Source organism: Acidiphilium cryptum JF-5 (genome assembly GCF_000016725.1).
Lineage (GTDB): Bacteria > Pseudomonadota > Alphaproteobacteria > Acetobacterales > Acetobacteraceae > Acidiphilium > Acidiphilium multivorum.
The window spans coordinates 3317785-3374252 of sequence record NC_009484.1 but is presented as its reverse complement, the minus strand read 5'-3'; the positions used below and the strand labels follow the sequence as shown (position 1 = coordinate 3374252).

The 56468-nt window shown below is 65.9% G+C and carries 58 protein-coding genes (2 of these 58 only partly in view); 27 read left to right on the top strand and 31 right to left on the bottom strand.

Translation table 11 applies throughout. The features are described from left to right. The 3 genes from fdxA to ACRY_RS17945 all read right to left on the bottom strand — a co-directional run. Positions 1-317, bottom strand: partial view of a ferredoxin FdxA gene (gene fdxA / locus ACRY_RS17955; RefSeq protein WP_007421477.1) — the 5' portion only. The gene continues 16 nt to the left of window position 1, outside the view; 317 of the gene's 333 nt are visible here — the first part of the coding sequence; it begins with the start codon at positions 315-317; its stop codon lies beyond the left edge, outside the window. 77 nt (positions 318-394) lie between these two features. Next, positions 395-691 carry an RNA-binding S4 domain-containing protein gene (locus ACRY_RS17950; protein WP_012040533.1) on the bottom strand — a complete coding sequence of 99 codons (297 nt, stop codon included), beginning with the start codon at positions 689-691 and terminating at the stop codon, positions 395-397. Continuing rightward, entirely contained in the window at positions 678-3191 is a 2514-nt protein-coding gene (locus ACRY_RS17945; protein ID WP_012040532.1) for a helicase-related protein, read from the bottom strand. Before ACRY_RS17945 ends, ACRY_RS17950 begins: the two co-directional genes overlap by 14 nt. 137 nt (positions 3192-3328) lie before the next feature. Between ACRY_RS17945 and htpG the strand changes: the two genes are divergently transcribed. Next, the gene (htpG, locus tag ACRY_RS17940) at positions 3329-5149 is read left to right on the top strand and encodes a molecular chaperone HtpG (RefSeq protein WP_012040531.1); all 1821 of its coding nucleotides are present in this window, start codon (positions 3329-3331) and stop codon (positions 5147-5149) included. Positions 5150-5195: 46 nt separating this feature from the next. Here the strand turns inward: htpG and ACRY_RS17935 are convergent, their stop codons facing one another. After that, positions 5196-6248 (bottom strand): dipeptidase, encoded by a 1053-nt coding sequence (locus ACRY_RS17935; protein ID WP_012040530.1) that lies wholly within the window; start codon positions 6246-6248, stop codon positions 5196-5198. A gap of 48 nt (positions 6249-6296) precedes the next feature. Beyond that, the gene (locus ACRY_RS17930; protein WP_231295312.1) at positions 6297-6809 is read right to left on the bottom strand and encodes a zinc-ribbon domain-containing protein; all 513 of its coding nucleotides are present in this window, start codon (positions 6807-6809) and stop codon (positions 6297-6299) included. An 85-nt stretch (positions 6810-6894) separates the two neighbouring features. Here ACRY_RS17930 and ftsE point away from each other — a divergent pair, with 85 nt between their 5' ends. From ftsE to ACRY_RS17900, 6 genes are all read left to right on the top strand, one after another. Continuing rightward, positions 6895-7566 carry a cell division ATP-binding protein FtsE gene (gene ftsE, locus ACRY_RS17925; RefSeq protein WP_007422379.1) on the top strand — a complete coding sequence of 224 codons (672 nt, stop codon included), beginning with the start codon at positions 6895-6897 and terminating at the stop codon, positions 7564-7566. 12 nt (positions 7567-7578) lie between these two features. Then, positions 7579-8505 carry a cell division protein FtsX gene (locus ACRY_RS17920; RefSeq protein WP_012040528.1) on the top strand — a complete coding sequence of 309 codons (927 nt, stop codon included), beginning with the start codon at positions 7579-7581 and terminating at the stop codon, positions 8503-8505. Beyond that, positions 8502-9158, top strand: coding sequence for a YdcF family protein (locus tag ACRY_RS17915; protein WP_007422377.1), 657 nt, complete (start codon positions 8502-8504; stop codon positions 9156-9158). Before ACRY_RS17920 ends, ACRY_RS17915 begins: the two co-directional genes overlap by 4 nt. Beyond that, a complete protein-coding gene (locus ACRY_RS17910) occupies positions 9158-9856 on the top strand; it encodes a lysophospholipid acyltransferase family protein (RefSeq protein ID WP_012040527.1) in 699 nt (232 codons plus the stop codon). The genes ACRY_RS17915 and ACRY_RS17910 overlap by 1 nt, the downstream gene beginning before the upstream one ends. A 249-nt stretch (positions 9857-10105) precedes the next feature. Continuing rightward, entirely contained in the window at positions 10106-10699 is a 594-nt protein-coding gene (locus ACRY_RS17905; RefSeq protein ID WP_007422375.1) for a DedA family protein, read from the top strand. After that, entirely contained in the window at positions 10696-11805 is a 1110-nt protein-coding gene (locus ACRY_RS17900) for a hypothetical protein (RefSeq protein WP_012040526.1), read from the top strand. Before ACRY_RS17905 ends, ACRY_RS17900 begins: the two co-directional genes overlap by 4 nt. A 13-nt stretch (positions 11806-11818) precedes the next feature. Here ACRY_RS17900 and ACRY_RS17895 read toward each other — a convergent pair whose 3' ends face one another. The 5 genes from ACRY_RS17895 to ACRY_RS17875 are packed head-to-tail and all read right to left on the bottom strand — an operon-like array spanning position 11819 to position 17606. Further along, entirely contained in the window at positions 11819-13357 is a 1539-nt protein-coding gene (locus ACRY_RS17895; protein ID WP_007422373.1) for a class I SAM-dependent methyltransferase, read from the bottom strand. After that, positions 13354-14415: a type VI secretion system baseplate subunit TssG gene (gene tssG, locus ACRY_RS17890; protein WP_007422372.1), complete on the bottom strand. Its 1062-nt coding sequence runs from the start codon at positions 14413-14415 to the stop codon at positions 13354-13356. Before tssG ends, ACRY_RS17895 begins: the two co-directional genes overlap by 4 nt. Before the next feature lie 44 nt (positions 14416-14459). Beyond that, positions 14460-16277 (bottom strand): type VI secretion system baseplate subunit TssF, encoded by a 1818-nt coding sequence (gene tssF, locus ACRY_RS17885; protein ID WP_007422371.1) that lies wholly within the window; start codon positions 16275-16277, stop codon positions 14460-14462. Beyond that, complete coding sequence (gene tssE, locus ACRY_RS17880; protein ID WP_007422370.1) at positions 16270-16791, bottom strand: type VI secretion system baseplate subunit TssE; 522 nt, start codon at positions 16789-16791, stop codon at positions 16270-16272. Before tssE ends, tssF begins: the two co-directional genes overlap by 8 nt. After that, positions 16791-17606, bottom strand: a complete 816-nt coding sequence (locus ACRY_RS17875) for a type VI secretion system accessory protein TagJ (protein ID WP_012040524.1) — start codon at positions 17604-17606, stop codon at positions 16791-16793. The genes tssE and ACRY_RS17875 overlap by 1 nt, the downstream gene beginning before the upstream one ends. Positions 17607-17861: 255 nt before the next feature. Here ACRY_RS17875 and tssB point away from each other — a divergent pair, with 255 nt between their 5' ends. Genes tssB through tssC (ACRY_RS17860) form a run of 3 tightly spaced genes read left to right on the top strand, consistent with a single transcriptional unit; the run spans position 17862 to position 21451 of the window. After that, the gene (gene tssB / locus ACRY_RS17870) at positions 17862-18440 is read left to right on the top strand and encodes a type VI secretion system contractile sheath small subunit (protein WP_419465249.1); all 579 of its coding nucleotides are present in this window, start codon (positions 17862-17864) and stop codon (positions 18438-18440) included. A gap of 3 nt (positions 18441-18443) precedes the next feature. Continuing rightward, positions 18444-19937 (top strand): type VI secretion system contractile sheath large subunit, encoded by a 1494-nt coding sequence (gene tssC, locus ACRY_RS17865; protein ID WP_007422367.1) that lies wholly within the window; start codon positions 18444-18446, stop codon positions 19935-19937. Positions 19938-19957: 20 nt separating this feature from the next. Next, entirely contained in the window at positions 19958-21451 is a 1494-nt protein-coding gene (gene tssC / locus ACRY_RS17860; protein WP_012040522.1) for a type VI secretion system contractile sheath large subunit, read from the top strand. 21 nt (positions 21452-21472) lie between these two features. Here the strand turns inward: tssC (ACRY_RS17860) and tssA are convergent, their stop codons facing one another. Next, positions 21473-22591 carry a type VI secretion system protein TssA gene (gene tssA, locus ACRY_RS17855; RefSeq protein WP_012040521.1) on the bottom strand — a complete coding sequence of 373 codons (1119 nt, stop codon included), beginning with the start codon at positions 22589-22591 and terminating at the stop codon, positions 21473-21475. A gap of 153 nt (positions 22592-22744) precedes the next feature. Between tssA and tssH the strand changes: the two genes are divergently transcribed. The 3 genes from tssH (at position 22745) to ACRY_RS17840 (ending at position 27647) form a co-directional block, all read left to right on the top strand. Next, complete coding sequence (tssH, locus tag ACRY_RS17850; RefSeq protein ID WP_012040520.1) at positions 22745-25393, top strand: type VI secretion system ATPase TssH; 2649 nt, start codon at positions 22745-22747, stop codon at positions 25391-25393. A 29-nt stretch (positions 25394-25422) separates the two neighbouring features. Further along, complete coding sequence (locus tag ACRY_RS17845; RefSeq protein WP_012040519.1) at positions 25423-25908, top strand: Hcp family type VI secretion system effector; 486 nt, start codon at positions 25423-25425, stop codon at positions 25906-25908. Positions 25909-26705: 797 nt separating this feature from the next. Then, a complete protein-coding gene (locus tag ACRY_RS17840) occupies positions 26706-27647 on the top strand; it encodes a LysR family transcriptional regulator (RefSeq protein WP_007422516.1) in 942 nt (313 codons plus the stop codon). A 38-nt stretch (positions 27648-27685) separates the two neighbouring features. Here the strand turns inward: ACRY_RS17840 and ACRY_RS17835 are convergent, their stop codons facing one another. Next, a complete protein-coding gene (locus ACRY_RS17835; RefSeq protein ID WP_231295311.1) occupies positions 27686-27979 on the bottom strand; it encodes a hypothetical protein in 294 nt (97 codons plus the stop codon). Between the two features lie 60 nt (positions 27980-28039). After that, positions 28040-28627, bottom strand: a complete 588-nt coding sequence (locus ACRY_RS17830) for a regulatory protein RecX (RefSeq protein ID WP_012040517.1) — start codon at positions 28625-28627, stop codon at positions 28040-28042. Between the two features lie 96 nt (positions 28628-28723). Between ACRY_RS17830 and ACRY_RS17825 the strand changes: the two genes are divergently transcribed. Beyond that, entirely contained in the window at positions 28724-29707 is a 984-nt protein-coding gene (locus tag ACRY_RS17825) for a malate dehydrogenase (RefSeq protein WP_007422513.1), read from the top strand. Positions 29708-29743: 36 nt separating this feature from the next. Then, a complete protein-coding gene (locus tag ACRY_RS17820; RefSeq protein ID WP_231295310.1) occupies positions 29744-30256 on the top strand; it encodes a GrpB family protein in 513 nt (170 codons plus the stop codon). Positions 30257-30764: 508 nt separating this feature from the next. Here ACRY_RS17820 and ACRY_RS17815 read toward each other — a convergent pair. From ACRY_RS17815 to ACRY_RS17805, 3 genes are read right to left on the bottom strand one after another with little or no spacing between them, the layout of a single operon-like run. Then, positions 30765-31526: an NAD kinase gene (locus ACRY_RS17815; RefSeq protein WP_007422511.1), complete on the bottom strand. Its 762-nt coding sequence runs from the start codon at positions 31524-31526 to the stop codon at positions 30765-30767. Beyond that, positions 31523-32377, bottom strand: a complete 855-nt coding sequence (locus ACRY_RS17810) for a carbon-nitrogen hydrolase family protein (RefSeq protein ID WP_012040515.1) — start codon at positions 32375-32377, stop codon at positions 31523-31525. The genes ACRY_RS17815 and ACRY_RS17810 overlap by 4 nt, the downstream gene beginning before the upstream one ends. A 37-nt stretch (positions 32378-32414) precedes the next feature. Beyond that, positions 32415-33590 (bottom strand): aminotransferase, encoded by a 1176-nt coding sequence (locus tag ACRY_RS17805; protein ID WP_007422509.1) that lies wholly within the window; start codon positions 33588-33590, stop codon positions 32415-32417. A gap of 281 nt (positions 33591-33871) precedes the next feature. Between ACRY_RS17805 and ACRY_RS17800 the strand changes: the two genes are divergently transcribed. From ACRY_RS17800 to ACRY_RS20460, 8 genes are all read left to right on the top strand, one after another. Further along, a complete protein-coding gene (locus tag ACRY_RS17800) occupies positions 33872-34210 on the top strand; it encodes a P-II family nitrogen regulator (protein ID WP_012040513.1) in 339 nt (112 codons plus the stop codon). Positions 34211-34292: 82 nt separating this feature from the next. Then, a complete protein-coding gene (glnA, locus tag ACRY_RS17795; protein WP_007422507.1) occupies positions 34293-35726 on the top strand; it encodes a type I glutamate--ammonia ligase in 1434 nt (477 codons plus the stop codon). Between the two features lie 159 nt (positions 35727-35885). After that, positions 35886-36818 carry an adenylate/guanylate cyclase domain-containing protein gene (locus ACRY_RS17790; RefSeq protein ID WP_012040512.1) on the top strand — a complete coding sequence of 311 codons (933 nt, stop codon included), beginning with the start codon at positions 35886-35888 and terminating at the stop codon, positions 36816-36818. Positions 36819-36852: 34 nt separating this feature from the next. After that, complete coding sequence (locus tag ACRY_RS17785) at positions 36853-38031, top strand: acetate/propionate family kinase (protein ID WP_012040511.1); 1179 nt, start codon at positions 36853-36855, stop codon at positions 38029-38031. Between the two features lie 149 nt (positions 38032-38180). Continuing rightward, positions 38181-40157 (top strand): phospholipase C, encoded by a 1977-nt coding sequence (locus tag ACRY_RS17780; RefSeq protein WP_012040510.1) that lies wholly within the window; start codon positions 38181-38183, stop codon positions 40155-40157. A 145-nt stretch (positions 40158-40302) separates the two neighbouring features. Continuing rightward, positions 40303-40692: a DUF302 domain-containing protein gene (locus tag ACRY_RS17775; RefSeq protein ID WP_012040509.1), complete on the top strand. Its 390-nt coding sequence runs from the start codon at positions 40303-40305 to the stop codon at positions 40690-40692. Positions 40693-40746: 54 nt separating this feature from the next. Then, positions 40747-41118, top strand: coding sequence for a TSUP family transporter (locus tag ACRY_RS17770; RefSeq protein WP_012040508.1), 372 nt, complete (start codon positions 40747-40749; stop codon positions 41116-41118). After that, complete coding sequence (locus ACRY_RS20460) at positions 41109-41231, top strand: hypothetical protein (protein WP_256363787.1); 123 nt, start codon at positions 41109-41111, stop codon at positions 41229-41231. Before ACRY_RS17770 ends, ACRY_RS20460 begins: the two co-directional genes overlap by 10 nt. Before the next feature lie 28 nt (positions 41232-41259). On the opposite strand, the gene ACRY_RS17765 is transcribed toward ACRY_RS20460, so the two are convergent. The 11 genes from ACRY_RS17765 to soxC form a co-directional block, all read right to left on the bottom strand. After that, on the bottom strand, positions 41260-42759 hold the full coding sequence (locus ACRY_RS17765) for a tetratricopeptide repeat protein (RefSeq protein WP_012040507.1): 1500 nt from the start codon (positions 42757-42759) through the stop codon (positions 41260-41262). A gap of 51 nt (positions 42760-42810) precedes the next feature. After that, a complete protein-coding gene (locus ACRY_RS17760) occupies positions 42811-43596 on the bottom strand; it encodes a sulfite exporter TauE/SafE family protein (protein ID WP_012040506.1) in 786 nt (261 codons plus the stop codon). Positions 43597-43695: 99 nt separating this feature from the next. After that, complete coding sequence (locus tag ACRY_RS17755) at positions 43696-44133, bottom strand: hypothetical protein (protein ID WP_007422499.1); 438 nt, start codon at positions 44131-44133, stop codon at positions 43696-43698. Beyond that, positions 44130-45866: a thiosulfohydrolase SoxB gene (soxB, locus tag ACRY_RS17750; RefSeq protein WP_012040505.1), complete on the bottom strand. Its 1737-nt coding sequence runs from the start codon at positions 45864-45866 to the stop codon at positions 44130-44132. Before soxB ends, ACRY_RS17755 begins: the two co-directional genes overlap by 4 nt. 24 nt (positions 45867-45890) lie before the next feature. Further along, positions 45891-46193, bottom strand: a complete 303-nt coding sequence (locus tag ACRY_RS17745; protein WP_012040504.1) for a hypothetical protein — start codon at positions 46191-46193, stop codon at positions 45891-45893. After that, complete coding sequence (soxA, locus tag ACRY_RS17740; protein WP_043509384.1) at positions 46190-47023, bottom strand: sulfur oxidation c-type cytochrome SoxA; 834 nt, start codon at positions 47021-47023, stop codon at positions 46190-46192. Before soxA ends, ACRY_RS17745 begins: the two co-directional genes overlap by 4 nt. 60 nt (positions 47024-47083) lie before the next feature. Next, a complete protein-coding gene (soxZ, locus tag ACRY_RS17735; RefSeq protein WP_035185371.1) occupies positions 47084-47395 on the bottom strand; it encodes a thiosulfate oxidation carrier complex protein SoxZ in 312 nt (103 codons plus the stop codon). An 11-nt stretch (positions 47396-47406) separates the two neighbouring features. After that, positions 47407-47898: a thiosulfate oxidation carrier protein SoxY gene (gene soxY, locus ACRY_RS17730; protein ID WP_231295309.1), complete on the bottom strand. Its 492-nt coding sequence runs from the start codon at positions 47896-47898 to the stop codon at positions 47407-47409. A 50-nt stretch (positions 47899-47948) separates the two neighbouring features. Then, positions 47949-48293, bottom strand: coding sequence for a sulfur oxidation c-type cytochrome SoxX (soxX, locus tag ACRY_RS17725; protein WP_007422494.1), 345 nt, complete (start codon positions 48291-48293; stop codon positions 47949-47951). A gap of 10 nt (positions 48294-48303) precedes the next feature. Continuing rightward, entirely contained in the window at positions 48304-49083 is a 780-nt protein-coding gene (locus ACRY_RS17720; RefSeq protein WP_012040501.1) for a c-type cytochrome, read from the bottom strand. Further along, the gene (gene soxC, locus ACRY_RS17715) at positions 49067-50311 is read right to left on the bottom strand and encodes a sulfite dehydrogenase (protein ID WP_007422492.1); all 1245 of its coding nucleotides are present in this window, start codon (positions 50309-50311) and stop codon (positions 49067-49069) included. The genes ACRY_RS17720 and soxC overlap by 17 nt, the downstream gene beginning before the upstream one ends. 115 nt (positions 50312-50426) lie before the next feature. Here soxC and ACRY_RS17710 point away from each other — a divergent pair, with 115 nt between their 5' ends. Both ACRY_RS17710 and ACRY_RS17705 read left to right on the top strand, forming a co-directional pair. Continuing rightward, on the top strand, positions 50427-51020 hold the full coding sequence (locus ACRY_RS17710) for a methyltransferase family protein (RefSeq protein WP_007422490.1): 594 nt from the start codon (positions 50427-50429) through the stop codon (positions 51018-51020). A 59-nt stretch (positions 51021-51079) separates the two neighbouring features. Then, on the top strand, positions 51080-51859 hold the full coding sequence (locus ACRY_RS17705) for a class II aldolase/adducin family protein (RefSeq protein WP_012040500.1): 780 nt from the start codon (positions 51080-51082) through the stop codon (positions 51857-51859). Here ACRY_RS17705 and ACRY_RS17700 read toward each other — a convergent pair. Continuing rightward, the gene (locus ACRY_RS17700; protein ID WP_231295308.1) at positions 51847-52341 is read right to left on the bottom strand and encodes a TetR-like C-terminal domain-containing protein; all 495 of its coding nucleotides are present in this window, start codon (positions 52339-52341) and stop codon (positions 51847-51849) included. The two genes, ACRY_RS17705 and ACRY_RS17700, sit on opposite strands and share 13 nt — an antisense overlap. 272 nt (positions 52342-52613) lie before the next feature. On the opposite strand from ACRY_RS17700, the gene ACRY_RS19275 reads away from it, so the two are divergent. Together ACRY_RS19275 and ACRY_RS17695 are read left to right on the top strand one after the other, a co-directional pair. Next, positions 52614-53138 (top strand): hypothetical protein, encoded by a 525-nt coding sequence (locus ACRY_RS19275; protein ID WP_013641168.1) that lies wholly within the window; start codon positions 52614-52616, stop codon positions 53136-53138. A gap of 700 nt (positions 53139-53838) precedes the next feature. Further along, a complete protein-coding gene (locus tag ACRY_RS17695; RefSeq protein ID WP_012040498.1) occupies positions 53839-54324 on the top strand; it encodes a DUF4188 domain-containing protein in 486 nt (161 codons plus the stop codon). Here the strand turns inward: ACRY_RS17695 and ACRY_RS17690 are convergent. From ACRY_RS17690 to ACRY_RS17680, 3 genes are all read right to left on the bottom strand, one after another. Beyond that, positions 54299-54508, bottom strand: coding sequence for a hypothetical protein (locus ACRY_RS17690; RefSeq protein ID WP_012040497.1), 210 nt, complete (start codon positions 54506-54508; stop codon positions 54299-54301). The genes ACRY_RS17695 and ACRY_RS17690 overlap by 26 nt on opposite strands. A 59-nt stretch (positions 54509-54567) precedes the next feature. After that, positions 54568-55914 carry a purine-cytosine permease family protein gene (locus tag ACRY_RS17685; protein ID WP_007422486.1) on the bottom strand — a complete coding sequence of 449 codons (1347 nt, stop codon included), beginning with the start codon at positions 55912-55914 and terminating at the stop codon, positions 54568-54570. A 122-nt stretch (positions 55915-56036) separates the two neighbouring features. Then, a protein-coding gene (locus ACRY_RS17680) for an A24 family peptidase (RefSeq protein ID WP_012040496.1) crosses the window boundary here: on the bottom strand, positions 56037-56468 show its 3' portion. It continues 72 nt past the right edge of the window; 432 of the gene's 504 nt are visible here — the last part of the coding sequence; the start codon falls outside the window, past its right edge; the stop codon is at positions 56037-56039.

Sequence of the window (56468 nt, the reverse complement as noted above, 5' to 3'; positions counted from 1 at the left end):
TCAGGCGAGAACAGTTCGGCCTTGCCGTCGCGATCCTTCCACTCATCGGCATCCGCCGGCGGCGTGCCCTTGCGGGTCATGTTCGGCCAGAGGGTGGCAAATTCGCGGTTCTTCTCGATCCAGGCGGATGCCTTGCCGTCCGAATCCGGCACGATCGCCTCGGCCGGGCATTCCGGTTCGCACACGCCGCAGTCGATGCATTCGTCCGGATGGATCACCAGCATGTTCTCGCCTGCGTAGAAGCAGTCGACCGGACAGACCTCGACGCAGTCCATGTACTTGCACTTGATGCAGTTTTCGGTGACCACATAGGTCATCGGGCACTCCTGAGCATGGGATGGATCGACCGGCGATATGCCCCCAACGGCCGGCCAGCGCAAGGCGCCAACCCGCATCAGTCCTCTGCAACAACCTCGTAGAGCCGGCGCGCCTCGGCGGCCGGGCCGCGCCGCGCGCCGAGCGCGACCACGCGCACGACCTGAACGCCCTGCGGCAGGGCGAGGGTCAGCACATCACCGGGGCGCAGCCGCGCGTGTGGCTTTTCGGTGATCTGGCGGTTGATCCGCACCCCGCCGGCCGCGACCAGTCGCGCCGCAACGCCGCGGGTTTTGACGAAGCGCGCATGGAACAGGAACTTGTCAAGCCGCTGCCAGGCGGCATCCTCGCCGCCCGAAGGCTCAGGAGGCGGCACGCCGCAGCGCGGCCAGCGCCGCGAACGGATGATCGGGATTGGGCGGCGGGGCCGGGCGTGCGGTCTTGCGCGGTGGCGGCGCCGGCCCGCGCCTCGGGCGCCGCAGTTCGACCATCGGCGGGCGCGGCGGGCCGAACATGCCCGGCTCCATCGCCTCGCCGGGAATGAGCCGCAGGCCGAGGCCGCGCAGCACCGCCGGCAGATCCTCGTGGCCCACGCCCAGCCGCGGGGCAAGCATCTGCGGCGCCGGCGCCGGCCGGCGGCGCGCCGCATGGCGCAGTTCGCCGGCCAGCCGCTCGGCGATATCGAGCCGGATCGCCCGCGGACCGGCCGCTACCCAGCCGAGATAGGCCGCGAGCCCCGCCGGCCAGTCCGGCGCCGGAAGCGAGACAAGACCCGGCGCCGGCAGGTCCGGCAGCGTCCGGCGGTGCCAGGCGGACCACAGCATGGCACGCAGCGCCGCCGCCCGCGGCTTCAGCAGTGCCGGCATGTAGAGCGCGAAGGCGCCATCCCGCACGCCGATCCGGCGCAGCTTCGCCCGCAGCTCGCCCTCGGCCCCGCCCGGCACCAGCACGCCGGCCTGCTCGGTCAGCCGGTGCAGCACGCCGCGCAGCGCCGGGTCCGCCTCGGCGGCCTTCGCCGCGACGAAGAGTGGCGCCAGCCCCTCGGCGATCACGCCATCGACGAAGCGGGCCAGCCGCGCGCGCACGGCCTCGCGCTGCGATCCGTCGAGAAACTCGCTGTCAATCACCTCGACCGCCGGCGCCAGCAGCGTGGCACCGCGCCGCAGCCGGGCGACGGGCGTTCCCTGCCAGGCGATCACGCCCGCCGGCCCCAGCGCGAAATCGCCATCCGCCGCCGCCTCCAGCCGGGCGACGCGGCGCGGCATCTCGCCGGCCAGGGCGCGCCGCGCCGCCCGCAGCACGATCCGCTTGTCTGCCCCGCCCACCGAGGCGTCCGGCTCGAAGCGGAATCCGTCGATCCGCCCGACCGGATGCCCCTCGACCACCACATCGCCCGCCCGCGTCACGGCGGAAAGCAGCTCGGCGGTCTCGGCCTGTTCCAGCCGCCGGGTCAGCCGCGCCGCCCGGCGATCGACGAAGCGGGCCATCAGCTTCTCGTGGAGCGCGTCCGAGAGCAGGTCCTCCGCCTCGCGCGCGCGGCCCTGCCAGTGCGCGGCATCGCGCACCCAGTCGGCGCGGGCGGCGATATAGGCCCAGATCCGCACCTCGGTCAGCCGCTGCATCAGCGTATCGATATCGCCGTCGGTACGGCCGAGCCCGCCGATCTGCCCAGCCACCCAGTCCTGCGGCAACCCGCCATCGCGCAGCAGATGGGTGAAGACCCGCGCGCAGAGCCGCGTGTGATGGTCGGTGGCGAGCTTGCGGAAATCCGGAATCTGGCACGCCTCCCAGAGCAGCCGCACGGCCCGGCGGCCACGCGCGGCCTCGCGGATCGCCGGGTCATGCGCCAGCGCCGACAGCACCAGAACGTCGGACGCATCGTTGCCGCGCACGAGCCCGGCGCGGTCGGGCGGCGCGAGCAGGCTGGCCAGCAGCGCGTCGGGCGAGGCGAAATCCAGCGCCGCGTTTCGCCAGGCGAGCTGTTCCAGCGGCTCGAAGGCATGCGCCTCGACGGCGCCGACCAGTTCCTCGGTTAGTGGCGGGCAGGTGCCGGTGGTGCCGAACGTGCCATCGCGCATTCCCCGCCCGGCGCGGCCGGCGATCTGCGCCACCTCGCTCGCGGTGAGCAGGCGCGGGCGGTGTCCGTCGAATTTCGACAGCCCGGCAAAGGCGACATGGTCGACATCCATGTTCAACCCCATGCCGATCGCATCGGTCGCGACGAGGAAATCGACTTCCTTTTCCTGATACAGCGCCACCTGCGCGTTGCGCGTGCGCGGCGAGAGCCGCCCCATGACCACCGCGCAGCCGCCGCGCCGGGTGCGCACCGCCTCGGCGATCGCGTAGACCTCGGCGGCCGAGAAGGCGACGATGGCCGAGCGCGGCGGCAGGCGGGAAAGCTTGGCGGGCCCCGCATGCGACAGCTGCGACAGCCGCGGCCGCGTCTCGATCTCGGCCTCGGGCACGAGGCGGCGGAGCAGCCGGCGGATCGTCTCGGCGCCGAGGAACATGGTCTCCACCATGCCGCGCGCGTGCAGCAGCCGGTCGGTGAAGACGTGGCCGCGATCCGGATCGGCGCAAAGCTGGATTTCGTCCACCGCGACGAATTCCACCTTCCGGTCCAGCGGCATGGCCTCGACGGTGCAGCTGAACCAGCGCGCCTCGGCCGGCACGATCTTTTCCTCGCCGGTGATCAGCGCGACATGCCGCGCGCCCTTCGCGGCCACCATCCGGTCGTAATTCTCGCGCGCGAGCAAACGGAGCGGAAAGCCGATGATGCCGGAGGAATGGGCCAGCAGCCGTTCGATGGCGAGATGGGTCTTGCCCGTGTTGGTCGGGCCAAGCACCGCCTTCACACGCGGGGCGAATCCGGACATGCCGCAAGTGTGGCGCTTCCGCCGCCAAATGCAAGGCGCGCCGCCGCGCCAGGTGATTGCAGAAGTGACGCACCTCCCCTATCTCGCACGGCGCAATCCGACCTTCCCGCAAGGGATTTTGCCGAGAGGAACTTCAGATGAACACCGCAACCGCGACCGACCGTCCGTTCGACGCCGAAGTGGGCCGCCTGCTCGATCTGGTGGTTCATTCGCTCTACTCCGAACGCGAGATCTTTCTCCGCGAACTCGTCGCCAACGCCGCCGACGCGACCGACCGGCGCCGCTTCCTCGCCCTGTCGGACGAGAGCCTGGCACTGCCCGAGGGCGCTGCCATCCGCATCAGCATCGACAAGCCGGCGCGAACGATCACCATTGCCGATGACGGCATCGGCATGACGGCGGAAGACCTGGCGAGCCATCTCGGCACCATCGCCCGCTCCGGCACCAGGGCCTTCACCGCGTCCCTCGCCGAGGCCAAGCCCGAGGACCGGCCGAACCTGATCGGCCAGTTCGGCGTCGGCTTCTATTCCGCCTTCATGGTGGCCGACCGCGTCGAGGTGACCTCCCGCCGCGCCGGCACCGATGCCGCGCACAAATGGTCCTCCGAGGGCACCGGCGGCTACCGCATCGAGGCCGCCACCCGCGAGACCCCGGGCACCGACATCGTGCTCCACGTCAAGTCCGATGCCGACGAATTCCTCGAACCCGTCCGCCTCGAGACGATCCTGCGCAAATGGGCCGACCATATCTCCGTCCCGGTCGAGATCGAGCGCGACGGCAAGTTCCAGAAGGCGAACGAGGGCACCGCGCTCTGGCGCCGGCGCAAGGCCGACATCGCCGAGAAGGACTACACCGATTTCTACCGCCATCTCGGCCACATGTTCGACGAGCCCTGGGCGACGATCCACTGGAGTGCCGAGGGCACGGTCGAATTCTCCGCCCTGCTCTTCATCCCCGGCCGCTCGCCCTTCCCGGTGACCGAGGACGACCGCGAATCCCATGTCCGCCTGCACGTGAAGCGGATGTTCATCACCGACGACGCGAAGCTCCTGCCCACCTGGCTGCGCTTCGTCGAGGGCGTGGTCGACACTGAGGATCTGCCGCTCAACGTCTCGCGCGAGATGCTGCAATCCACCCCGGTCCTCGCCCGCATCCGCAAGGCACTGGTCAACCGTGTGCTGGGCGAGCTCAAGACCCGTGCGAAGGAGGCCGAGACCTATCGCGGCTTCATCGAGCAGCATGGCCCGATGCTGAAGGAAGGCATCTATGACGACGCCGACCACCGGAACGAAATCGCCGCCCTCGCCCGCTTCCGCAGCACCCATGGCGAGGAGCTGACCTCGCTCGACGACTATGTCACGCGGATGCAGGAGGGGCAGAAGGACATCTACTACATCACCGGCGAGGATCCCGCGCGCCTCGCCGCCTCGCCGCAGATCGAGGGCTTGCGGGCGAAGGGCTACGAGGTGCTGCTGCTCTCCGACCAGATCGATTTCTTCTGGCCCGAACGGCTCGGCACCTACGAGGGGCACAAGCTCGTCCATGTCGGCCAGGCACGCGACATGTTCGACGTCGCGGAGACGCCGGAACCGCTGAAGGCGCTGATCGACGCGCTGAAATCCGCCCTCGGCGAGCAGGTCGGCGAGGTGCGCGCCTCGACCCGCCTGACCGACAGTCCGGCAGCCCTCGCCGCCGGCGAGGCGCAGCCCGACCTCGCCCTGCAACGCCTGCTGCGCCGCGCCGGCCGTCCGAGCTTCGCGCCGCCGCCGGCCCTCGAACTCAACCCCGCGCACCGGCTGATCGAGGGACTCGTCTCCCGCGCCGCCGCAGGCGAGGCGATGGACGACTGGGCCGCCCTGCTGCTCGACCTCGCCCGCATCCAGGATGGCGAATCCCCGGTCGATCCGGCCCGTTTCGCCCGCCTGGTGGCGGACAGGATGGCCGGCAACCCCGCCTGAGGCTCAGTCAGCGGCGCCGACCGGCCCACCCAGTCGGCGCCGCGCCCTACCGAGCCGCCGCCGGGGCGGCCCCGGCGACCGATACGGGTCCGGCCGCGCCCTGCTGCCGCACCTGCTCCGCCTGGCGCAACAGGCGGAGAAAATTGCCGCCCCAGATCTTCTCCAGCGCCGCGCGGTCGTAGCCGCGCCGCACCAGCTCCGCGGTCAGCGCCGGGGTTTCCGCCGCGTTCATGTAGCCGGCGACGCCGCCGCCGCCATCGAAATCGGTGCCGATGCCGACATGCTCGACCCCGATCCGGCGGACCACGTAATCGACATGGTCGGCGATCGCCTCCACCCCGATCTCCGGGGGTTTCGCGCCACGCTTGAGAAACGCCGACACCATGGTGATCTGGATCAGCCCGCCGGTCGCGGCCAGCATGTCGAGCTGCTCGTCGTCGAGATTGCGCGGGTGGTCGCAGAGCGCCCGCGCGCAGGAATGAGTGGCGATCACCGGCGTGCGCGAGAGCCGCGCCGCCTGCATCATTGTCGATTTCGCGGCATGGCTGACATCGACGAGAATGCCGAGCTCGTTCATCCGCGCCACCGCCGCCCGCCCAAGCTCGGAAAGCCCGCCATGCAGCACCGCCGCATCGCCGAATTCGGCGCGCGGGATCGCGGCATCGGCGAGGTCGTTGTGGCCGTTATGGGTCATCGTCATGTAGCGCACGCCGCGCGCGGCAAAGTCATCGAGGGTTGCGAGATCGCCGCCCAGCGCCGCTCCGTTCTCCACCACCGGCACCACGGCGAAACAGTCGTCGCGATGCGCCGCCGCAATCGCATCGGCAGTGGTGGCGAGCACGGCGCCGGGTGCGTTGCCCATCGCGGCGATCGCATCGAGCATCGCCAGCGCCCGCCCCTTCGCCGCGCCATGGCCGGCGGCATCGCGCCGCCCCTGCGGCACATAGGCGGCGAAGCACACCGCCCCGACCCCGCCGCGCCGCACCTTCGGCAGATCGACGCAGCGTGGCCCGTCGCTCAGGAAATCCGGCCCCTCCGGCCAGGGAATGTCGACATGGGTATCGATGACGAGAAGATCGGCGAGGTCCTGATGTGTCATGCCCCAACCTCGCCGCACCCGGCGCGCGCGGTCAAGTCCCGGCGCCGCTCAGCCGAGGCCGAACAGCCCGTAGAGCCGCAGGCTGGGCGGCCAGGCGCGGCCGATCGGGCCATGCAGCGCGAACAGCAGGAGAATGAGCACCGCCAGCACTCCGGCCGAAACCATCCACTGCACCCGCAGCGACGGCCAGGGCACAGCCGGCGCCCGGGCCGCAGAGACCAGCGCCGAATCGGGGACCGCGAGCAGGGCCGGCGCGGACATCGCCCGCGACGCCTCCGTTTCGCCTCCCTCCGGTTCGCCTCCTTCAGGGTCGGACGCCTCCGGTCCGGGCGTCGCTTCGGCCGTGGGGCCGACAGCGTCACCCACCGGCGCCGCGTCCGCCTCCGTCGCATCAGGGGCGGCGGGCGCGCCGGCCTCGTCAACCGCCGCTTCCGGCGACAGGTCCCAGACATGCCCGCACGTCGCGCACCGCACGGCGGCGGGTAGCCGCGCCGCCATCTCGGCCGGCAGCTCGTAGACAGCCTCGCATTTCGGACAGGCGGCGCGCATGACGATTTTCATGGCAGTTTCGCTCCGGCCGCGCAACCGTCCGGGCGATCGTTGCGCGCCGGTTGATCGCGGCCCGGAGGCGGGGCATTGAAGGACCATGATCCGCTTCACCCATGTCGGGCTGCGCTATGGCAAGTCGGCGGGCACCGCGTCCGTCGCGCTCGAGAACATCGATTTCGAGATCCCGGAAGGCGGGTTCCGCTGGCTCACCGGCCCGTCGGGCGCCGGTAAGACCAGCCTTCTCAAGCTGACCTATCTGGCCCTGCACCCGAGCGAGGGGCGGATCGACCTGTTCGGCACCCCCACCGCCCGGCTCGACCGGCGGGGCACCGCGCTGCTGCGCCGGCGGATCGGCGTAGTGTATCAGGATTTCCGCCTGCTCCAGCACCTCACCGCGTTCGACAACGTGGCACTGCCGCTGCGCCTCGCCCGGCGCAAGGAGGCGCAGGTCCGCGCCGATGTTACCGAACTGCTCCGCTGGGTCGGCCTGTCCGGCCGGCTCGATCACCGGCCGGACGAGATGTCCGGCGGCGAACAGCAGCGGGTCGCGATCGCCCGCGCGGTGATCGCCAAGCCCTCCCTGCTCGTTGCCGACGAACCCACCGGCAATCTCGACGACGACCAGGCCGAGCGGCTGATGCATCTCATCCGCTCGCTGAACCGGCTCGGCACCACGGTGATCGTCGCCACCCACAATCTCGGCCTGGTCGCCCGCCACCCGGCGCCGATGATCGAGCTGCAGGACGGAAGAATGACATGGCACGGCTAGGCACACCCCGGCATGGCTAGGCGGCGCCATGCCTCGCGCGCCGACAGGATCGGCCTGCGCGCCGCGATGGCGGACCGGCTGCTGCCCTTCGTGGTGGCGGCCATGTCCTTCCTCGCGGCGCTGGCGCTGGCCGGCAGCATCGCCGCCGGCACGCTGGCCACGCGCTGGCTCAGCGGCGCGCAGGGACTGATGACCATCGAGGTTTCCAACCCATCGGCGCCGGCCGCAGCCGCAGGCGCTTCACGCGTGGATGCCGTGCTCCAGATGGTCAGGGCCATGCCGGGCCTCGCCGATGCACGCCGGCTGTCAGACACGGAATTGGCGGGCCTGCTGAAGCCATGGCTTGGGGCGGCCGCCGACGACGGCAGCCTGCCCATCGCGCTGCCAGCGATAATCGTGGTGCATGCCACAACCGGCGCTGCCGACCCCGCATCAATCGCGACGGTGCTGGACCGAGCCGCACCTGGCACTTTGGTCGATTCCGGATCGCGCTGGGCCGATCGTCTTGCGGAACTCACGGCCAGCATCCGCGCCTCCGCCGCGGCGATCCTCGTGATCGTGGCGCTGGTCGCCGCCTCGGTTGTCGCCGTCGCGGTGCGTGCCGGCCTTGCCCAGCGGCGCGAGGCCATCGAGATCATCCACGGCCTCGGAGCGCTCGATTCCGACATCGCCAACCAGTTCGCCGGCCGTGCCATGCGCCTCGCAGCGGTGGGCGGGCTGATCGGCGGACTTGCCGCGCCGCCTGTGCTGGCCTGGCTTGGCCATCTCGCCGCGGGTCTGATCATTGCGGCGCCGCCTTCGGCCGGTGGGTCCGGCGGGCTGGCGGGGCTGCCGCCGCTGCTGGTCGCAACGCCGGTGATCTTCACACTTGCCGCCGCGCTGATCGGCTGGATCGCCGCGCAAGTGACCGTACGCGGCTGGCTCAGGCGGCTGACATGAATGCTTCGGACGACATGGGCCTTGGCCGCCGCCGCCGCCCTACCCGCCGGCGCCTCGGGCTCTGGCGGTGGCCGTTGCGTGCCGTGCTCGCGCTGGTCGTCCTCTGGCTGGTCGGTTTCGCCTGGTTCCTCGGCGATATTGCCGAGGAACGCCCGATCAACCCCATGCCACATGCGGGGGGAATCGTCGTGCTTACCGGCGGGGCGGATCGGGTAAAGGCTGGCCTGGAATTGCTGATGGCAGGCGCCGCGCCGCGGCTGCTGATCTCGGGCGCCGGCAACGGGACCTATCTCGGCGATTTCACGGCTCGCGACGGAATCGACGCGAATGCCAAGGCCACCGATATCACCGTTGGCCACGCCGCCGCCACCACGCGGGGCAATGCGCGGGAAACCGCCGCCTGGGCCAGCCGGCACCATATCGGCTCTCTCGTCGTGGTGACCGCGGACTACCACATGCCCCGCGCGCTGCTCGAACTGCACCGCGCCTTGCCAGGTGTGACACTGATCCCCGAGCCGGTTCGCCCGCCGGCGATGACCAATCCGGGGCAACCCCACATGCTGAAGATCCTCGTGACCGAATTCTGCAAATACATCGTCGTGCGGCTCCGTCTCGGCGGAATCGCGGCGCACAGCATCAAGGCCCACGGCTGATGTTTCTGGCCGGCTCGCTGCTGTTCCATGCTTTCATCATCCTGTCCGGAATTACCGCCGGACTCTGGGCGCACATCCTGTTGCGCGTTGCTCCCGAGAAAGTGCTTCCCTTCGGCCAGGCTTGGGCGCGGCTGGCCCTTGGCGCGCTGCGCGTGCTTTGCGGCATCAGGATCGCCTACGAAGGGCTAGAGAACATTCCGGACGGACCGGTCATCCTCGCCGCGCAGCACCAGTCTGCGCTCGACACGATGATCTGGTTCACGCGCCTGCCCAAGCCCGCCTACGTCATGAAGCAGGAACTTTCCCGCTTGCCGGTTCTCGGGCCGCTGCTCATCCCCTCGGGCCAAATCCCGCTTGACCGATCCGGCGGCGCGAAGGCCTTGCGCGAACTCACCGAACGCGTGCGCGCGGCCGCCGCGGCCGGACGCCAGATCATCATCTTCCCCGAAGGCACCCGTGTCGCGCCAGGGACAAGGGGACACCTGCAGCCCGGCATCGTCGCGATTGCCCGCGCAACCGGCCTGCCGGTGATACCCATATCGACCGACTCGGGACTGTGCTGGGGCCGGAACGCCATCCGCAAGCACCCGGGAACGGTGCATGTGCGGGTTCATCCGCCTCTGCCACCGGGGCTTGATCGAGCGACGATGCTCGGCGCCCTCGAAAATGTGTACTATCCTTCGACACCCTGTGGATAAATCTGTGCGCAATTATCGGATGAGTCTGAGGAACTTTGTGAGTATATTTTCATAAGTTATTGTTTAAAAATGAAAATCTCCTTATGTTCTCTCGGACTCGACCATGCCCTCATCAGTGGGGATAATTGCCGGCGAAAAGCCGCCGGTTTCGGGCATGAAGGCTGAATGCCTTGCCTCGCCCGGAAGGGGCCCAACCGCCGCGAAAGCCGGAATTGGTAAAATCTTCCGTTTCCCTTATGTGAATGTCTCATGTGGTTAACCGACTTCAGCACCTTGCTCGGCTCGGCGGCAGGCAGTCCTCCGCTCGAGATCACGACGATCATCCTCGGCACCTTTATTCTTGAGGATGCCGCGACCCTGCTTGCCGCGATGCAGGTCGCCGCGGGCGCCGTATCGCTGCCGATCGCTCTGGGCTCGCTCTACGCCGGCATCGTGCTCGGCGATATCGGGCTCTACTGGCTGGGCCGCCTGTCGGGACGGCATCCCTGGGCGCATCGCCTCGTGCCGCAGCGCCGACGCGACATCGGGCGGGACTGGGTAAGCGTCCGGATCATTCCCGTCGTGCTGGTCAGCCGTTTCGTTCCGGGGCTCCGGCTGCCGACCTACACCACCTGCGGCTTCCTGCGCGCTCCCTTCCTTGCCTTCGTTGCGGCGGCGATCCTCGCGACGCTGGCCTGGACGAGTCTGCTTTTCTTCATCAGCCTGAAGCTCGGCGTGCTGATGCTGCGCTATCTCGGCCCCTGGCGCTGGGCCGGATTGGCGGTTTTCGTTCTGATCCTGATCATGATAGGCAGGATCGCTGCACGGTGGCATGCTGGCCGGATCGGAAAGGACGCCTCATGAGCGATGTCTCCCCCGCATCGAGTCTCTCGGCGGGCCCTGCGGGGCGAAGCGGCGCCAAGCCCGTATCGTTCTTCGAGTATTGGCCGGGCTTCGTGTTTTATGCCCCGGTTGCGTTGTTCTGGGCGTTTCAGACGATCCGTCATCGCAGCGTGACCCTTCCCGCACTGACCAACCCGCGAATCGAAGCCGGCGGAATTTGCGGCGAGTCGAAGAATGATATCCTCGATCTCGCCGGCCCCGAGGCCCGGCGCTGGATTGCTCCCCATGTCGGCATCACGACCCCCGCGCATCCGGGCGGCGACCTCGCCATGGCCGAGGCCGCGATGAACGAGGCGGGCCTCACCTATCCCGTGGTCGTGAAGCCGGACATGAGTTGCAACGGTGCCGGTGTGCGCCTCGTCGAGGATGGCGCCGCCCTCGCCCGCTATCTCACCGAATTCCCGCGCGCGACCCGCCTGCAGATCCAGGCGCTGGTCCCACACGAGGGAGAGGCCGGCATCTTCTACATCCGCGAGCCCGGCGCCGCCCGCGGCCGCATCACCTCGATCACGCTGAAATACGCCCCCGTGGTCACCGGCGATGGCCGCGCCCGCATCCGCGACCTGATCGAGGCCGACCCGCGGCTGAACGCCGTTTCGTCATTGTTGCTCGCCAAACTCGGCACCGAAGCAGCGCGCGTGCCAGCGGCTGGCGAACGCGTCCGGCTCGTCTTCGTCGGCAATCACTGCCGCGGCTCTACCTTCAAGGACGGCCGGCATCTCATCACCCAGGAACTCACCGACCGGATCGACGCGATCGCGCGCGACATCCCGGATTTCCATTTCGGCCGCTTCGACCTGCGCTACGCCTCGGCCAGCGGGCTGCGCCGCGGCGAGGGCTTCACCATCATCGAGATCAACGGCGCCGGGTCCGAAGCCACCCATATCTGGGACCCGGAAACCTCGATCGTCGAGGCCTATCGGACGCAGTTCTTCCATTATGGCGCGGCGTTCCGCATCGGCGCCGCGATGCGTGCCCGTGGCGTGCCACGTTACGGGGTACGTCGGCTGTTCCAGGCCTGGCGCCGCCAGAAGGCGCTGATGGCGCTCTACCCAGCCAACGACTGACCGCAGCGCGACTTCAGCAGGGCAGGCCGAGCGCCGCCAGCGTCGCCCGGCTGTTACGCAGGAACCCCTCCACCCCGTCGGCCATCGCCTGCCGCAAGTCCTGCTCCTGATTAGGCAGCGCCGCCTCCAACCAACCTTCGATGGTCGCGCGATCCGGCGTCGGAAGCGCTTGCCCCACCGTGGCGTCGCTCAACCAGTCGTGCTGCCGCAGCACCGCGAAGGCCCCCACCGCCGGCAGATTGAACGCACCGCCCAGCGCGGGCACCGCCAGCCCGATATTCCGGTTCCACGGGCCAGCCCCGATCTGCTCGGCAAACATTGCTGCGTTCAGCGCAACCGCCTGGCGGGTCATCGGCAGGCCAGGTGACGCAACCATCACCGCCTGGCCGGTGCCGACCAGCATGGCGACGAGTTCGGCCGGGTTATCGGCCGCAGGCGAGCGACCGGGTGGCCGGGCCACGTCGAGCAGTTCGCCGACCCGCGCGACGCCTTGCGCCAGCCTGGCAAACACAGGTTCATAGAACGACGCGTTCATCGTCGCCTCGCCCGACGCGGTCTGAAATTTCAGCGAGCGATGCGTACTTGGCACCGAAAGCCCAAGCGCGAGATCCTTCAGGGCCTGATCGCGCGCGCCCGTTGCAAGACGCCTTTCGCCGCGAACATAGATGTCGTGCCGCAACGGCCGGCCGAGCGTGAGGTCCTTGACCAGCTCGGTCATCGCAGGATCTTCGAACTCCCGCGCCAAATCGAGCGCCACCGGCGGCAGGACGAGCTCGACAAAATTATCCAGCAGATGGGGCGATCCCACGTAGCTGAACTTCGCCTCCGCGAACGCCTCGACGACATCCGCATGGAAGCAGGGGCGCCAGTTCGCATTCATGAATTCGTGCGCGAGATAGGCGCCCGGCTTGTCGGCCAGCGCGCGCAATATGGCCTGGGCCTTTTCGTCGGCGCGTTCCCCGTCCTGCCCCACCAGCCGGCGGACAATCTCGAAACCGCGCTCCGCCTGCCGGTCCGCCCGAAAGGCAAGGCGACGCCCCGCCTCACGCATGAGCCGCTGCAACCCGATCATCCCGCCCCAGCCCGGCTGGACATTGTAGCTGACATGGCAAAACCCGCCCGGCACAAGCCGTTCGGCCAGCAGACGGACGATCCCCGCGCGCACCTGATCGTCCACCCAAGTCCAGACGCCATGCAGGCTTGCCGCATCCACCGGGGCAAGGTCGGCGCCATCGAATCTCGCCAGATCGGCCTCGATGAAACGGCAATTGCCGATGCCGGCACGGGCGGCCAGATCGCGCGCCGCAGCGACATGGCCCGGATTGAAGTCAATCCCGGTCACCGTCCATCCAGGATTGGTCGCGGCAAGGACGAGTGCCGTAAAGCCCCGTCCCGACCCGATATCGAGGAAATGAAAGGACTCATCCGGAGCTGCCATGCGCGCGGCGCGGCCGGTCAGCAACGCCACGAGGGCCATGAGCCGCGGCGACTGCTCCACATAATAGCTGGGGGCATAGGCGATGTCGGTCACATATCCGCTGCCCCAACTCATGCGGCTCTCCGCGCCAAAGCGGGGTCGAGCGCCGGCAAGGCCTCGATCGATCCGGCCGCGAACATCGCCTGATCGGCCTTTCGGCCCCCGCTCATCGCTGCGGCGGGTGCGGGCAGCCACCCGGTCCAGGACAGGCGTGGCGCATCGGGGCCGCCAAGCCGTAATGACGGAACGTCAGCAGGATCCAGTACAAGATTCACGGCAAAATCCACCTCCATGCCGACATACGCCCGCACCAGCGACACAAGCTCGCGCAGCAGCGGCCGGTCGGGCAGCAGCGCCGCGAAGGCAGCGCGCGACAGCGGGCCAATGCGGATAACGAAACGTGCCTGCTGGTCATAGGCCCTGGCGCCGGCGGCGCAGTCCATACCCAGGCGGTTGAACTGGCCGGGAAGCCTGCCACGCGGCATCCGGCTCTGCTCATCAGGCCCGATCCTGAGCCATGCGCCGGCAAATTCGATGATCTCGACCGGCCGTTCCAGCCAATCGCTCAGCATCGCCTCAAGCCGGCTGGCCGAACGCGGCCAGGTTGCGAAAAAACCTGCATAATGCAGGATCGAACCCCGACCCGCCGTCAGCCGGCCGACCAGGTCCGGCGAACCATAGCCGGTCAGCGCAAGCAGCGCGCGCTCAGCCGGATCGGCCGACCCATGGTCCGCTGCCCCGGTGTGCCGCGCGACCTCGGCGGCAAGATGCGGGCGATACTTTGTTCCGGCGACCGCGAAAGCCGAGATGATGCGCTGCGAGAGAAGGTCGAAGAAGGCTGCCGTCGCCGGTGAGCGGGCGCGGTTCGCGCCGGCGACGAGTTCAGTATACCAGCGGGGCAAGGGGCTCGATGCGCCCAGCAGGCCGATGAGCCGTGTCGCAATCCGGCCTCGCGGCTCGTCGGGAGCGGGCGCCTCGGCCTCATCGATTTCGGCGGCCGGATGGCCGAGGGACAGTGGGGTGGTGAAGCGTATCGCGTCGCCAGGATCGCTTCGCCCCGAGGCCAGCCAAAGCAGCCGGACCGCAGCGCCGAAACGAAAGTGCCAGGGCTCGGCAGTCAGCCGGTCGAGCACGCCGATTGGCGTCCGCCGGCGCCGGTGGCTGTCCGCCGGTCGGTTCACAGCAGCGTCCGGTAGCCGGCGCGGGGCGGAAAGCGCTTCACCGGATCGATCCGCCCGCGCAAACGCAGGGTGGTGCGGACAAAGGAATTGATTGTGCCATGCAGCGCGAGGAACCGCTCAAGAACGGCTCCGAGCAGGAACAGCCCATTGTCGTGATACGCTTTCGACTCGAATTCGAGCGCGATATCAAGCCCGCGGCAGAAACTGCCTGCCCGGCCACCCGGCACCCGGGCCGTGCCAGGCCGCGCCGTTACCGCGACCAGCGCTTCGATCGCACCGCGCGTCTCGGCGGTGCCTGCCCGGTCGTAGAGGCGCAGCACGTCACGCAACGCAGCTGCTCCTTCGGCGCCGCCGACGACCGAAAGATGGCCGAGCGACAGGTGCGAAATCAGCCGCCACGCGCCGCGTTCGGCGAGGTCCGGCCGAAGCGTCGCGCCAGGCGGCGTCAGGCAGGCGATGCCCGCGATGCCGTCATGTGGCGACAATGCCGTCAGCACGGGATGGCCACCGCCGAACGGCAGGGCGGCCGGCAGGTCGCGGTTCAGGCACATCGCCTCGACCGAAAGCACCTTGTCGCCCGGCGCATGCGCATCGAAATCGGCGCCGAACGGCGCGATAAACGTCTCGGTACCGCCCACCGCGACCGGTGCCGGCCGCCGCGCCTCCAGATACTGGCCACCCACATCGCTGTCCTCGACCCGCCCGACGCGATAGAATGGCAACCACGGCGCGGTGTTGCCGGCAGCATCGGTTTCGGTCACCGCGGTGATTCCCCACACCTCGAAGGCACCAACCCCCCTGGCATCCGGAATCACCCGATATTCCGTCTCGGTCTGGTCGAGCCGGATCGGTTCGCAGCGCTGTGGAAAGATATTGACCATCGGCGTGCAACCGAGCGCGAGATGTTCGGTGCCCAACGCTCGTTCCAGCTCGGTCATCGAGCGATCAAAATAGATGAAGATCTCGAGTCTGTTCCGATCAAGCACGAGTGTGCGCCGATCGAGACCATCGATGTCGAAAAAGCGGAACTTGTCGGAGAAGGCGAAATATTCGGTTAGCAGCCGGAATCCGGCGAAGCCGCGCGCCGGCCAGGGCAACAGCGCCTCGTCATCGGCAAAGCCGACCGGGCGCACCGAAGCCGGATCGAGCAGCACCGGCGCCGGATCGCCCGGCGCCTCGGCAAGCGCGACGCCGATCACATGCGCGGCGAGCATTTCATGCAGATGCGGCGCAATCGCCGGGCCGCCGCGCAGGAACAGGCGCAGCCGGTCCATCCCCAGCTTCGCGAAGGTCATGTCCGGCGCCATCGTCTCGACCACGATCCGCAGAACCGAGGCAGCGCCGGCGGCGAGCGGATTGGCGGGCGCCACGAAAGGCTGTCCCGAAAGGCGCGCCTGGGCAATCCGCACCGGCCATAGCGTCACCGGATAGGCGGTACGGAACCGGCAGGGATGGCCGCGAACCCGCTCGGTCTCGATCGCAAAGCCGGCGTCGATCTCCGCTCCGCCCTGCAGATCCGCCTTGGGGGTGAACTGGACGATCGCGCTCGATGGCACGGGCGCAAGGAAGCCGGGATACAGGGCGGAAAGCAGCGCATCGGTCAGTTCGGGGAACTCGTCGTCGAGCCGCTGATGCACCCTCGCTGAGAGATAGGCGACGCCATCGAGCAGCCGCGCCACATGGGGGTCGTCGATCGCGTCGGGCGAAAGCCGCAAGCGGCCGGCGATCTTGGGGTGCGCATCCGCGAACTCGCCGGCCAGCTTGCGGATCGCCACCAGTTCGCGGTTGAAATACGGCAGCAGCCGGTCAGACACCGCCTTCCCCCTTCACCTCGATCTCGGCCGAGGTTGAGTCGACCACAGTGTTGAAACTGATCGGCTCAGGTGCCGGCTCGGCATGCAGCAGCCCCTCGATCCGCATGTAGAGCGTGGGGTCCAATGGGTTCTCGGCCTTGACGAGCGTGACCGAGACGCGGGCAAATCGCGGCTCGAACTGGCGGATCGTGCGTTCGACTTCCGCGCGGAACGCCTCGCGCGCGCCTGTGGCGCTCATGCTGCCGGCAGTATAGTCCGGCAGTCCGTAGCCTGCGATCGAGTTGCGCAGCTCTGCCAGCGCCGGCGGCAATGCACGCCAGCGGCGCTTCGCATTCAACAGCGCCTCAAGGTCGCGGCGCACCGACCGGCGGAGCATGTTGAGCGCTTCGCCGGCGGACAGCGGCCGGTCCCGATCGCGATCGGGTTCATCGTCCAGCAATCGGTCGAGCAGCGACAGTTGTACCCGCGCGCCCGCGTCGCGCACCCGGTCGCTGAAGCCGATCGGGCCGCTCATCAGGAGAACACGATCTCGCCAAGCTCCATTACGGGCACGGCCGCCTCGCCGACCAGGAACTCACGCTGACCAACACCGGTCACAAGGCCGCCCTGTTCGATCCAGTCCGTCGCCCGTCCGAGCCGGAATTCGGGGGCGAGCGACGCATCGCCAGCCGCATAGGTCACCGGCATGTAGACGTCGCCATCGGGCCCGTCATGCACCGCAAGCGTCGCGCGCCGCCAGATCAGGTCGCGCGGCCGCTCCGGCGGATGAAAGGTCACCTCCGTCACGCGCGAAATCGGGATCCAGAAATATTTCCCGGTCGTGGTCAGGACTTCGAAAATCCCGCCGCAGATGTCGCTGGCATCGCGGAAATCCGCGAAGGCGCTCCCGTCGGCAGTTCCGGCCCGCGCGCCGCGTCCGGCCTCGGCTGTCTCCGCCGCGCGCCTCGCCGCCTCGGCATCGCCGTCACGCAACGCGACCAGGGCCGCCAGAAGTGCTGTTTCGACATCGCCCGGTCCGCCGAGGAACTCAGGCACTCGCCCGTCGCGATACAACTGCCGGCGCGCCGTCTCGGCACGGAGAAGCTGGCGGAATTCGGCAACAACGATGCTTGCACTCGGGTCAAGCTGGCCCGCGGCATCGAGCAGGACATCGGCGCGCTCGATATTGCCGGCGAAGACAAGGAGTTCGGCGAGCAGCACCCGCGCCGACAGATCCGACGGGCTGGACTTCACCTTCGCCGTTGCGGCCGCGATCGCATCATCGAGGCGCCCGGCACGGAACAGCGCGCCCACGCCGGAATCGTCGCTCTTTGCTGCGCCATCCGCCATGGTCTTGTCCTCCTCGAATTTTCTGATGATGAACGATGTTATTCAATCAGGGAATGCCACGCAATGGAAGCGTCCGGGCGACATCCCGCGCTTCGGCCTGTGATCACCGTCACGCTCGCGACACGAAAAACCCACTTTCGTGCGGTGTGAACCTCATGACCGGGCAAGTCCACTAGAAGGCCAGCGCACACTCTGTTACATCCGTTTCCAGTTGACCATCGGTTAAGACCGGGCCTACCATTATAAAAAATACAGGTGCCGGCAGCGCCCCTTGGAACTCATGAGACTGATTCACGACTTTTTGTGATTATTTTGGGAGATCGGACGATGAGTGGCAGTATCCACGAGAAACTCAACCGCGTACGGAAGCCGCGCGTGCACATTACCTACGATGTCGAAACCGACGGCGCGCAGATCGCACGCGAACTGCCATTCGTGATGGGCGTGATGGGCGATTTCTCCGGCGACCCGACGCAGCCGCTGAAGCCGCTGTCGGAGCGGAAATTCGTCCAGATCGACCGCGACAACTTCAACGATGTCATGGCCCGCATGGCGCCCGGCCTGAAGCTGAAGGTGGACAACACCCTGGCCGATGACGGCACGCAGATGGCGGTTGACCTGAAATTCAACAGCATCGAGGATTTCGATCCCGAGCGTGTCGTCGAGCAGGTTCCTGCCCTCAAATCCTTGCTGGAGACGCGCAACAAGCTGCGCGACCTGATGAGCAAGGCCGATCGATCGGAAGAACTTGAGTCGCTGCTTGAACAGGTTCTTCAGAATGAAGCCGAACTGAAATCGCTCTCGGGCGAACTCGGCCTCGGCAAGGAGGGCTGACCGATGTCACAGAGCCAATCCGAAACGGCGGCAGCCGGCGCAACGCAAACCGGGGAAGCCGTCTCGCTGCTCGACCAGGTCGTCGGCGCAACCAAGCAGACCGAGCCCGATCATGCCCAGGAACTCGTCAAGACGCTCGTCCAGGAAGCCCTCTCCGGCACCGTCACCTTCGACAAGAACCTCACCCGCACGATCGACCGCGCCATCGCCGCGATCGACGCGCGGATGTCCCGCCAGCTCAACGCGATCATGCACGACGCGAAATTCCTCAAGCTCGAGGGCAGCTGGCGCGGCCTGCATCACCTGGTGATGAACTCCGAGACGGGCACGTCGCTCAAGCTCAAGGTCATCAACATGTCGAAGCGGGATCTGAACAAGGATCTCACCAAGGCCGTCGAGTTCGACCAGAGCCAGCTCTTCAAGAAGATCTACGAGAACGAGTTCGGCACTCCCGGTGGCGAGCCCTATGGCGCGCTGATCGGCGACTACGAATGGTCGAACCATCCGGACGACATCGAGACTCTGCGCCTCGTCTCCAACGTCGCTGCGGCGGCCTTCGCGCCGTTCATCTCGGCGGCTGGTGCGGGCATGTTCGGCTTCCAGGACTGGACGGAACTCTCAAAGCCGCGCGACCTCGCCAAGATCTTCGACACCGCCGAATACGCGAAATGGCGCGGCTTCCGCGAAACCGAGGATGCGCGCTTCGTCTCGCTGGTGATGCCGCGCACCCTCGCCCGCGTGCCCTACGGCGCCAGCACCTCGCCGGTGGAGAGCTTCAACTACGAGGAAGCGCCGTTCGATGCGAGCGGCGCCGCCCGGCCGATGGACCATCACGACTATTGCTGGATGAACGCGGCCTACATGATGGGCGAGCGGCTGACCGCGAGCTTCGCCTCCTCGGGCTTCTGCGTCGCGATCCGCGGCGCCGAGGGCGGCGGCAAGGTCGAGAACCTGCCCTTCCACGTCTTCCAGTCCGATGACGGCGACACCGACGCGAAATGCCCGACTGAAATCGGCATCACCGACCGGCGCGAGTTCGAGCTTTCCAATCTCGGCTTCCTGCCGCTCTGCCACTACAAGAACACCGACTATGCCGTGTTCTTCGGCGCCCAGTCGGTGCAGAAGCCGAAGAAATACGACCGGCCGGACGCCACCGCTAACGCCGCGATCTCCGCTCGCCTGCCCTACATCATGGCCTCCTCCCGCTTCGCGCATTTCCTCAAGGTGATGGCGCGCGACAAGATCGGCTCCTTCATGGAGGCGAAGGACTGCGAGAATTGGCTGAACCGCTGGATCGGCAACTATGTCAACGCCAACCCCGATGCCGGCCAGGAAATGAAGGCCCGATATCCGCTGCGCGAGGCCAAGGTCGAGGTCAAGGAGATCCCGGGTAAGCCCGGCTCCTACAACGCGGTGGCCTATCTGCGTCCCTGGCTGCAGATGGAGGAACTGACGACCTCGATGCGGATGGTCGCTCGGATCCCGCAGAAGGCCTGAACCAGCAAACGAGTTCCGCAATGCTGCGAGAGGCGGTTCTCGCCGGTCACTTTTTTGGCGAGCGTCACCGTGGCGCAGCTTCGGAACTCGCCTCCTTCCTCGTGGCGAAGCCGGGCCAGGCGCTGCAAGCCTGGTTCGGCGAGGCGGCCACGCTCGATCTTCTCCGCAATCCCAAGGCGCTCGCCGCCCGGATCGATCGGGACATCGCCGCCATAGATGCCCTTCTCTCGGATCAACTCGACACGATCCTGCACAATCCGCGCCTGACCCGGCTCGAAGGCAGCTGGCGCGGGCTGTTCTGGCTGGCCTCGCATATCGAACCGGGCAGGACCATCAAGCTGCGCGTGCTGCACGCATCCTGGAGCGAAATCTGCCGCGATCTCGAACGCGCGCCGGAATTCGACCAGAGCGAGACCTTCCGCCGCATCTACGAAGACGAATTCGGCACGCCCGGCGGTGAGCCCTATGGTCTTCTGGTGATGGACTACATGATCCGCCATCGCCCATCGGCCGACTCACCGAGCGACGACGTTTCGGCACTGGCGGCGCTTTCCGCTGTCGCGGCCGCATCCTTCGCCCCGATGATTTTCAGCGCCTCACCGACACTCTTCGGCGTTGACCGGATGGAGGAACTTTCGGGCGTTGCCGATCCGGCGAGTCTGTTCACCGGACTGGAATATCGCCGTTTCCGCAATCTCGGCCTTCGCGACGACATGCGCTTCATCGGACTCGCTCTGCCGCGCCTTCGTGCGCGCGCCCCATGGACTGACGCACCAGGCGCCCCCAGCCTCTTTCCCTATTGCGAGCGGATCGAGGACAGCGAAGACATGGTCTGGTTCGCGCCTGGCTACGCGGTGGCGTTCGTCGTTGCCCGTGCGATGGCAACCTATGAATGGCCGGCGGACATGCGCGGCTATCTCGAGGACTGGCCGGGTGGCGGCCTGTTCACCGCCGGTACCGCAGCTGTCTTCTCCGCCGACCCGTATGACGGGCTTGACCGGTTCGAACTGGAAATCGCCCTGACCGACCGGCAGGAACGCGGTCTGGTCGATGCCGGGCTCATGCCGCTAACGCCTCTTGGCTACGGTGGGGAAACGGTGATTGGTGCCGCCCGCAGCCTGCAGATGCCGCGCCGCTTCGGCGGGCCGAACACCGAGGCCGCCGATGCCAATGCCCGTCTATCCGCTCAGTTCAACACGATGATCTGCGTCTCCCGCTTCGCTCATTTCCTCAAGGTCATGGGTCGGGACATGACGGGCGCCTTTCGCACCGCAGCCGAAATCGAGCGCACGCTCGGCGACTGGCTGCGCCGCTTCACCAACAGCAACCGCGATGCCGGCCCGGAAACACGGGCACGGTACCCCCTGCTCGACGCATCGGTCCAGGTACGCGAACTGCCGGCAAAGCCAGGTTCGTTCGGATGCGTCATCCACCTCCAGCCGCAATACCAGTTGGACGACATTGCGGCCTCGTTCCGGTTGGTGACCGAGATATCGGCGCCGGGCAATCGCTGAACGGCGCCCGTACCGCCCCGGTCAGTCCGCCGGCGGCTTGATGCCGAGCGCCGTCAGCATCGCCTGGCGCACGCCGGCGTCGGCCAGAATATCCTCGATCAGTTCCGGCCAGGTGAGCCGCGCACGGCGGATCGCCTCATCGAGGGTCAGCGCAATCGGCGATTGCGGTTCGGTGCGGCGGAAGAATTCGGCGATCTCGCCAAGCTGGCGCAGCGCATCCTCACGCGTATAGGGCTTCTTCGCGGCCTGCGCCGGCGCCGGGCCGTCAACGGCGACGGCATCCTCGGCGGCTCCGGCCGCCTCCGCTCCGGCGGCTGCGTCAGCGTTCTCCGCCGCGCCGCCGGGCGCGGCCAGCGCGCCGGGCGCATATCGTTGTGAAATGGCGATGATCTGCTCGAGCACCTCCCGTACCCGCGAGGTCGGCGGTGCGTCATACCCGGCCACCTCATCGAAGGCCGCCCCCATCGCCTGCCAGGCCTCGAGTGCTGCCGCCGCGCCGCGCGCGAGCGCGGTGAAATGGCCCGTACCCGCCACCCGCGCCTGTGTCTCCAGCTGTGCGAAGGCCGGCACGCCAGCGGCGATCCGCGCCGCCTTGCGTTTCTCGTCGCCGAGCCCTGCCGTCTCCTCCGCCTGGAGATACAAGAAGACGGGCACAGGCGACCCGTCGGCGGCGTTGAACAGTGTCAGCTTGCGCAGCGGCTGGATCAGCGTGCCATCGCTTCCCGTCCCGTTCAGGCCGGCCACGGGCGCGACGCGCGTTTCCATGCCGTCCTCGTCGGGCAACGGGTAAAGCGCCTCCCAGAACCCCTGGACAAGGCCCGCCATCAGCCGAGCCCCCTCGGCAAGACCGGCAAGCCCGTTCTCGCGCACCATCGCCTCGGTCATCCAGGCGGCAACCTCCAGGTCGTGCGACTTGCCGAGCGCGGTTTGCGCCAGTTGCAGCACGCTGCGCCAATGCTGTCCCGCGTCGGCCTCAAGCGTCGGATCCGAATCCGCCGCGCGCTCGGCGGCGCGCGCGTCCGAGCGCGCATCGCGCAGGCGATAGTAAATCGAGCCCGCGGTGTAGTCGGCACGCAAGTCCTGCCCGACCGGCGAATCCCCTTCAATCGGGGCAAGCAAGGCGTCGATGTCGAGAATCATGACCGCGGGGCTCCACTGTGACAAAGGTCATACAATCGATGACATGCACCCTTACCCAACTGGACACAACAGCGGATACACCATACGATTGGGAAATATTCGATTATATTCACAAACAACGGCCTGCCGTGCCGAACAATGCCGGGGAGCGTCATGGCTGCTATCGATCTCAAATCTCTGATCGCCCGCCTCGACGACCACTGCCGCCGCAGCCTCGAGGCCGCAGCCGGCCTAACGCTGTCGCGAAGCCATTACAACGTCGAAATCGAACATTGGCTGCTCAAGCTCGCCGATGGCACCGACACCGACATTCCGCTTATTCTTCGACATTACGAGATCGATATCGGTCGTTTCTTGATCGATCTCAACCGCGCGCTCGACCGGATGAAGACCGGCAACGCCCGCGCCCCGGCCCTGTCACCGGAAGTCGTCGAGCTCGCGAAACAGGCCTGGCTGCTGGCATCGGTCGAACACGGGCTGAGCCGCACGCGCTCGGGTCACCTGCTTTGGGCCCTGCTGGCCGACGAGACCCTGGCCCGCCACGCCCGCGAGGCCTCCAGCCATTTCGCAAAAATCCAGCCGGACGCACTGAAGCGCGACTTCAACGCCATCACCGCCAATTCCATCGAGGCGCAGACCGCGACCCGCGCGACCGATGGCGCGCCGGCTGCGGGCGGCACCGATGACGGCACGCCCCGTCCCGGCGGCTCGGCGGCGCTGGACCAGTTCACCGAAGATCTGACCGCCCGCGCGCGCGCCGGCCGGATCGACCCGATCCTCGGCCGCGACTTCGAAATCCGCCAGGCGATCGACATCCTCACCCGCCGCCGGCAGAACAACCCGATCTTCACCGGCGAGGCAGGTGTGGGCAAGACCGCGGTGGTCGAGGGCATCGCGCTGAAGATCGCCCAGGGCGACGTGCCGGAGGCGCTGAAGAACGTCACGCTGCGCACGCTCGACATGGCGCTGCTCCAGGCCGGGGCGGGCATGAAGGGCGAGTTCGAGAACCGGCTGAAATCGGTGATCGACGAGGTGAAGGCCTCGCCGAAGCCGATCATCCTGTTCATCGACGAGGCGCACACGCTGATCGGCGCCGGCGGCCAGGCCGGCCAGAACGACGCGGCGAACCTGCTCAAGCCCGCCCTCGCCCGCGGCGAGCTGCGCACCATCGCGGCGACGACCTGGGCCGAATACAAGAAATATTTCGAGCGCGACGCCGCCCTGACCCGCCGCTTCCAGGTGGTCAAGGTCGAGGAGCCGTCCGAGGCGATGGCCACCGCGATGATCCGCGGCCTCGTCGGCACGCTCGAGAAGCACCACAAGGTCCGCATCCTCGACGAGGCGGTGAGCGAGGCCGTCAGGCTGTCGGCGCGTTATATTCCCTCACGCCAGCTGCCGGACAAGGCGATCTCGCTGATCGACACGGCCTGCGCCCGCGTTGGCATGAGCCAGGCGACCGAACCCGCCCCGATCGAGGATCGCCGCCGCCGGATCGACCTGATCGACACCGAAACCGGCATCCTCCGCCGTGAGATGGCCAGCGGCGGCGATCACGCCGCCCGCGAGGCCGAACTGATCGAGGAGCGTGCGCGGCTGGTCGCCGAACTCGCCGAGCTCGAGGCCCGCTTCACGACCGAGAAGCAGCTCGCCGGCGATATCGCCGAGCTGCGCACCCGGCTGGAAGACGACGCGAACGCGGAGGACAAGGACGCGCTGCGCGCCAGCCTCGCCGAAAAGACCGCGGCGCTGAAGGCCTCGCAGGGCGAGAACCCGCTGATCTTCCCGGTGGTCGACGGCCAGGCCGTCGCCGAGATCGTCGAGAGCTGGACCGGCATTCCCGCCGGGCGCATGCAGTCCGACGAGATCAACACGGTGCTGAAGCTGAAGGAGGCGATGGAGCAGCGCATCGTCGGCCAGCCCCATGCGCTCGAGGCGGTCGCCCAGGCGATCCGCACCTCGCGCGCGAAACTCACCGACCCGCGCAAGCCGATCGGCGTCTTCATGATGGTCGGCACCTCCGGCACCGGCAAGACCGAAACGGCGCTTACCCTCGCCAACCTGCTCTATGGCGGCGAGCAGAACATGACCACCATCAACATGACCGAGTTCAAGGAAGAACATAAGGTCAGCCTGCTGATGGGCAGCCCGCCCGGCTATGTCGGCTATGGCGAGGGCGGCGTGCTGACCGAGGCGGTGCGCCGGCGCCCCTATTCGGTGGTGCTGCTCGACGAGATGGAAAAGGCCCATCCCGGCGTGCAGGACGTCTTCTTCCAGGTGTTCGACAAGGGCAACATGAAGGACGGCGAAGGCCGCGACATCGACTTCAAGAACACCATCATCATCATGACGTCGAATGCCGGCACCGACCTGATCGAGAAACTCTTCGCCGATCCCGAAACCGCGCCGGACGCCGCCGCCCTCGCCGAAGCGCTGCGGCCGGAGCTGCTGAAATATTTCAAGCCCGCCTTTCTCGGCCGCGTCACCATCGTCCCCTATTTCCCGCTCTCCGACGAGGTGATCCGCCAGATCGTGGTGCTCCAGCTCAACAAGATCGCGAAGCGCGTGCGCGAGGGCTACAAGGCCGAATTCACCTACGAGCCCGCGCTCGTCGAAACCATTGCCGCACGCTGCAAGGAATCGGCCTCGGGCGCGCGCAACGTGGAAAACATCCTCTCCCGCACGCTGCTGCCCGAACTCTCGGCCGAGGTTCTGGCCAGGCTTGCCGAAGGCGAGATGATTTCCCGCGTGACGGTGGGCACATCCGAAGACGGGATGTTCCGCTACACCATCAATCAGGCTTAACGACCAACCCAGCACCAGGAGCAGGACCAATGGCTATCTACATGAAATACGGCTCTATCAACGGCGACGTCACGACCCAGGGTTTCGAGAATTACATCGAACTGGCGTCTTTCCAGTGGGGTGTCGGCCGCGGCGTCTCGATGCAGTCGGGCAGCAAGCAGGGCCGCGAGGCAAGCCTGCCGAGCCTGTCGGAAATCACCATCACCAAGGAATACGACGTCGCGAGCGGCGACCTGCTGAAGGAAGCGCTGAGCGGCAACGTGCAAGAAGTCGATATCGTCTTCACCCGCACCGGCACGGGCGGCTCGGGCGCCCAGCAATTCATGAAGGTCAGCATGAAGGATGTCATCCTCTCCGGCCTCTCGATGTCCGCGGGTTCCGACGGCAAGCCGATGGAATCGCTGTCGCTGAACTACTCGCAGATCTCCTTCACCAACAATCCGATGAAGGATGACGGCACGGCCGGCCCGCAGAGCGTGGTGAACTTCAACCTCGGCACGATGGTCATGAGCTGAACCGCTTGCCGCTGCCCGGCCTGCAAACGCCGGGCAGCGGTTGTTGCCAAATGGAATCGGCCCTGTTCCGATTGCCTGACGGGCAGGTTTTTCGCCGTGCCGTCCTTCTTCCCGACTGTCACCGTGGCGATCATACCCGCCGCAAGAAATCTGCCCGGCGGAATGCGGTCCAACGCGATATGGACCGGAATGCGTTGCGAAAGTCGCACCCACGAATACACTGGATCGGCGCGCGGCAGCCTCCGTGCCCCGCGCATCGGTGACCGCGATTCCCAGACTGATCGCCTCGAGTACCCGTGTGGAACCTGGCCGGGTCCGGCCATAGTGCGACGCGCACCGGCACCCCGCGGCGGATGCTTCTGAGCCCGGTTTCCTCAAAAATAGGCGGCCACCCGTCTCCGCCGCATCAGGCACACTCATCGCCGCATTGCCGGCATGGGCATGATCTCAAATCTTGCCCTGCATGCTGGCGATCATGCCCGTGCCGGCCATGTGGCAGGCCGTTGACGAAGGCATTATCGAGCAACGGGATTACTGACCGCCAGGACCGTCCAGGCGGCCCAGCGGTGCGTGTCGGAATCGAGCGCGATGCCACATAGAGAGCCAGCAGGCCGCGAGCTCCATGCGTAATGCGAAGGCGGCATCGATTGGGCGATCGAGCGCCAGGGCGGCGAAACGCGGAAAACGAGGGGCTTCCATGACGTGATGTAAATATTCATGTCAGTCGCAAGTGGTTATTCCTGCGCCGGACTTTATCTCATACAAAAATAGTACTGATTCGAGCAGAGGCCCCGGCGATGGACCAGCTTTCCCTGATCAACACTTTCATCCGGGTTGCCGAGCGGGGGTCGTTTTCGGCCGTGGCCCGGGACTTCAACACGTCGCAACCGGTAATCTCCAGGCAGATCGCCGCTCTGGAGGACCAACTCGGTGTCCGGCTGATCCAGCGGACAACGCGCCGGCTGTCACTGACCGAGGACGGACAGACCTATCTCGAACATGCGAAGGCGGTCGTGGACGCCATGGACGCGGCGAATGCCAGTGTGGGCAGCGCGCGCAAGACCCCGACCGGGCAGGTCCGCCTCGGCGTGCCCACCGCCGTTGGCCTCTACCTCGCCGCCCGCCTGCCCGAATTCTTCGCCCGGCACCCGGAAATCTCGCTCGACCTGAAGATGCGCGACGGGGCATTCGACCTGATCGAGGAAGGACTCGATCTGGTGATCTCCATCGCCGAAGCGACCCAAGCCAGCGTGATCACCCGGGTTCTCGGCACGGCAACCTCGGTTCTTGTCGCCTCGCCCGCCTATGTCGCCGCGCGCGGCGCACCGGAAACCCCGCGGGATTTGCTGAAGCACGAATGCATCGTCTACACCCGGCCGGGGGCTGACCGGGAATGGCGTTTCGCGCGCGATGGGGTCGAGGAAAGCGTGAATGTGCAGGGACGGTTCCATGTCGACTCGAGCGAGGCGGTGCGCCGCGCCGCGCGCGCCGGTCTTGGAATCGCACTGCTGCCGCGCCTGACCACGATCGACGATGTCGCCGCCGGCCGGCTCATTACCGTCCTCGATGCCTTCGTGCCGATGCAGGTGAAAATCCATGCAATTCTGCCGTCACGCCGCTATGTGCCGGCACGCACCCGCGCCATCCTCGATTTCCTGCGCGAGGAATTCGAGCACACACCGTTCCTGCAGTCCACATCCGGTCTCGCCGGGGTGCCTCAGGCACCTATTTTCGACTGATGGGTCGCGGCCTGCCCATCGGGCACGGATAGTCGCATTCAGTGGCCGACCACACCCTGCCGCCGGGCCGAATGCATGAGAATGGGCTCAACCGGCCCATAGGTCGTGGTCAGGGCCAGCGATGGCTGACCCGGCAACGCAGGCAACGCCCTTGCCAGACGAACCCCGCCGAACGCGGACCCGAAGCCGGCCAGCAGCGCAACCGCAAAGGATGCGACGGCAATCAGTTTCTGCACGATCAAACTCCGAATACTGGCAAACGACGAAGGCAGGCGGCTTGGTGCACGCCCATGCTGCAGTGCGATATGGCGCAGCCAGCCCAAATCAGCCATGCTGATTTTCACATTTCTTTCATAATTCGACCGGATGAATTGCGCCCCTCGGCGTAATCTTCAGCCGCGGCGCAGCGCCTCAACCAATGCTTCCGCGTGGGCTTGTTCAAGATCGAGCGCGCGTTCGGCAACGTCGCGGGAGAAGCCGCCGCGCGCGAGGGAAGCAAGAGCACGGTCCCTGCCGCCCGGCCCAAAGGGCGGCAGACGGCGGCGGCGCAGATAGGCACAGGCGGCGGCGAGATCGCTCGCCGGATCAGCCGGCAGCAGGCGTGCCGCCAGAGCGGCATCAACTCCCTTGCCGGCAAGATGGGCAAGCGCCGCCCGCCGCGATTTGCCCTGCCGGATCAGCCGTCGCGCGCGGGACTCGGCGAAGGCCGCGTCATCCACCGCTCCCGCACCGCGCATCGCCGCCACCACGCGAGGCACCGCTTCACGGGCCGCGCGCAACGCGGAATCGATAATCTCCGGCGCGAGTCCCGCCTCTCCCGCCGCCCTCGCCCAACGGTCGATCCGCCGGGAAAGCACCCGGGCAAGACCGGCCTCGGTCGCCGCGAACCGCGCAAGATGGGCCAGCGCAGTTTCGCGCAATGCCGCCTCATCCGGCGGCTTCGGAAGTGATTTTTCGGCCTTGCGGGCGTGGCGCTGCATGGCCCCATCCTGCCATGCAGCACGGTCAGACCGGAAGCCTGCTTGACCAGGGGCACCAGCGGGAGATAGTGCGGCGCAACAGCAAGGAGTGAATCAATGGCCAAGTCCCCCGTCCGCATCGCTGTCACCGGCGCAGCAGGGCAGATCGCCTACGCGCTCGTCTTCCGCATCGCCAGCGGCGCGCTGCTCGGCCCCGATCAGCCGGTCATCCTCCACCTTCTCGACCTGCCGCAGATGCAGGGCGCGCTCGGCGGCGTCATGATGGAGCTGGAAGACTGCGCCTTCCCCCTGCTCGCCGGCATGGTCGCGACCGATGATCCGAAGGTCGCCTTCAAGGATATCGACATCGGCTTCCTGGTCGGTGCCCGCCCGCGCGGCAAGGGCATGGAGCGCAAGGACCTGCTCGGCGCCAACGCCGAGATCTTCACGGTTCAGGGCCGAGCCCTCAACGAGGTTGCGAAGCGCTCCGCCCGCGTGCTGGTCGTCGGCAATCCGGCCAACACCAATGCCTATATCGCCATGAAATCCGCCCCCGACCTGTCGCCGGACTGCTTCTCGGCGATGATCCGGCTCGACCACAACCGCGCCGCCTCGATGCTCGCGGCCAAGGCGGGCGTCAATGTCGGTGATGTCGGCAAGCTGATCGTATGGGGCAACCATTCCCCAACCATGTATCCGGACTACCGCTTCGCTGAAGCCGGCGGCCGCAAGCTCGCCGAAGCCATCAACGACGAGGCCTGGAACCGCGACGTCTTCATTCCCACCGTCGGCAAGCGCGGCGCCGCGGTGATTGAAGCCCGCGGCGCGTCCTCGGCCGCGTCCGCCGCGAATGCCGCCATCGACCAAGTGCGCGACTGGGTGGTCGGTTCGGATGGCCGCTGGGTCTCGATGGCGATTCCCTCCGACGGCAGCTATGGCATCCCCGAAGGCATCATGTTCGGCGTGCCCGTGACCACCCAGGGAGGTGTCGTTACCCGGGTGCCGAACCTCGCGATCGACGCGTTCGCACAGTCCAGGCTCGACATCACGCTGAACGAACTCAAGGAAGAACGCGAGGCGATCGCGCACCTCCTGGCCTGAACCACCGCCGGGCCTCGGCGCATGGATCATGTCGAAATGGCCGAATACGATCCGGCCTGGCCCGGCATGTTCGAGACCGAGGCCCGACTGCTGAAAAGGGTGCTGCCTCCCGGATTCATCGTGCGCATGGAGCATATCGGCAGCACCGCGGTGCCCGGTATCGCCGCGAAACCAGTCATCGACATCCTCGCCGGCGTTCGGGATGTCGAAGAGGCGAGGACCATCGCGTCTCCCCTGCTCGCACCCAACGGTTACACGATCTGGACCGGCAATCCCTTCACCGACCGGATCATGTTCATCAAGGGTCTGCCGCCCGCCGCCGTTCGGCGAACACACCACCTGCACATGGCTCTCCTCGATGGCGCCATGTGGGATACCCTCGTCTTCCGTGACCTGCTGCGCGCAGATGCCGCCGAGCGCGTCGCCTACGAAACTCTGAAGCGCGATCTTGCGATCCGCTTCCGCGACGACCGGAACGGCTACACCGCCGCGAAGTCCGAACACATCCAGGCCGCCATGCAGCGGGCACGAATCAACGTCAGCCGTTGAGCGCCGGCGCGACGGCCGTGCCGCCGCGTGACGCGGTCATTCATGAGTCGTCGTAACGGACCGCCTTATTGTCGTGGTCGTCGCCGCGCCGGGCGGCGCCATCGGCGATGGCGGTGCTGTCGTGGTCTGTTCGGTGGTCGTGGTCGTGGACCGAACCGGAGGTGGGCCGCCGCAGCCGGCCAGCGTTACCCCTGCGGCGGCAAGACCTGCAATGGCCACAAGCCGGCGGCCTGGATTACGCATGAACAAAATCCTCTTTCCGTAAAGCGGCATGGAATTCTCCTTTCGACAATACAACAATAATTTGCCTGCCGAGATGAGGTATGACTGACCGCTTTTTAGTTCTACTTAAAATTTGATTACGATAAAGCCTATCAATTTGACACCATTGTCCGATTACTGCCTTGATTTCGCCATAGCCGACACCGATCATGGCGAATGCTACGCGAGGGGTGCCCCAATTCGCGTGAACTCGGCACGCTGGTTCCCTCGGCCCGGGACCCGACGATCAGACGGTGAATTGTTCGCGGATGATCCGTTCCGACAGGGCCCGATCCGGATCGGAGAGGATCCTTGCGCAGACAGAGCGATCCTCGCTCGCCGCCACTGATATGACCCGCCGCACCTCGGTGAAGTCGGCCACGGCAGCCACCGGCCGCTTTTCCGATTCGAGAATCTCGAACAGGATCTCGCTGTTCGACGGCAGCAGCGCCCCTCGCCACCGGCGCGGCCGGAAGGCCGAAATCGGTGTGAGCGGCAGCAGATTGGCGGTGAGCGGCACGATCGGCCCGTGGGCGGAAAGATTATAGGCGGTCGAACCCGCCGGGGTAGAGACCAGCACGCCATCGCAGATCAGTTCCGCGAGGCGCACCCTGCCATCGATCGAGATCCGGATCTTCGCCGCCTGGCGCAACTGGCGCAGCAGGCTCACCTCGTTGAAGGCGAGCGCTTCCTCGACGGCGCCGGTCGAGGTCACGGCATGCATCCGCAACGGATGGATGTCGTTGCTCTGCGCGCGCGCAATGCGCGCCGGCAGGTCGGCCTCGGCGAAATCGTTCATCAGGAAGCCGACCGAGCCGCAATTCATGCCATAGACCGGCAGTTCGCGGTCGATCATCCGGTGAATGGTCTCGAGCATCAGCCCGTCCCCGCCAAGCGCCACGACCACTTCGGCCGCCTCAGGGCCGGAATCGCCGTATAACGCGACCAGCCGCTCCCGCGCGTCCTGGGCCTGTTCGGTCGAGGCTGCGGTGAAATGAATACGGGTCAAGCGAGCTTGCGGTGTTCGAGAACCGGCATGTCGCGCCGCACTTTCGCACCCCGGGCGGGATCGATCCGCGCGGTGGCGAAACCGGGTCCGTCGGAAACGCGGGCGACGATGCTGCCCCAAGGATCGGCGATCAGCGAATTGCCATAGGTGAACCGTGTCTCGCCGCGGCCGTCGCGATGGGGGCCGACGCAGGCCGCCGCCGCGATCCAGCACTGGGTCTCGATGGCGCGGGCACGGAGCAGAACGTCCCAGTGATCCTTGCCGGTCTGCAAGGTGAAAGCCGCCGGCACCATGATCAGATCCGCCCCAGCACGGTGCAGGGCGAGATAAAGTTCAGGAAAGCGCATATCGTAACAGATCGACAGGCCGACGGTGAGCCCGCCGATGCGGCATGTGACCACCGCATCACCAGCGCCATAGGTCGCGCTCTCGCGATAGCCCTGCCCGTCCGGCGTCGTGATGTCGAACAGGTGAATCTTGCGGTAACGCGCGATTTCCCGCCCGTCCGGGTCGAATACAAGGGTCGTGTTGTAAAGCCGGTCGCCACCCTGCTCGCCAATCGAACCGCCATGGACATGAATGCGGTGACGCCTGGCGGTCTCGCGCAGGAATTCATAGGCGTCGCCGCCCGTCTCGCCCGATCCCGCCGCGGGAAGCACCTCGGCGGCCTCTGTCTTGGCCGCCCGGTCGCCACCAAGGCAACTCCAGACCTCCGGCAACGACACGAGGCCAGGCCGGTCGGCGGCAACGGCCGCGTCGATCAGCCCTCGCGCCTGGGCGATATTGGCGCCCTTTTCGGCGCCCGGCGTCATCTGGATGACGGAGAGGCGAAGCGTATCGTCCTGCATCACTCTATCGTGCGCCAGGTGCCGAGCGCAGGCAAGCGCACTATTCGGCCGCCCGTCGTGCCGCAAAATGGGCCGCGAGCCGTTCCACGGCCTCATCCAGCACCGCCTCGCGCTTGCAGAAGGCGAACCGCGCGTAATGCCGTGGCGCCTCGCCCGGATAGAACGCGGAAACCGGAATGGCAGCCACCTTCGCGTGTTCGGTGATGTGCCGGCAGAAATCGGCATCGTCGCCGTTGAAACCGAGCGGCGCGAAATCGGCCGTGACGAAATAGGAGCCGTGGCTCGGCAGCACGCCGAAGCCGATCCGCCGCAATCCTTCCGAAAGCCGGTCGCGCTTCGCCGCGAGATCGGACGCGAGCGAGGCGAAATAGGCATCGTCCTTGGCGAGCCCCACCGCCACCGCGCGCTGCAGGTTGGGCGGCGTGGTGAAGGTAAGGTTCTGGTGCGCCCGCGCGATCACCCCCGCCAGCCGCGCCGGCGCAGTGACATAGCCAATCTTCCAGCCCGTCAGGCTGAACGTCTTGCCGGCGCTGCCGATGCGCACGCAGCGCTCGCGCAGGCCGGGCAGGCTCATCAGCGGGATATGCTGCAGTCCATCGAAAACGAGATGCTCGTAAACTTCGTCGCAAACCGCATAGCAGTCATGCTTGACGAGAAGGTCGGCGATGAAGCCGAGCTCTTCGCGAGTGAATACCTTGCCCGTCGGGTTCATCGGCGAATTGAGCAGCAGCAGCTTTGTCTTCGGCCCGAACGCGGCCGCCAGTTCGGCCCGCGGCAGCGCCCAGTCCGGCGGGTTGAGCCGCACGAGCCTGGCCGTCGCCCCCACCAGTTGCACCACCGGCAGATAGGTATCGTAGAGCGGTTCGATCAGCACGACCTCATCACCGGGATCGAGCAGGGCGAGCAGGCTTGCGGTAATCGCTTCGGTCGCGCCGGAGGTCACCACCACCTCGCGCGCCGGATCGGCCTCGATTCCATAGAAACGCCTGTTCGCCGCCGCCACCGCTTCGCGCAGTTCGGCCACGCCGGTCAGCGGCGGATACTGGTTGCGCCCGTCACGCAGCGCCGCGGCAGCGGCCTCGATCACGTCTGCCGGGCCATCAGTATCGGGAAATCCCTGGCCGAGATTGATCGCCCCATGCTCGACCGCGAGCGCGGACATGATGGTGAAGATGGTCGTGCCGATATTGTCGAGCAGCTGGTTGGGCAACTTCACGCGTCTCACTCCGTACAACTGGGCCTCCGCACTATCGCGACGCCGGGCGGAAGGGCAAGGGGTTTAGCGGACCGGGCTTGATTCGTGGGCAGTAATTGCTGTTTCCTTAGGCACGACTTCTGCCGCCCCGGTAGGCAATGCACGTGCAGCAATGGCCAAGCGATATTGGCACGGTGCATGCATCAAAATTTCGTGCCGGCCGGGATGGCCGGTGCGCGCATCTGCTCGCCGGGATAAACCGCAACAAGGAGGGTGCCCGTCTCGGATCGGGCGTGAACCGGATGAAGAAAATCGAAGCGATCATCAAGCCGTTCAAGCTGGACGAGGTCAAGGAAGCCTTGCACGAGGTCGGGCTTCAGGGCATCACGGTGATGGAGGCGAAGGGATTCGGGCGGCAGAAGGGCCACACCGAACTCTATCGCGGTGCCGAATATGTTGTGGATTTCCTGCCGAAGGTGAAGATCGAGGTGATCTGCGAGGATGCCGTTGCCGAACGCGCGATCGAGGCCATCACCAATGCCGCGCGCACGGGCCGCATCGGTGACGGCAAGATTTTCGTCTCGACGATCGAGGAAGTCATCCGCATCCGCACCGGCGAAAAGGGCGAAGCGGCGATCTGACTCTTTCAAACCTTCCTTCAAACCCAACGAGAGCGGAACCGCATGGGGCGGGCCCGCACAATGACCAGCAGTGAGGACGACAATGGCGAAGAAGCCCGCCGGTAGCGGCGATGCGATCAGCAAGGTGATGGCCATGATGAAGGAGAACGGGGTCGAGTATGTCGACCTGCGGTTCACCGACCCGCGCGGCAAGTGGCATCACACCGCCCAGCACATCTCGACGATGGGCGAGGACGCGTTCCGTGACGGCATCATGTTCGACGGCTCCTCGATCGCCGGCTGGAAGGTCATCAACGAGAGCGACATGATCCTGATGCCGGATCCTGAAACCGCGGTGATGGACCCGTTCGCGGCGAAGCCGAGCATGGTCATTTTCTGCGACATCCTGGAGCCTTCGACGGGCCTGCCCTACTCGCGCGACCCGCGCTCGACCGCCAAGAAGGTCGAAGCCTATGTCCGCGCTTCGGGCGTCGGTGACTCCATCCTGTTTGGCGCGGAAGCCGAGTTCTTCATCTTCGACTCCGTGCGCTTCGGCACCGGCGGCAATTTCGGCACCTACCAACTCGACAGCATCGAAGGCCCCGGCTCCTCGCTGAAAGACTACCCGGAAGGCAACATGGGCCACCGCCCGGTGGTGAAGGGCGGCTATTTCCCGGTTCCGCCGGTCGACTCCGAGAGCGACCTGCGCGCCGAAATGCTCTCGACGATGGGCGAGATGGGCCTGCCGATCGAGAAGCACCACCACGAGGTGGCGCAGAGCCAGCACGAGCTCGGCACCAAGTTCGGCACGCTGGTGCAGATGGCCGACCAGATGCAGATCTACAAATACTGCGTCCACAACGTCGCCCACAGCTACGGCAAGACGGCGACGTTCATGCCGAAGCCGATCTATGGCGACAATGGCTCCGGCATGCACACCCACCAGTCGATCTGGAAGAACGGCAAGCCCCTTTTCGCCGGCAATGGCTATGCGGATCTGTCCGAGCTCTGCCTTTACTACATCGGCGGCATCATCAAGCACGCCAAGGCGCTGAACGCCTTCACCAACCCGAGCACGAACAGCTACAAGCGGCTGATTCCGGGCTTCGAGGCGCCGGTGCTGCTGGCCTACTCGTCCCGGAACCGCTCGGCCTCCTGCCGCATTCCCTACACCACGAACCCGAAGGCCAAGCGCGTCGAAGTCCGCTTCCCCGATCCGACCGCGAACCCCTATCTGGCCTTCGCCGCGATGGCGATGGCCGGGCTCGACGGCATCAAGAACAAGATCCATCCGGGCGACCCGATGGACAAGAACCTCTACGACCTGCCCCCCGAAGAACTCCAGGGCATTCCCACCGTCTGCGGCTCGCTCCGCGAGGCGCTGGAATCCCTTGCCGCCGACCATGACTTCCTGCTCGCCGGCGACGTGTTCAGCAAGGAACAGATCGAGAGCTATATCGCGCTGAAGTGGGAAGAAGTGTACCGCTTCGAGCATACGCCGCACCCGGTCGAGTTCGAAATGTATTACTCGGCCTGATCCGGTCGGATACGAATGATCATCGGAGACCGGTCCGGCATGCCGGACCGGTCTCCCCCGATTGTGGTGCGGGTCGATTTGTTGCCTGCCCATCGCATTTCATCTAGGAATTCCAGTCGGAAATTGTGAAGGGGCGTTAGCGCCCGCCGGGGGTTCCCGTTGAGTTTCGAATTCGCGGAACGCAAGCTGGCCGCGATCATGGCGGTCGATATGGTCGGATTCTCGCGGCTGCTCGGCCAGGATGAGCCCGGCACGCTGCGACGCCTCGCCAAAGCGCGTGCCGAAGTGATCGATCCGGCAGTCCATACCCATCATGGTCGCGTGTTCAAGGCGACCGGGGATGGCGCTCTCGCCGAATTCCCGAGTGCGGTGCTGGGCCTGCGCTGCGCCATCGAGATCCAGACACGCCTGCACGAGCTCGACGGTGAAGACAACGCGCCCGCACCTCTCCGGTTCCGCATCGCCGTGCATCAGGGCGAGGTTGTCATCGATGGCGATGATCTGCTGGGCGACGGCGTGAATGTTGCCGCCCGCCTTGAACGTCTTGCGGAACCTGGAGGAATTTGCATCTCCGCCCGCGTGCAGGAGGATGCCACCGGCAAGATCCCGCTGCGCCTGGTCGATCTTGGCCCGCATCGTCTGCGCAACATCGCCCGCAGCGTGAACGTGTTCCGCGTGGCATTACCCTGGCAGGAACACGACGACCCGGAGTCGGAGCGCACTTTCGTTCGGATGGCTCCGTCGCGCCACTATCTGCTTATCCCGGCGGAAGGACGAGCGATCCGCGAAATCCCGATTGGCCCCGAACCGCTCACGATCGGCAGGACACCTCCCTGCCCGGTGGTTCTGCGCGACCGCGAGGTTTCGCGGCAGCACTGCCAACTGGAACTCCGCAATGACGAAGTCTGGCTGACCGATCTCGACTCGTCCAACGGCACGTTTCTCGATGGCAATCGCCTCTCCGGCCCGGCTCTGCTGGCGCATGGTGCGGTCATCCGCCTCGGCAACCAGGAGCTCATCTACCATAACGGCGGTGCCACGCCGCTCAGTTCTGCCCCGCAGGCGATCGGCGCGCCCGACCCCCCGCCCTGACGACCGGCCCGCATCCGAAGGGAGACCATCGAGCATGAGCAACGCCGTCCTGGTTCTCAACGCCGGTTCGTCGAGCCTCAAATTCGGCATTTTCGATACCGAAGACGGCCAGCCCCGGCGCGCGCACGGCATGATCGAGCGGATCGGCGAGGCGCCGCATTTCCAGGGCTTCGATGCCGAAGGCCGGCCCGTCACCGAACGGCGCTGGGAGACTGGCGCGGCCATGACGCACGAGGATCTGCTCGGCCCGCTGCTTGACTGGGCCGATGATCATCTCGACAGCGACCACCTCGTTGCTGTCGGGCACCGAATCGTCCACGGCGGCCAAAATTTCGCGGCGCCAGTCCGGCTCGACGAGGCGGTCATCGCCGCACTCGCGGCACTCACTCCGCTCGCCCCGCTGCACCAGCCGCACAACCTCGCCGCGGTGCGCGCCATCGCCCGCCTGCGCCCGAACCTGCCTCAGATCGGCTGTTTCGACACCGGGTTTCACCGCACCATGACCGACGTCGCAACCCGGCTGCCCCTGCCTGCGCGTTATCACGAAGCCGGTGTGCGGCGATATGGTTTCCACGGCATTTCCTATGAATACATCGCCCATGCCCTCGCGGCGGCCGACCCCGCACGGGCGGCCGGCAAGGTCATTGCCGCTCATCTCGGCAACGGTGCCAGTGCCTGCGCGATGCTGGCCGGCCGATCGGTGGAATCGAGCATGGGCTTCACCGCGCTCGACGGGCTGATGATGGGCACTCGCCCCGGCACGCTCGATCCGGGCGTGGTGCTCTACATGGTCGAACAGGAACAGCTCGACACCAAGGCCATCAGCCGCTGTCTCTACAGCGAATCCGGCCTGCTCGGTGTTTCCGGCGAGGCATCGGACATGCGGACGCTGCTTGTCAGCGACCGCCCGGAGTCCCGCCTGGCGGTCGACCTGTTCTGCCATCGCGCGGCCCGCGAGATCGCCGCGCTGACCGTCGCCCTCGGCGGGCTTGAAACCCTGGTCTTCACCGCCGGCATCGGCGAACACGCCGCGCCGGTGCGGCGGATGATCTGCGCCCGCCTCGCCCATCTTGGCATCGTGCTCGATGACGCTTCGAACGAACGGCATGCCCCGGTAATTTCCGCCTCCGCGTCCACGATCGAGGTGCGGGTGATCCCGACCGACGAGGAGGCGATGATCGCCCGGCACACCATCGCCCTCCTCTCCGGCTGACCGCCCGGATTGCGAATTGCCACCAAAACATCATCCACGCGGGCAATGCGCTGCTCTAAAGCCATGCCCGGCGGCCGCGACCTGCCCGGTCCGGCTGACTGGCTCGCGTGTCCGCATGCGGTGGGTCACGGCAACAAGGGAGTTCCTGAATGAAACGCGCACTCATCATCGCCTGTTCGGCGCTCTCCGCCGTTAGTGTCGCGGCTCTCGCCGCAACCGGGCATGAGGTCGTCACCCAGCCCGATGCCCGCGGCATCGTCCGGAAGATGATGGACGCACCGCAGCCCATGCCGAGCGACGCGGAAATGACGGCCATGGTCCGTCGCAAGATCAAATACGTCTTCGTGCTCTATCAGGAAAACCGTTCCTTCGACTCGTATTTCGGCACCTTCCCCGGCGCCGACGGGCTTTATTCGCAGCCGGCCTCGAAAACCCCCGGCTTCGTGCAGACGCTGATCAACACCAACGGCAGCCGGACCACGATTTCGCCATTCCGCATCGGCCCGAAGCAATACGCCTGGGATACCGACGACATCGATCACTCCCACGCCCGCATCGTCGCCAAGATGCATGTCGTGAACGGCACCGCCCGCATGGACCGTTTCGCGATCACCGAGGAGAAAAAATATTCTCCGCATGGCGATCCTTCGCTCGAAGCCAAACAGTTCGGCGAACTCTCCATGGCTTACGAGGACTGCGACACGGTGCCTTTTCTGTGGCGCTACGCCGATCGCTTCGTCCTGTTCGACCATGTCTTCCAGGACATTGCCGGCCCCTCGACGCCCGGCAATCTCTCGATCTTCGCCGCCCAGACCGGCCTGACCCAATGGGCGTTCCACCCGAATGAGGCGACCGGGACCTTCAAGGGAGGGCCGGAAACCACCAACGCCGCCGGCGGGCGGATCAGCGAGGCAGGCGCCGGTGTCCCGGTGGTCACGGACGACGACCCGTTCTGGGGCTCGCCGCTCGATCCCGACCCGAAGGTGCCGGTCAATCCTCACGACTTCACAAGCCCGCACGGCGCGCATGTGCAGATCAACCAGACCTATGCCTCGCTGGCCCTGACCACCGCGGGCCACGAAATCCGGCGCGAAACCGCGCATGACGAAAATCCGCGGCTCGACCTCGCCGATGTGCGGCAGGACATCGCCTATCTCGCCGCACACGGCCAGAAGCCGGTCGACTGGGGCTGGTACGAGGAAGGCTACGGCAAAGCTGTCAGCGCCGCGCACGAGGGCCCGACCGATGCCGACGGCGTGCACGCCGCCTACATCACCCACCACAACGGTCCGCAGTATTTCGGCTACGTCGCCAACAATCCGGCGGAACGTGATCACCTGCACGGCGCCTCCGCCTTCTTCACGGCGCTGAAGACGGGCGGCCTGCCGGCCACGGGCGGCGTGTTCTATCTCAAGGGCGGCTATCTCAACGACATGGGCCTGACGCCGGACAACCCGAGCGCCAAGGCGCGCAGGAATTTCCGCGGTGACGACGATCATCCGGCCTACTCGGACTCGCAGATCAGCGAGGCCTTCGTCGCCAGGGCGGTGAATGCGATCGCCCGCAGCCGCTACTGGAAACACGCGGCAATCATCATCACCTGGGACGATTCGGAAGGCGATTACGACCATGTGCCGCCACCGATCGTGGTGAAGGGGCCGGACCACGAGCCCCTCACCTTCGGCCCGCGCGTGCCGCTGATCGTCATTTCGCCCTATGCGCGGGTGCACCAGATCTCCCATGCCGTTGGCAGTCAGGCCTCAGTGGTGAAATTCGTCGACAAGGTATTCGGTCTCACCCCGCTCGCCCTTCTGCCGGACGAGATGAAGGGCCGCCGCCTGGGCCTGAAGGAATTCGGCGAGGCGAATGTCGGCCCGGCCGACGCGATCACACCGGACACGACGGACCTGATGACCGCCTTCGACCCCGCGCGCCTCGACGGCAAGGCCCGCCCGCTGCCGCCGAGCTACGCCATCATCCCTGATCACGACATCACCACCCTGCCGCAATTCGGGGGCAAGGGCTGCCAGGCCGACGGCATCGTCCCGACCGATGTCGCAAAGGGCATCCACACGAAAATCCCGGCCGACTTCAACCCGCTGCCGAAGACCAATCCGTCCGCCTGAACGCCTTTGGCAGTCCCGGCGCGACCTCCCCGATCGGATGGCATCATTCGATCGGGCATCGGACGCGGCGGCCGGCGTGCTTGCAACATCCAGGGCCGCCGCCCCATATGTCCGGTGAGACACGTTCCGTCCGGGGAGATTGTCGATGAGCTACCACCTGTCGAAAATGGTCGGCCTGGGCTTCGATGCCGCGGTCGACGCCACCATCGCCGCCCTCCAGGCGGAAGGGTTCGGCGTGCTGACAGACATCGACGTGGCAGCCACCATGCAGAAGAAACTCGGCGTCGCGTTCCGCCCCTACCGCATCCTTGGCGCCTGCAATCCCCGCATGGCGCACGAGGCGCTGAAGCTGGAAGACAAGGTCGGCACCATGCTGCCCTGCAATGTCGTCGTCCAGCAGCACGATGACGGCTCGGTGGAAGTTTCGGCGATCGATCCGGTGACTTCGATGCAGGGGATCGACAACCCCGAACTCGCCCGCCTTGCCGGTACGGTGCGCGATATGCTGCGCAGCGTGGTGAACCGCATCGCCTGAATCCGACGCCTTTGCATCGAGGATCTCGATCTGCCCCACCCGGGGCTGGGTATCGTGACATTCTTCCTGGCTGGCATCATCAAGGGTGTGCTCGGCCTCGGCATGCCGGTGATCACGATGGGCGTACCGGGCGTCATCCTGAGCCCGGCGGAAGCGGCCTCGCTGCTGCTCGTGCCTTCCTTCGCGACAGATCTCTGGCAGTTCCTCGACCATCGTGACGCCGGGAAGGCAATGGCACGATTCTGGCCGATGATGGCCGGCGTTCTCGTTGTCGCATCGGTTGGCAGCGATCTGCTCGCCGGACATGACGCCCGCCCCGCCGCCGCGGCTCTCGGCGCGAGTCTGGCCTGGCACAGCACGCTACCGGCGGCTCGCTGGCCATGTTGGCGCTCGCCCTCGCACCTGCGCTGGCGGGCTTGGCGCTAGGCGGACCGCTGCGCCGCAAGGCCCATCCGGACCGGTTTCGTCGCCTGTTCCTCTACGGACTGATCGTCCTTGGCGCCTTCATCGTCCGGCACGCGGCTTCCGGCGCCGCCTGAGCCCGCGCCGTCCGGACCGAGACCGGGATCAGCCTGAAGTGGCTAGCATGCGCTGCATCAGCATGTCGGCGAACGCATCGAGAATTCGATGCACCGCCGGATTGCGATACGCAAACACGGGTTCATGCTCCGGGTGCACGAGCATCGCAGCGTTGGCCTCGAAGACGAGTACCCGCCCGTCCGGCAGAATCGAAAAATCGATCCCGGCATAATCGAGGTCGAGCCGGCGCCCGATCGCGCCGATCGCCTCCAACGCGGCGTCGCCGATCGCCGCCACAGGATCGTCCAGGAACCGGGCCTCCTCGGCCCGCCGCACCGGATCGAGGTCCATCCCGGCGGTCCAGTAATGCACCATCCAGTGCGGCCCGATGGCGAGATGATAGGGATAGGCGACCCGATCCACGAAGATCATGCGGTATTTGCGATAATACCCGTCAGCGCTGCGATAATCGATGAACCGGCTCAGATACTTTTCGCCCTGCTCGCCCGCCGCGTCTTCGAGTTCGCCTGCCGTCCGCACGCAGCGCAGGCCCTTGCCGCCATGGGTGCCCACGGGCCGGATCAGCGCCGGCAGACCGGTGCTCACGGCAACCTCGCCAGCCGCAATTCGCAACACCGGCGGCACCACGGTCCTCTCGATCCCGTTCAGCAGGGCAGCCAGCGCCGTCCGCCCGGTGCGTGCCACGGCTTCTGGCCGGTTCAGGACAGGTCGCCCGGCAGCGAGCGCCCGATGCACCGCCTCACCCAGTGGCGGCATCAGATCCGCTTCGCCGATCGCATTGAAGATCAGATCGTGCGGCGGCAGATCCGGTTCCGTGTCGTTGGCGTGATCGATGAACCACTCGGCCAGCGCGTAGCGCCCGTGTGGCAGGAGGTGTTCCGTCGGCAGGCTCGCCTCGGCGACGCAGGTAAGCACCAGCACCCTCGGCGCATCTGGTGGCCCCGGATGGAGAAAGACGGGATTGTGACGGAACGCGGTTTCGCGGTGCAGGGCAGCGGCGTCCGGCTCGCTGGCCGCCAGCAGCACGGCGAGCGTCCGGTGGGCATCGATCAGGCCGGGATCCCGGCACAGCGCGGCCCTCGCGGCGGCGATCGCCTCGATCGTCTGGCCAAGCCGCGCGCGTGTGGAGCCGAGATTGGCCAGCGCCCGGCCGCTCGGGTCGCCTGGCGCGGCACGGTCGAACCAGGCCGCCGCCTCTTCGAGACGCCCCAGCTCGGCGAGGCAGTTGCCCAGCGCGACGAGTACTGGCGCTCCCGTCGCGCCATGAGCGATCGCTGTTGCGAAAGCCTCCGTCGCCGGCTCGAACCGCCCGAGCATGCGCAACGCCCGCGCGCGGGCCAGCAGCACGCCCGGATCGTCCGCATCGGCCGCCGCCTCGGCGACAGCAAGCGCCGCCTCGGGTTCACCCGCATCGAGCAACGCCGCCGCGCACGGGGCGGCAATGCCTCGCTGGCCGGGATCGGCAGCCAGCAGGTCGCGATAGAAGCCGATGAGATCAGGCCCACAATCTGCTAGGGCAGGGTTCATGATCCGATCCTGCCATCCCGGAATGAAGGCGGAGTTAATCTCCGGAACGGATCAGGCGAGGCCGAACGACGCCGCGTTCTTGTAGAGCATGTAGACCGCGACGACGAAGACGAGCCCCGCAAAAATCCGGTTCAGCGCGGCGCGCCGCCCGGCCAGATGGATCGCCAGCCGCGTGCCGATCAGCCCGCCGATCACGCCGCCCACGATGAACTCCACCGCAACCGGCCAATTCACAAGGCCGGAAGCCGCGTAGTTCACCGCGGTGGTCAACCCGAAGCTGCCAACCGACAGCAACGACGAACCGATCGCGAAAATCATCGGCATCCCGGTCGAGAACAGCAGGCCGGGCACGATCAGGAACCCACCGCCGATGCCGAAAAAGCCCGACAACGCGCCAACCGTAAGCGCCGCGGCGGCGACAGCCAGCAGCGTTGCCGCGTTCAGCCGCTCGGCCTGGCCCGCCGTGCCATCCGCCACGCGGCGCGGCCGCAGCATCAGCAACCCCACCGTGATCATCAGGATTGCAAAGAGAAACAGCAGCTTCTTGCCGTCAAACGCCTTGCCGAGCGTGGAACCCGCCGCGGCCCCGACGATGCCGAGAACGGCGAAGATGGCCGCGCTCCGCCACCGCACATTCCCCTTGCGCGCATGACCGCCGAAATTCGCGAACGCGTTGGCCGACACTGCGAGCGCGCTGGTCCCGATCGCGACATGGGGGGCGAGGCCGATGACGTAAAGCATAAGCGGCGTCGCCAGGATCGACCCGCCCCCGCCGATCAGCCCGAGGGTGAAACCGACCGTACCACCAGACAAAAGGGCGAGAACCGTCTCGATCATGCCAAACCTCCCCAGGCGGCTCCCGCCATAGAACATTCAGATTCGCGAATATGTCTAGGCCAGGATATATTTTGATTCAAGAATACGATTCCGGACCAGTCACGGCCGGATGATGACGTATCTTTTGCCCGCAAGTTCCATCAGCCGGGGCACGCCAAAGGGCACGGGCTTCACCCTGGGGTTCAGCACCGGCGCATGACCGGTGTCGCGCTTCAGCGTCTCGATCGTGTTCATGCACACGTCGAACTCGACGTTCTGTGCAATCAGGCTGTCGACCCGCTGGCGCAGCGGCGAATCGGCGAAGGTAAGTTCCACGCCCGGCCCGAAGGCGACCACGACGATCGAGGCGGTATCGGGCCAGACCTTCAGCACCGTGTTGGCGTTGTTGAGAACCTCGCGCTGCTTTTCCATCGCCGAGTCGGAGAGTTGCAGCGCCAGCAGGTGGGTGGCGAAAGGATTGTCGGCGGCGGCGCGCCCCACCCCCATCGCCGCCGCAGCAATACCGAGCCCGCCGAACAGCCGCCGGCGCGAACTCATGAAGCCGCGTAACCCGGATTACCGGCGATCCCGAGTACCTTCACCCGGTTGGGCCGTGTCAGCTTCACCGTCTTCACCTGGCGCAGATGCCGGGCCACGACGTCCCAGACCGGCGTGCCGGTCTGCGGCAGCGACACCGAGGCCCAGCTCGCGATGGTATAGTTTTTCGCCGCCTCGACCTTGGTGCCGTCATCGAGCTCCATCCCGGAAATCCGGTGCCCGATCGATTTTGCCGGCGCGCAGGCATAGTTCATGCCGCCGACGCGGATCATGTCGCCGCCCTGCTGGTAATACGGATTGCGATTGAAGAGATTATCGCAGACATCCTCCATCATCGCCTTGATCTGCGCGCCCGTCATGGTCTGCTTGTACACCATCGGATAGGTGATGGCAGTTTCCGCCAGCAGGTCGCCCATCGTCAATGCTGCGCCACCGAGAACCGTATTGCCCCAGCGGAAACCCGGCGAGAAGGCGATCTGCGCGCCGGTTTCGGCCCGCAGCGCATCCATGATCACCTGATCCACCGAGCCGTAGAAATTATTGCGCCGGTACAGCAGCGTTTCGGTCTCGGCCAGCTTTTCGTCGAGCATCGCGCGATGCGGCGCCTCCTGCGCCTCCACCGCCGCTGCCACCGCCGCGTCCTGCTTCACCTGGTCAGCATAGATTGGCAGCAACCGGTAATGCACGTCCTTCACCTGGCCTTTCGCCAGTTCAAGGTCGAGCACCGCGATGAACTTGCCGGCCGTGCCGGCATTCGTCACCAGTGTGATCCCGCCGGGATTCTTCACCGGCACAGGATGCGGCACCGCATCGTGCGTATGGCCGCCGAGAATGACGTCGATCCCGCGCACCTGGGAAGCCAGTTTGAGATCGACCGGCATGCCGTTATGGGAGAGCAGCAGCACGGCATCGACCTTCTTCACCTCGCGCAACTCGTCGACAACCTTCTGCATCCGGCCAGGATGGATGCCGAACCGCCAGTCCGGCGTGAACCGGCGTGGATGCGCGATCGGCACATAGGGAAAGGCCTGGCCGATCACGCCGACGCGGTAGCCGCCAAGTTCGCGGATGACATAGGGCTGGAACACGCGCCCGGTCTTCTGGTCGAAGGCCGGCGCGCCCATCATCTGCGATTCCGCCGAGAGAAACACGTTTTGCGCGATGAAGCGCCCGTGCAGCGCCTTGATGATCGCCTCGATCCCGTCCTGCCCGTAGGTGAACTCCCAATGCCCGGTCATCGCATCGATGCCGAGCAGGTTGCCGAGCGCCACCATGTTCTGCCCGCGGGTGAGATTGGCCATCCCCGTGCCCTGGCAGAGATCGCCACCATCGAGCAGCACCGACCGCCCCGGTCCGGCGCCGGCGCGGAGGCTGTCGATCACCGTCTTGAGGCTGGCGAACCCGCCGAGCCGCCCGTAGCGGTGCGCCAGCGCCTCGAAGTCGAGGAAGGTGAAGGCGTAGGCGTCCCGCGTGTCCGGCTTCATGTGGTAGAAATCGAGGAACGCGGTGCCCACCAGATGCGGCGGACGCCCCTCCGCGCTGCCTACGCCGATATTCTGCGTCGGCTCGCGAAAATGCACCGGCCTGGCATTCGCATGCGTGTCGGTCTGGTGGATGATGCGGACATCGCCGCTCATCTTCACATCGTAAGGATCGCTGGCCGACCAGGCGAGCCGCGGCAGCAGCGCCGTGCTGGCCGCCGCGGTGAGAAGCGCGCGTCGTGCAATCGTCATTTGTTCATTCCCCGCCTGGCCGACTCAGCGCGGCACTTCGTTCCGCCAGAGATGCTTCTGGCTGCGCGCCTGGGCGATCGAGGCCGCCGCCAGCGCCTCGGCCCGCTTCGCGGAGGCTTCGGCTTTCGCGTAATCCCCTGCCGCATCGGCGGCTTTGGCCGCCTTGAAAGCGGCGACCGTTGGCGTCCACTGGTCTTCGAGGGCCGCGGCCGTCTTCATCTTCGCCACGGCAGCGGCGATCGCCCGCGCCGCGTCGTCCTTCCCGGCGGCATGCGCAATGCCGAGCCCAAGAACCGTTGCCGCCAGCACCCAAGCCATCCGCTTCATGACCGCGCCCCCGGGCCCGCGATGGGCAGGCCGTTGCTCATGTAGGTGAGGAAGTAGGCAAGGTCGCGATAGGCCGACGAATCCGGCTTCGCCGGCACCGAACGCACCTTCTTGTTGCAACCGATGAACCGCCGCACCAGCGTGCCGACATTGCCCCATTTCGAACGGTAGACGGGGAAAGATGCCGTGATGCCGAGCGCCGGCGCCAGATACTGCCCCCGCAGCCGCTTGCCCGCCGCCTGCACATGGCAACTGGCACAGGAAAAATTCAACTGCCCGCGGCGCGAGTAGAAATATTCCTTGCCCGCCTCATAGGCCGCGAGCGCCCTCTTGTCGTTGGGGATGACGACATGGATCGGCTTGCCGTCCGAGGTCGAGGTCATGTAGGCGACGATGTCGGCGAGTTCGCCCTTTGTCAGGCTCAGCGCCTTCAGCCCGTGCCGTGTGCGGCATTCGTTGACGGCGATGCCGATTGTGACGACCTTGCCGGTCTTTTCATCGAACTTCGGATAATCCTGCGCAATGCCGATCCCGCCATGCGGAAAACATGAGGCATAGCTCGCACCGTCGGGAAACTTCGTGTCGAACGCCTTCTTCCCGGCGTCCACCGCGAAGGAATAGGGCGGAAATTCGAGGATCTGCTTCCACTGCGCCCGGTCATTCGCGCTGAAATTATAAGGCCCGTTCACGTAATCCTTCAGCTCGAGCTTCGGGAAACGTGTCTGGAAATACCCCTGGAACGCCTTGAGATCGGCCGCCGGATCGGCTTTTGCCGGCCGCGCCAGCCCCAGCGCCGCGAAGGCCGCGATCATCAGCCACACGCGTTTCATCGTCTTGTCCTCCCCCCAAGCCATGCGCGCGCCGGCGCGGTTCACACCGGCGCGCATCGCTCACATGATGGCCGCCGACATGCTCGCGGTCTCGCCCTTGTTGTCGACCCACGAGACGCCGATCGGATCGCCCGAGGCGCCGCCCTTGAACGAGAACCGGATGAACGGGTTCTTCGAAACCGCGGGTCCCCAGAACCCTCGCAGCACGAGCTTGCCCTTGTGGGTGAACTCGACCACCTCGATGTAGTGCGGCGGGATGAGCTTGCCGTCCTTGCCTTTCACAAAGCCGGAATCCATCGGGTGCTTGATCAGCGCCTCGACCGTCGTGACCCCGCCCGAAGTGGTCGCGTGAACCAGAATCTGATGTGCCATCATTCGTCTCCTCAGCCGCAACCGCCCAGCGTGACCTTGACCCTTTTCGACGTGCTGTAGAGCTTGCCGCTCGACTTCACGACCGCGATGACCTCCGTGGTCTTGGCGAGTTTCAGCCGGCTCGAGATCGCCGGGCTGGTGCCCTCCGGAATTTCATAGGCGCAGGCAAGCGAATAGGGGTTGTGCCGGGCCAGCAGCGCCACGCCGGTAATCTTCGGCTCGTTCGCATCAACCGAAATCGGCACCACCGCGCCATTCTCGGCAATGTCCGGCGCGTCCATCTTCACTTGCGTGGTCGGCGTGAGGCTGGAACTGCCCCAGAGCGCCTTGAGCGCCGGATCGGGCGTCGTCGCCTTGAACGCCGCCTCCGGCCAGAGCGACGCCTTCGGCGCGGCAACGGCGGCGGCACGGCCCGATCGCGGCAGCGCCAGCGCCGCGGCAGCGCCGGCGGCGCCGAGCAGCACGGTTCGCCGCGCGGGTCCGGTGGTTTCTGGTTCGGTCATCATCTTTGGTTCCCCCAATTTCCGAATTCCCGCCTTAACGCGGTCCGTTTTCATTTGGTGTAGAGAAAGTCGATCACTTCGTTGATCTGCGTCGGCGTCAGGATCAGGTTTTTCCCAAAGGCCGGCATGACGGTCTGCGGGTTGCGCGCCTGCTCGTCGAACACGATCGCATAGAACGTCTTGCGATCCGGAATCATCGCCTTCACGTTCTTCAGCGCGGGCCCCACATCGCCGGGTTCGACCGCGCCGGCAAAACTGTGACAGGCGACGCAGTTGCCGAGCGCCTTCGTGGTGGCGATTTTTTCACCCGCGGCAATCTGCTGCGGCGTTGCCGCCAGAACCCCGCCGGGCAGCGCCGCCACGGCAAGACCGAGCAGGATGCTGGTGCGTTTCATCTCCTCCTCCTCATTTGCTGCTGCCCTTCATGTTGTCCACCGGACCGGTGGTGCGCGGGGTCAGCCCCATCTTTGCCGCGCTCGAGGTGATCTTGACGGAGCCGGCCGGCACGCAATCCTTCATGCAGGCGGTATTATGCGTGACCGGACGCGGATCTTTCCAGTTGAAAGAGTCGCGGTTGGGCATTTTGACGCGCGGCACGCTCTGCGCGTCGGCGACGAACTTTCCCTTCACGATCCCGTTCAGGTTCAGGATATAGGCGGTCAGCGCATAAACCTGATCGGGCTTGAGCGTATGCGGGGCGTAGAACGGCATCGCGCGGTTGATGTAGTCCCACAGCGTCGTCGCGTAGGGCCAGTAGCTGCCCACCGTCTTCTGCGGCTCCGACCCGGCGAGCGATCCCACGCCGCCGGCAAGCGCCGGGTAGCCGTGCGCGCCTTCGCCGAAGCCGCCATGACACATCGCGCAATCGGTCGAGAAGAGTTTTTCGCCGGCGGCTACCGTGCCGCTGCCGGGCGGCAGATTGGCCCCGTCGGGCGGCACGGCGATGGTCCAGCCGGCGATCTGCTGCTCCGTCGGCGCGGTGCCAATACCGTAATGACCTGGCGGCGTCGCCGGCTTGTAGCGGGCCAGCGCGCCATTGCCGGTGCCAAGGTCGCGCCACACCTTCAGCGTCGCCGCCGGCACGATCCCCTTGTAGGACGGAGCCGGCGCATCGCCTGCCCAGGCCACCGCAATTGCCGCCGCAACCCCGGCGGCAGCCAGCAGGATCCTACGAAAGTTGGACATTGTTCACCGTCCCGTCCGCCAGCACCTGCCATGTCTGGATCGAGTTGTTTTCATAAACCGGGTCATGGCCCCAGAACTTGTGCTTCTGCCGGATCGTGGGCTGGACATAGCCGGTCTCGTCGGTAACGCGGGACTGGATGAGCGCCGGCTTGCCGTCCCACCACCAGTTGTAGGTGAACCGGGTCAGGCACCGTGACAGCACCGGTCCATCGAGCGTGGCGCGATGGTAGTTCACGCCGCCGTCGAGCGAGATATCAACCTCCTTCACCCGCCCGTTGCCGCTCCAGGCAAGGCCGTGGATCTGGTAGAAGCCGGGGCCGCCGGTCAGCTTCTTCTCCGGACAGGGGAATGTGATGACGGACTTCGCGTTCATCACCCAGGTGAAACCGAGCGATTTTCCATCACCCAGCAACTCGCTGTATTCGCTGGTCTCCTCGCGGGTGATCCAGGGTTCGGTGCCGACCTGGAGCTGGCGCAGCCATTTCACGTTCACATTGCCCTGCCAGCCGGGCACGACGAGCCGCACCGGATAGCCCTGCTCGGGGCGGATCGCCTCGCCGTTCTGCCCCCAGGCGACGATGCAGTCATCGAGGCATTTCACCATCGGCAGCGAGCGGTCCATATGCGCGCCGTCCGACCCGGTGGCGAGCACCCAGCGGCTGTCGGGCAGCAGCCCGGCCTCGTCGAGCAGGGTCGACAGCCGGACCCCCGTCCATTCGGCGCAGCCGATCATGCCGTGGGTGAACTGCAGCGAATTGAGCTGCGCCGCCGGCCATTCGGTCGCGCCATTGGCGGGGCACTCGATGAAATGGATGCGGGAAACCGAGGGATAGCGCATCAGCTGGTCGAGCGTGAGCAGCAAGGGCCGCTTCACCCGGCCGGAAATCATCAGCCGGTAGTCCTTCGGATTGATGCTCGGCCGGCCGGAATGGTAGCGCTCGAAAAACAGCCCGTTCGGCGTGATGATGCCGTGATGGTCCTGCAACGGCGTGAAGCTCGCATCCGCATCGGTGGTCGGCGAGAGCCAGGGCACATACCGGCGGATGACGTTTTTCTCGAAGCGCGACGGCCGGCCATAGGGCCGCGAATCGACGCCCGCGCCGAGCGAATTAGACCATGGGTCGTCAGAGGGTGGAGCGCCGGTCGCGGCGCGCGCGCTGGTGGCAACGGCCGTGGCGCCAAATGCGGCGCCTAGCCTGAAAAGGCCTCTTCGATCAGTCTTGGACATATCCCCTCGCAGTAGCGATATTCTCTCCCGCGAGCTGCGGGAAGGACCAATTTTTCTTTAGGTTACATTTATATAGCAAATGGAATATGTCAAATAAAAAAATCGGATCGGAAAAATGGTTTCAGTTCTGCTCTACGCTCTGCTCTGGGTCAGCTTCGGCGCGGGGCACAGCGCCCTGGCGGCGCCGCTGGGCCGCGGATTGCTCCGACGGATCGCAGGCGCCGGCGACCGCCTCGCCTACAACGTGATCGCGATGGTCCATCTTGCCCTCGTGCTGGCGATCGGCCGGAGGCTGTTCGCGGACCAAACCTTTGCGCTGCCCGACTCGTTGCGCGCCCTCGGCTGGCTGGCGGCGGCGGCGGGAGCCGTCGTGCTCATCCTTGCTGGGCGGAATTACGAGCTCGCCCGCTTTCTCGGCCTCGCCCAGTTGCGCGCCGGCACACCCGACCAGGCCGCCACACCCGAGCCGCTGGCAACAGGCGGCATGAACGGCGTGGTGCGCCACCCGCTCTATCTCGGCCTGCTGCTGATCATCTGGGGCGTCGCGACCTCGCCGTTCCGCCTCGCCACCGCCGCCGCCGCAACGGCCTATCTCTTGGTCGGCATCCGCTTCGAGGAGCGGAATCTGCTTCGCATCTATGGCGATTCCTACCGTCGCTACCGCTCCCATGTGCCGATGCTGGTGCCGCGGCGTCTCTGGCCGCGCTGAATTCACTTGACGCAAACGGCAATAGCCCTGACCCTGTTGCGCCAAGGAGGACCGCGAGCATGAACGTCACCACGAAAATCACCCCGCCGACCGGCATTTCCGAGGAGGAATGGCAGGTACGCTGCGATCTGGCCGCGCTTTACCGGCTGGTCGCGCATTTCCGGATGACCGATTTCATCTACACCCACATCAGCGCGCGGGTGCCGGGCCCGGAGCATCATTTCCTGATCAACGATTACGGCGTGATGTTCCACGAGATGCGCGCCTCCGACCTCGTGAAGATCGACATCCACGGCAACCGGATCGACACGCCCGGCATTTCGGCCCGGCGGGTGAACCAGGCCGGCTTCACCATTCATTCCGCTATCCACATGGCGCGCCCGGACCTTGCCTGCGTGGTGCACACCCACACCGCCGCCGGCATCGCGGTCGCCGCCCAGGAACAGGGGCTGCTGCCGATCAGCCAGCACGCGATGAAGTTCTACGGCCGCCTGTCCTATCATGGCTACGAGGGAATCGCGCTCGATCTCGACGAGCGGGAGCGGATCGTCCACGATCTCGGCCAGAACAAGGCGATGATCCTGCGCAATCACGGGCTGCTGGTCGGCGGGCGCACCATCCCCGAAGCGTTCCACGAGATCTACTTCCTGGAACGCGCCTGCCAGGCGCAGGTTGCCGCCATGTCGGGCGGCGCGAAACTGGTCATCCCGCCGCGGGAGGTCTGCGAGCACACCGCCGCCCAGTTCAACATGGACGAGGCGAATCGCATGGCGCACTACGAAATGGCCTGGACGTCGGCCCTGCGTCTGATCGAGGGAGACGGCGACTACCGCAGCTGAGCCCCGCCGAGCGCGAACTGCGCCAGCACGGCGCGCACCAGCGCCTCGGGATCGGGCGGATCGATCCGCCCGTCGATCAGCAGGCTGGCCAGTCCATGCACCATCGACCAGGCGGACAGCGCCGCGATCTCGGCGCGGTCCGTCGGCACGAGGCTCGTGATCCGCGCGCGAAGCACACCGAACGCGGCACCGGCGGAAAGACTGCCGCGCGCCACCGCAGCCCCGAACATCAGCCGGAACAGCGCCGGTTCCTCCCGCGCGAAACGCACATAGGCCACGCCCTGCGCGCGTAGCGCCTCCATACCGCGCGAACTCGCGTCAGCCGCTTCGACCGCGACGCGCAACCGTTCGAACCCCTCCGCCGCAATCGCGGCGAGCAGTGCTTCCTTGTCGGCAAAATGGCGATAGGGCGCCGTGGCCGACACGCCGGCCAGGCGGGCAACGCCCCGCAATGTGAGCCCATCCACTCCCGCTGCGCGCAACCGCCCGATCCCGGTCTCAACGAGCGTGCGGCGGAGGTCTCCATGATGATAGGGTGATGTTGACATCGTTAACACGGAAGTTCATCGGTTAGGGATCGACAGCAAGTCATTGTCATTCAATCGTTTTTCAGGATATTCTGGTGTAACGATATGACCGCCACGGAGCGTTACACACGATCAGTTTGATCGTAGCACATCCCGACCGCGACCCTAATCCTTGCGCAGCAGATTAGGTCATATAGGGTTGCGTATGTTGTGAACTAGAATTAATAATGCTCAAGGAACGATCAGGTTCGGTTGCGGATTTCGGTCGTTCTCAAGGTCTTTTTACACAAAATGGAAATCGCTTAATAATGAACCGTTCTGCTTTACTAGCATTTTCGGCAGCAACTCTTGCGCTTAGCGGTTGTGCCTCAATCGTTGACGGAACAAGTCAGACACTTTCCGTCAAAACAGTTGCCAATGGCCAGACTCTCCCGGGCGCGCAATGCGCACTAAAGAGTAACAAGGGCACTTGGTTTGTGAACACTCCGGGGACGGTTACGGTTCACAGAAGCTATGACGCATTGAATGTCAAATGCACACATGCGGGATATTCCCCCGGTGTTCTTGCTGTTAAATCGGCAACAAAGGGAATGGCATTTGGGAATATCTTATTTGGTGGCCTGATTGGTGCAGGCGTCGATATGTCCGACGGCGCTGCATACAATTACCCCAATCTGATCACCGTTCCGATGCAACCGACACCAGCCCCGACCTCAACTACGCAAGCGAATACGTCGCAGCCGACTAGCTAATACAGATTGATCGACAGGGACTTCCGGCACTTTGAGGAATCAGGTGTCGGCAGCCCCAAATCGTCTTTCGTCATCAAAATTCGGCAAAATTAGAATAATAACAACAAAAAATTGCGACTTTGCAAATGGTCCAGAAGTGAACCCTACCGGTTAGCGCTCTGCCAGCCCATTTCCCATTTCGGTTGCGCGTGTCGCGTGGTGAGATTATGGCGCGGCAAACAAGACTTGAAACGCAGCACAACGAAAGCCGGTTGATATGCTGAGTTGTCGTAGCGTTTTGCAGAGTGGCATCGCGTCGTTGCGGATGGCTGGCGGATGGTCGGGCCGGATGGTCCGCATAGCCTGAGCCGCGCTGGCGCTGCGATGCCGGCTCGACTATCGCGATTGCCGATAGTCGGTGTCTCGCTGCGGCCCATCCGCACCACTACGCAAAATCACGGATTACGCGTACCACATATCATGCCAAGGCGCGGCGCTGAGTCATGCGTTCCGGGAATCGTCGGGATTCCGTTTGGACGCGAGTCAGTCGATTCCGTGCTGCTTATGATTCGAGTCAACAAACGGTGGATATGTAACGGTCAGGCACATAGGACGGTTAGGCGGAAGCCATTAAATTACTTATTATTATGGCCATTTCAGGCACTATTGACCCAGCTAACATTTCGCCTGATGTTTACGTTGTAAACATGGAGATGGCACGATGAGTCGGACATCGCAACCGGTTACGGTCGACCTCACCGGATTTCCCGATCTGACAGTCGTCTATCTGGGCATGAAAGTAACGAAAATCCGGGGCGTTGCCACCCTTCTGGGCCTCGGCCGTCCGTTGCGGGCGCTCGGCCAGAACCGTCCGGACGGGCTGCTGCATCAGGACCTGTTTCTCTGGCGGATCGATCACGTCGGCATCCGTCAATACTGGCGCGATTTCGATGCCCTGGAATGTTTCACGCGCAGCGCGCCGCACAGCATCTGGTGGCGCGAGTTCTCCGCCGCTCCGCGCGGCACCGGCTTCTGGCATGAAACCTACCGCAAGGCGGGAGGCATGGAAGGGATCTATCTTCACATGCCCGAGCCGGGCGGCTTCGCCAGCTTCGCGCCGCACATTTCACGCGCCGGCCTCCACGCCACGGCGCGGCGGCGGAGCGACGCCTCGCTCCGTCCTACAGACCCACGATCTCCGTCCTGATTTCGCGGGTCGCCGGGTCGAACAGCGCTATACCCAGCCCCTCGTCACGCTGGGCCCGCACGGCAGCGAGATATATTGCCAGCGCCTTGCGGATCAGCCTGGCCTTGTCTTCCGTCGTGGTCGCAAACTCCTCGATCTGCCGGCCCAGCTCATCCGACAGGAGCAGATTGAAGCGGACTGACATCCTCGTCTTCTCACGGATCACATTCAACTTTGTTGATATGGATCACGTTATCGTGAGATTCAAGCGGCGACCTCTTCGGCGACAGTTTCGGCACTGGTCGTGAGCGCAAGGAAGACGCAGGCGGCGACCACCGCGGAAACCGCGAAGGAAATGTCACCGAACCCCGGATGGGTCGCCGCAAAGGAACCAACGAACAGAGGATACTGGTTGAAGAACGGCACACTGGCCGCGATCCCGACGATCCAGGCCACGAACCCCGCATTCCCCCTGCCGATCCGGCTACGCCGGCGCGTGTAGTGGGCGAGCATCGTCACGGCAATCCACGGCGCGGTCCAATAGCCGAGGAAGAAGAGGAAATCCTCGTAGTTCTTGATGAAGTTGGTCGCGGCGAGCACCGAGATCACCGTGCCGATCGCGCCGCTGAGCAGCGCGGCCTGATACTGTTTCAGCCGGAAGCCGAGGGCGAGCGAGGAGAGCGTGGCGGAGTAGATGTTGAGGATGTTCGCGCTGATCGTGCCGATCACGATGGCGATGATCAGCGGCGCATGGAACCAGTGCGGCATCCACGGCGTGAACAGGTCCGAAGGTTTCGAGAGCGCGACCGTCGCGCCGATCAGCGCGCCCAGCACTTCCATCCAGACACATGACAGGAAGGTCGCCGAGAACGCGTTGGCGAACACCGCGCGCCGGGTCGCCGCCCGGTCGCCGGTGTGGTGAAGGTAGCGGGTGTAGTCGGACGAATAGGGAATCCATCCAAGGACATAGGCGACGATGATCGAGGTGGTCAGAATGAAGGCGCCGGATGTGCCGCCCACGTTCTTGAGCAGCTTGGGATTGGCCGGCGGCAGGTGGCCGACATGGGTTGCCGCGAAGACGCTGAGAATGAGGAAGATCGCGACCAGCAGGAAGAAGAAGTATTTTTCCGCCGCATGGATAAGGTCATGCCCGATGGCGGCGATGGCGACCTGGATGACGCAAAGCGCGATGATGTTCGGGATCAGGCCGGTGCCGAGCATGTATTCCAGCGCGTAGCCGCCGATGATCGTGTTCACCCCGAACCACGAGAAGCCGCCGAAGAAGTTCAGGAACGACGGTAGCCGGTTGCCCAACTGGCCGAACCAGGCGGCGCCCTGGATCATCTGCGGCAGCCCGTATTCGACGCCGAAGGTCGAGAACAGGCCGAGGATGACGGCGCCGATCAGGTTTCCAAGCAGGATGGCGCCGATCGCGTCGGTGGCGGAAAGTCCGAAGGCACCGGTTGCCAGCGCGCCGGTGGTGATGGTCGCGAACTCGACGTTCGCGGCCATCCAGAGCCCGAACAGCGCCCGTGGACTGCCGCGCGTCTCCTCCGGCGTGACCTGTGATATGCCCTTTGTCTCGACCGTGAGAGTTCCTGCCTCGGCCATGCCCGCCTGCCCCCGTTGTTTCTGCCCGGCACCGGATGCAGCAAAAACCGTGCCGGTGTAAATAGCGAATATTGGCCGCCGCCTGCCCGAAATGCGGGCAATGCCTGCCTTCGATCTGGCCCCTACAGCCGCAGGGCGGGCAGCATCGTCCAGGCGGCGCCAGCGGCGATCGCGATGCCATAGGGCAGGCCGGAGCGGTGCGCCCGCCACCGCTCGACCGCCCAGAGGCGGCGGAGCAGAGAGGCGTCGTGCCCGGCCGGGCGCGGCGGCGGCGCGGCGACGCGGAGCGCGAGATAGGCCAGCGCCAGAATCCCGCCGGCCAGCACGGTCGCGAACAGGAAGCCGGCAAGCGCCAGCGGCCCGTATCCGAGGGCAAGCGCCACGATCAGTTTCACGTCGCCACCGCCGATCGACCGGCGCAGATAGACGGCGAACAGCACCGCGAACAACACCGCGGCCACGGCAAGGCTCACGCCGAAGGGCTGAAAACCGTCTCGAAGCCGGAGAAATATTCCGGCGAGGGCCATGGCGGCCGGAACGCCGTCGGGAATCCG

Coding starts and splice junctions, on each gene's coding strand:
- ACRY_RS17945 (WP_012040532.1), bottom strand. CDS start 3,191: ATGTCCGGATTCGCCCCGCGTGTGAAGGCGGTGCTTGGCCCGACCAAC.
- htpG (WP_012040531.1), top strand. CDS start 3,329: ATGAACACCGCAACCGCGACCGACCGTCCGTTCGACGCCGAAGTGGGC.
- ACRY_RS17935 (WP_012040530.1), bottom strand. CDS start 6,248: ATGACACATCAGGACCTCGCCGATCTTCTCGTCATCGATACCCATGTC.
- ACRY_RS17930 (WP_231295312.1), bottom strand. CDS start 6,809: ATGAAAATCGTCATGCGCGCCGCCTGTCCGAAATGCGAGGCTGTCTAC.
- ftsE (WP_007422379.1), top strand. CDS start 6,895: ATGATCCGCTTCACCCATGTCGGGCTGCGCTATGGCAAGTCGGCGGGC.
- ACRY_RS17920 (WP_012040528.1), top strand. CDS start 7,579: ATGGCTAGGCGGCGCCATGCCTCGCGCGCCGACAGGATCGGCCTGCGC.
- ACRY_RS17915 (WP_007422377.1), top strand. CDS start 8,502: ATGAATGCTTCGGACGACATGGGCCTTGGCCGCCGCCGCCGCCCTACC.
- ACRY_RS17910 (WP_012040527.1), top strand. CDS start 9,158: ATGTTTCTGGCCGGCTCGCTGCTGTTCCATGCTTTCATCATCCTGTCC.
- ACRY_RS17905 (WP_007422375.1), top strand. CDS start 10,106: ATGTGGTTAACCGACTTCAGCACCTTGCTCGGCTCGGCGGCAGGCAGT.
- ACRY_RS17900 (WP_012040526.1), top strand. CDS start 10,696: ATGAGCGATGTCTCCCCCGCATCGAGTCTCTCGGCGGGCCCTGCGGGG.
- ACRY_RS17895 (WP_007422373.1), bottom strand. CDS start 13,357: ATGAGTTGGGGCAGCGGATATGTGACCGACATCGCCTATGCCCCCAGC.
- tssE (WP_007422370.1), bottom strand. CDS start 16,791: ATGAGCGGCCCGATCGGCTTCAGCGACCGGGTGCGCGACGCGGGCGCG.
- ACRY_RS17875 (WP_012040524.1), bottom strand. CDS start 17,606: ATGGCGGATGGCGCAGCAAAGAGCGACGATTCCGGCGTGGGCGCGCTG.
- tssC (WP_007422367.1), top strand. CDS start 18,444: ATGTCACAGAGCCAATCCGAAACGGCGGCAGCCGGCGCAACGCAAACC.
- tssC (WP_012040522.1), top strand. CDS start 19,958: ATGCTGCGAGAGGCGGTTCTCGCCGGTCACTTTTTTGGCGAGCGTCAC.
- tssA (WP_012040521.1), bottom strand. CDS start 22,591: ATGATTCTCGACATCGACGCCTTGCTTGCCCCGATTGAAGGGGATTCG.
- tssH (WP_012040520.1), top strand. CDS start 22,745: ATGGCTGCTATCGATCTCAAATCTCTGATCGCCCGCCTCGACGACCAC.
- ACRY_RS17845 (WP_012040519.1), top strand. CDS start 25,423: ATGGCTATCTACATGAAATACGGCTCTATCAACGGCGACGTCACGACC.
- ACRY_RS17840 (WP_007422516.1), top strand. CDS start 26,706: ATGGACCAGCTTTCCCTGATCAACACTTTCATCCGGGTTGCCGAGCGG.
- ACRY_RS17835 (WP_231295311.1), bottom strand. CDS start 27,979: ATGGCTGATTTGGGCTGGCTGCGCCATATCGCACTGCAGCATGGGCGT.
- ACRY_RS17830 (WP_012040517.1), bottom strand. CDS start 28,627: ATGCAGCGCCACGCCCGCAAGGCCGAAAAATCACTTCCGAAGCCGCCG.
- ACRY_RS17825 (WP_007422513.1), top strand. CDS start 28,724: ATGGCCAAGTCCCCCGTCCGCATCGCTGTCACCGGCGCAGCAGGGCAG.
- ACRY_RS17820 (WP_231295310.1), top strand. CDS start 29,744: ATGGCCGAATACGATCCGGCCTGGCCCGGCATGTTCGAGACCGAGGCC.
- ACRY_RS17800 (WP_012040513.1), top strand. CDS start 33,872: ATGAAGAAAATCGAAGCGATCATCAAGCCGTTCAAGCTGGACGAGGTC.
- glnA (WP_007422507.1), top strand. CDS start 34,293: ATGGCGAAGAAGCCCGCCGGTAGCGGCGATGCGATCAGCAAGGTGATG.
- ACRY_RS17785 (WP_012040511.1), top strand. CDS start 36,853: ATGAGCAACGCCGTCCTGGTTCTCAACGCCGGTTCGTCGAGCCTCAAA.
- ACRY_RS17780 (WP_012040510.1), top strand. CDS start 38,181: ATGAAACGCGCACTCATCATCGCCTGTTCGGCGCTCTCCGCCGTTAGT.
- ACRY_RS17775 (WP_012040509.1), top strand. CDS start 40,303: ATGAGCTACCACCTGTCGAAAATGGTCGGCCTGGGCTTCGATGCCGCG.
- ACRY_RS17765 (WP_012040507.1), bottom strand. CDS start 42,759: ATGAACCCTGCCCTAGCAGATTGTGGGCCTGATCTCATCGGCTTCTAT.
- ACRY_RS17760 (WP_012040506.1), bottom strand. CDS start 43,596: ATGATCGAGACGGTTCTCGCCCTTTTGTCTGGTGGTACGGTCGGTTTC.
- ACRY_RS17755 (WP_007422499.1), bottom strand. CDS start 44,133: ATGAGTTCGCGCCGGCGGCTGTTCGGCGGGCTCGGTATTGCTGCGGCG.
- soxB (WP_012040505.1), bottom strand. CDS start 45,866: ATGACGATTGCACGACGCGCGCTTCTCACCGCGGCGGCCAGCACGGCG.
- ACRY_RS17745 (WP_012040504.1), bottom strand. CDS start 46,193: ATGAAGCGGATGGCTTGGGTGCTGGCGGCAACGGTTCTTGGGCTCGGC.
- soxA (WP_043509384.1), bottom strand. CDS start 47,023: ATGAAACGCGTGTGGCTGATGATCGCGGCCTTCGCGGCGCTGGGGCTG.
- soxZ (WP_035185371.1), bottom strand. CDS start 47,395: ATGGCACATCAGATTCTGGTTCACGCGACCACTTCGGGCGGGGTCACG.
- soxY (WP_231295309.1), bottom strand. CDS start 47,898: ATGACCGAACCAGAAACCACCGGACCCGCGCGGCGAACCGTGCTGCTC.
- soxX (WP_007422494.1), bottom strand. CDS start 48,293: ATGAAACGCACCAGCATCCTGCTCGGTCTTGCCGTGGCGGCGCTGCCC.
- ACRY_RS17720 (WP_012040501.1), bottom strand. CDS start 49,083: ATGTCCAACTTTCGTAGGATCCTGCTGGCTGCCGCCGGGGTTGCGGCG.
- soxC (WP_007422492.1), bottom strand. CDS start 50,311: ATGTCCAAGACTGATCGAAGAGGCCTTTTCAGGCTAGGCGCCGCATTT.
- ACRY_RS17710 (WP_007422490.1), top strand. CDS start 50,427: ATGGTTTCAGTTCTGCTCTACGCTCTGCTCTGGGTCAGCTTCGGCGCG.
- ACRY_RS17705 (WP_012040500.1), top strand. CDS start 51,080: ATGAACGTCACCACGAAAATCACCCCGCCGACCGGCATTTCCGAGGAG.
- ACRY_RS19275 (WP_013641168.1), top strand. CDS start 52,614: ATGCTCAAGGAACGATCAGGTTCGGTTGCGGATTTCGGTCGTTCTCAA.
- ACRY_RS17695 (WP_012040498.1), top strand. CDS start 53,839: ATGAGTCGGACATCGCAACCGGTTACGGTCGACCTCACCGGATTTCCC.
- ACRY_RS17690 (WP_012040497.1), bottom strand. CDS start 54,508: ATGTCAGTCCGCTTCAATCTGCTCCTGTCGGATGAGCTGGGCCGGCAG.
- ACRY_RS17685 (WP_007422486.1), bottom strand. CDS start 55,914: ATGGCCGAGGCAGGAACTCTCACGGTCGAGACAAAGGGCATATCACAG.